The following is a 44,801-nucleotide window of genomic DNA, read 5'->3' as shown; positions in this document are numbered from 1 at the left end:
GCATCGTCGCTTGCTGAGCGAAGATCCGTCGTACGCGCGCGTACGCGCAGACATTGAAAACCTGGCGGGCCTGTACGAGGGCGACAGCGGCATTACCGGGCGCTCCGGCGTGACGCAGATACCGGTGGTGGTACATGTCGTGTGGAATACGGCCGCGCAGAATATCTCGGACGCGCAGGTCGCCAGCCAGATCGACGTGCTGAACCGCGATTATCGGCACGCCAATGCCGACGTGGGCAATACGCCTGCGCCATTCCTGCCGCTGACGGCCGATGCGCGCGTCGAGTTTGCGCTGGCCACGACGGATCCGAATGGCGCGGCCACCAGTGGCATCGAGCGGCGCCAGACGACGGTGACGTCGTTTGGCGCCGACGACGCCGTCAAATCGCAGGCGACGGGCGGCATGAATGCGTGGCCGGCCGATACCTACCTCAATATCTGGGTCTGCCAGCTGGGTGGCGGCTTGCTGGGCTACGCGCAATTTCCCGGCGGGCCGGCAGCCACCGATGGCGTGGTGATCCTGCAATCGGCCTTCGGCACCGTCGGCACGGCTGCACCCCCCTTCCACCTGGGCCGCACGGCCACGCACGAAATCGGGCACTGGCTCAATCTGCACCATATCTGGGGTGACGATGGCACGGGCTGCTCGGGCACGGACTACGTGGCCGACACGCCGAACCAGGGCGGGCCGAATACGGGCCAGCCTTCGTTCCCGCATATTTCCTGCAGCAATGGACCGAATGGCGACATGTTCATGAACTACATGGACTACGTGGACGATCCTGCCATGTTCATGTTCACGGCGGGCCAGGTGGCGCGCATGCAGGCTTGCCTCGATGGCCCGCGCGCCAGCGTTGGCACGGGAACCGGTGGAGGCGGGGGCGGCGCCACGCCGCGCCAGAGTTCCTCGCCTGTCGTGGCCTGGGGCGCGAACCGCCTCGACGTGTTCGTGCTGGGCACGGACCGTGCGCTGTATCACAAGGACTGGAACGGCACGGCCTGGGCGCCGTCGGTCACCGGCTACGAAGGACAGGGCGGCATCTGTACCAGCGCGCCGCAGGTGGTATCGTGGGCACCGAACCGGCTCGATGTCTTCGTCACGGGCACGGACAGCGGCTTGTTCCACAAATGGTGGGATGGCACGGCCTGGGGACCGTCGCTGACGGGCTATGAAGCCATGGGCGGCCTGTGCGTGGGCGACCCGCGCGCCGTGGCCTGGGGACCGAACCGTCTGGACGTGTTTGTCGTCGGCACGGACCGGGGCCTGTATCACAAGTGGTGGAACGGCGCCGCCTGGGGACCGTCGCTGACGGGCTACGAAGCCATGGGCGGCATCTGTCTGGGGCAGCCCGAAGCGGTCGCGTGGGGAGCGAACCGTCTGGATGTGTTTGTCATTGGCACGGACCGTGCCCTGTATCACAAATGGTGGGACGGCACGGCCTGGGGCCCGTCGCTGACGGGCTATGAACGCTTGGGCGGCATCTGCACCTCGTCGCCGAAAGCCGTGGCCTGGGGACCGAACCGTCTCGACGTATTTGTCACGGGCACCGATGGCGCCCTGTACCATAAATGGTGGGATGGCACGCAATGGGGACCATCCATCGATGGTTTCGAACGCCTGGGCGGCATCTGCGTAGGGGAAGTGGAAGCCGTGTCGTGGGCCGCCAACCGGCTGGACGTGTTCGTCATCGGCACGGACAGCGCCCTGTACCACAAGGCGTGGAATGGAACGGCCTGGACGCCGTCGGCGACGGGTTTCGAAAGCCTGGGCGGTATTTGTACGTCCCGTCCGCGTGCCACGGCCTGGGCGGCGAACCGCCTTGACGTATTTGTCACGGGAACGAACGGCGCCTTGTTTCACAAGGCATGGAACGGCACGGCCTGGTCGCCATCCGTGAATGGCTATGAAAGCCTGGGCGGCGTGGTATCGTGCTTCTGAGGGAGGGAGCATCATGCACGGCATGACAGGAGCACTGCCCGGCGGCAGCTGGACGCACTCGTTCGAGGAAGACGCGGACGGCATCGAGGTGTACCGGCCGACGGCCACGTTCGCCTTTCCACCCAGCCGCAAGGGGCGCAAGGTGCTGCAGTTCGATACGGGGAGCGGCACGCCCGAGAGCGCAAGCGCCACCCTGACGTCCATGGCCCCTGGTCCCGATGACCGGCCCCGCGCCGGGCCAGCCGCGCAATTGCGGCCGCTGGGCATGGGCCGCTATGCCCTGGCCGGCACGGCAGACGCACCGCAAGACGTGATTGAAATCGTCGAGGCGACGCCAGAAGTCCTCAAGCTGAAGCGGGAGCGCTAGACGCAACCTGCGCCGGCTGGGCACTAGCGCAAGCGGCCAGCCTGCCTGGCAGGACACGCCGTTGTGCCCGCGTGTACTCCTGCATGGCGATGGCGAAAAAAAAGACAGGCAAGCCTGTCTTTTTGTCTTACGCATGTATCTGCCGAGTACAACCGACTCTTAGCCGATGGCTGCCATGGAAACGGGCTTCAGCTTGGCAGCCAGCTGCTTGCCCTTGCGCGCGCGCTTGCCGAAATGGTCGGCCAGGGCGGTGGCGCCCAGCGATGCTTCCTGCGGTTTCGACGCCCGGCCGATACCCGAGACCACCACGCCGCGCTGCGTGATCGGCTGCACGGCCAGCAGCTTGTCCTTGCCTTCCAGGTCGATCAGCTTCACGCCCGTGCCGCCCTTGGACAGGGTTTTCATTTCATCGAGGCCGAATACCAGCAGGCGCGCGCCTTCCGTCAGGCAGGCCACGGCGCTGGCCGCGTCCGGAATGACTTTCGGCGTCAAAGGCACGTCGCCCTCGTCCAGCGACATGAAGGCCTTGCCGCCCTTCAGCCGGCTGACCATGTCGCCCGCCTTGGCGATGAAGCCGTAGCCGGCGCTCGAGGCCAGCAGCAAACTGGTGGCGCCATTGCCCGCAAAATAATGCAGGATGCGCACGGCGTTGCCCGGCGTGCCGCCGCTCAGGTCGCACAAAGTGGTGATTGGCACGCCGTCGCCGCGGGCGTTGGGCAGCGCCGAGACGGGCACGGAATAGATCCTGCCGTTGTTGCCGAAGCCCAGCAGTGTATCGACCGTGCGGCACTCGAAGGCGCCATGCAGGGAATCTCCCGCCTTGAACGTGAATTGCGCCGCATCGTGGCCGATGCCGGTACGCGCGCGCACCCAGCCTTTTTCCGAAATGATGACGGTGACGGGTTCGTCGACCACCTTCTGTTCGGCCACGGCTTTCTGCGCTTCCTCGATCAGGGTGCGGCGCGCGTCGCCGAACTGCTTGGCGTCCGCCTCGATTTCGCGGATGATGGCGCGCTTCATCGAACCCGGGTTGTCGAGCAGGTCCTGCAGCGACTTTTCTTCCTTGCGCAGCTCGGCCAGCTCCTGCTGGATCTTGATGGTTTCCAGGCGCGCCAGCTGGCGCAGACGGATTTCCAGGATATCGTCGGCCTGGCGCTCGGACAGTTTGAACGCCTCGATCAGGCCCGCCTTCGGTTCGTCCGAATTGCGGATGATCTGGATCACCTTGTCGATATTGAGCAGGATCGCTTCGCGTCCTTCCAGGATATGGATGCGGTCCTTGACCTTGCCCAGCTTGTAACCCGTACGGCGGGTGACGGTGGTGAAGCGGAAATCGATCCACTCGCGCAGGATGTCGCCCAGGCCCTTCTGGCGCGGACGGCCATCGCCGCCGATCATCACCAGGTTGATCGAGGTCGACGATTCCAGCGAGGTATGCGCCAGCAGCATCAGCATGAATTCCGTCTGGTCCTGGTTCTTTGACTTCGGCTCGAACACGAGGCGCACGGGGGCGGCGCGGCCCGATTCGTCGCGGATGGTGTCGAGCGAATTGAGGACCAATGCCTTCAGGGCCACCTGTTCCGGCGACAGCGCCTTCTTGCCCAGCTTGATCTTCGGATTCGTCAATTCCTCGATTTCTTCCAGCACCTTTTGCGACGAGGTACCCGGCGGCAGTTCCGTGACGACGGCTTGCCACTGGCCGCGCGCCAGTTCCTCGATCTTCCAGCGGGCGCGCACTTTCATGCTGCCACGGCCGCTAGCGTACATGTCCTGGATCTGCGAGGGCGGCGTGATGATCTGGCCGCCGCCGGGGAAGTCCGGGCCGGGCATGATGGCCATCAGTTCGGCGTGTGTGATCTTCGGATCGCGGATCATGGCCACGGCTGCCTTGGCCACTTCCGTCAGGTTGTGCGACGGGATTTCCGTCGCCAGGCCGACAGCGATGCCGGAGGCGCCGTTCAGCAGCACCATCGGCAGGCGCGCCGGCAGCAGTTTCGGTTCCTCCGTGGAACCGTCGTAGTTGGGCTGGAAATCCACCGTGCCCATGCCGATTTCATCCATCAGCAGCTTGGCGATCGGCGTCAGGCGCGCTTCCGTGTAACGCATGGCCGCCGCGCCGTCGCCGTCGCGCGAACCGAAGTTGCCCTGGCCATCGATCAGCGGGTAGCGCAGCGAGAAATCCTGCGCCATGCGCACCAGCGCGTCGTACACGGACTGGTCGCCGTGCGGGTGCAATTTACCCAGCACGTCGCCGACCACAGCCGCCGATTTGCGGGGCTTCGCCGTGGAGTTCAAGCCCAGCTCATTCATCGCGTACAGGATGCGGCGCTGCACGGGCTTCTGGCCATCGCAGACGTCGGGCAGGGCGCGGCCCTTGACCACGGAGATGGCGTAGTCGAGGTAGGCGCGCTCGGCGAAGGTGGACAGGGTCAGCGCTTCGCCGTCGAATACCGGTTCATCCGGTTCGATCGGCTCAGGCTGGGCATCGTCAAATAAATTGGTTTGTGTGGACATGGTTTATCTTGCTACTAAGGTTATCTTTTGGGGGCGCAAACTGCCAGGATCAGATGTCGGCCTCGGCTTCATTGCCGTGTTCCTCGATCCATGCGCGGCGTCCTGCCGCCTCGCCCTTGCCCATCAGCATATTGAAGCGGGCGGCGGATGTCATGTGGTCGATTTCGCCCAGGGTCACGGGCAGCAAGCGGCGCGTGTCCGGATTCATCGTCGTTTCCCACAGCTGTTCCGCATTCATCTCGCCCAGGCCCTTGAAGCGGGAAATGGACCAGGCGCCCTGTTTCACGCCTTCCTTGCGCAGCTTGTCCTCGATGGCCAGCAGTTCGCCGTCGTCGAGCGCGTAGATTTTCTGCATCGGCTTCTTGCCGCGCGCGGGCGCATCGACGCGGTACAGGGGCGGACGGGCGATGCAGATGTGCCCCTTGTTGATCAGTGCGGGGAAGTGCTTGAAGAACAGCGTCAGCAGCAGTACCTGGATGTGCGAGCCGTCCACGTCCGCATCGGACAGGATGCAGATCTTGCCATAGCGCAGGCCCGACAGGTCGGGCGTGTCGCCGATGCTGTGCGGGTCGACGCCGATGGCCACCGCGATATCGTGGATCTCGTTATTCGCGAACAGGCGGTCGCGGTCTGTTTCCCACGAGTTCAGGACCTTGCCGCGCAGGGGCAGAATCGCCTGGAATTCCTTGTCGCGGCCCATCTTGGCCGAACCGCCCGCCGAGTCACCCTCGACGAGGAACAGTTCATTGCGCGTGATGTCCGACGATTCGCAGTCGGTCAGCTTGCCCGGCAGGACGGCCACGCCCGAGGATTTTTTCTTTTCCACTTTCTGCAGCGAGCGCTGGCGCGACTGCGCCTGCTTGATCACCAGCTCGGCCAGCTTCTTGCCGTAGTCGACGTGCTGGTTCAGCCACAGTTCCAGTGGCGGTTTTGTGAAGGTCGAGACGAGGCGCACGGCGTCGCGCGAGTTCAGGCGTTCCTTGATCTGGCCCTGGAATTGCGGGTCCAGCACCTTGGCCGACAGCACGAAGGAAGCGCGCGCAAACACGTCTTCCGGCAGCAATTTGACACCTTTCGGCAGCAGCGAGTGCATCTCGACGAAGTTTTTCACGGCGCCGAACAGGCCGTCGCGCAAGCCCGATTCGTGCGTGCCGCCGTTCGAGGTGGGAATCAGGTTGACATACGATTCGCGAACGATGGCGCCTTCTTCCGTCCACGCGACCACCCAGGCGGCGCCTTCGCCTTCGGCAAAGCCTTCCGAGTCCGGCCCCGCATATTGCGCGCCCTCGAACAGGGGAATCAGGGTTTCGCCATTCGATACCTGTGCCAGCGATTCGGTCAGGTAGCCGCGCAAGCCTTCCGCGTACAGCCAGGTCTGCGTATCGCCCGTCTTGGCATTGGTGAGGGTGACGGTGACGCCGGGCAGCAGCACGGCTTTCGAGCGCAGCAGGCGCTGCAGCTCGGTTTGCGAAATGTTCGGCGAATCAAAATACTTCGGATCGGGCCAGGCGGTGACGCGCGTGCCGGACTTCTTGCCGTCGCGCGGGGCAGGGCGGGAATTCAAGGGCTCGATCACGTCGCCATTCGCAAACACCATGTGATGCAAGCCGTTGCCGTCGCTTTCCTTGCGCCAGACGGTGATTTCCAGGCGCGAGGACAGCGCATTGGTGACGGACACGCCGACGCCGTGCAAGCCGCCCGAAAACGCGTAGGCGCCGCCTGAACCCTTGTCGAACTTGCCGCCCGCGTGCAGCCGCGTAAACACGATTTCCACCGTCGGCACGCCTTCTTCCGGGTGCAGGCCGACGGGAATGCCGCGGCCATTGTCTTCGACGGTGATGCTGCCATCCGTGTTTTGCGTCACGGCGATGTGCGTGCAATGACCGCCCAGCGCCTCGTCGGAGGCATTGTCGATCACTTCCTGAATGATGTGCAGCGGATTTTCAGTGCGGGTGTACATCCCCGGGCGCTGCTTGACGGGTTCCAGTCCTTTCAGGACACGGATGGATGATTCGCTGTAGTCGGATGCTGGTTTTTTAGTGGCCATACGTGTTCAAGCTAAATAAAGACTAGGGTTGGAACGCCAGGCCGGGGCACTGCGCGGCGCAGTGACAGCGGCGGCGATAACTGTATGAATATACAGTATATCCCGTCCAGCGTCACTGGGGGAGGGCAGTGCGGCAGGCTAGGCGTCCTTGTGCGGACGCTCGCGCATTCTATCTTGTCCCGCGAGCAATAGCGCTACTCCGGGGCAACAACGGTGCGCCATGCGCGCGGTTTGGCGCCAATTGTGAAGGATTTTATGCGGTAAAGCCGCCATTTTTACATCTTGTTTACAGCCGCCTCCCCAGTCTTTACGAATTTTTTAGACCCTTTTGGCTAATCTGCTCACTATCAAAACAAACCTGTATGAGGGTGGGAATGGACATCGTGTATCTCGGCTTGATTGCCGTTTTTTTCGTCGTGGTGGCCGGCTTTGCCGTGGCCTGCGACAAACTGGGGAGCGTCAAATGAATGCCTTTTATGTGCTGGGCGCCGTCGTCTCGGCCGGCCTGCTCGTGTACCTGCTGGTGGCGCTGCTGAAGGCGGAGGAACTGTGATGACGACGCAATCGATACTCCTGCTGGCCGCTTTCCTGGCCGTGCTGCTGGCGGGCGCTTACCCGCTGGGCCTGTACATGGCGAAGGTGGCCGGCGATGCGCCCGTGCGCGGGCTGGGCTGGCTGCAAAAGCTGGAAAACCTGCTGTACCGCTGGTCCGGCCTGCCCGCCGACAAGGCCATGGGCTGGAAAAGCTATGCGATTGCCCTGATCGTCTTCAATACCGTGGGCGCCTTCTTTGTCTACGGCCTGCAGCGCCTGCAGGGCTTCTTGCCCTTGAATCCACAGGGACTCGGCGCCGTCAGCCCCGATTCCTCGTTCAATACCACCATCAGCTTCGTCGCCAACACCAACTGGCAGGGCTACGGCGGAGAACAGACCATGAGCTACCTGACGCAGATGCTGGGCATGGCGTGCCAGAATTTCTTCTCGGCCGCCACCGGCATCGCCGTGATCTTTGCGCTGGTGCGCGGCTTTGCCTCGCGCTCGGGCAAATCGATCGGCAACTTTTGGGTCGACCTGGTGCGCTCCACGCTGTATATCCTGCTGCCGCTGTCCCTGGCCCTGTCTGTGGTCTTCATGGGCGAAGGCATGATCCAGAATTTTTCGCCGTACAAGGAAGTGACCCTGCTCGACCAGGTGGCGTATGAAACGCCGAAGGTCGCGGCCGATGGCCAAGCCGTGCTCGATGCGGCAGGCAAGCCCGTGATGGAGGCGCAAGTGGCAACCACGCAGACCATCGCCATGGGCCCCGTCGCCTCGCAGGAATCGATCAAGCTGCTGGGAACGAATGGCGGCGGCTTCTTCAATGCCAACTCCGCCCACCCGTATGAAAATCCCACCGCGCTGTCGAACTTCCTGCAGATGCTGGCCATCTTCCTCATTCCCGCCGGCCTGTGCTTCACTTTTGGCAGCATGGCGGGCGACATGCGCCAGGGCTGGGCCGTGCTGGCCGCCATGACGCTGATCTTTGTCGTCATGACGGCGGGCGTGATGAGCGCCGAGCAGCAAGCCAATCCTGCCCTGCAGGCGTTGGGCGTGGACCAGCAGGCCAGCAGCCTGCAAGCGGGCGGCAATATGGAAGGCAAGGAAACGCGCTTCGGCATCAGCTCCTCGACCTTGTTCGCGGCAGTGACGACGGCGGCATCGTGTGGCGCCGTCAACTCCATGCACGATTCCTACATGCCCTTGGGCGGCATGGTGCCGCTACTGCTGATGCAGTTCGGCGAAGTGATCTTCGGCGGCGTGGGCACGGGCCTGTACGGCATGCTGATGTTCGCCATCCTGGCTGTCTTCATCGCCGGCCTGATGATAGGCCGCACGCCGGAATACCTGGGCAAGAAAATCCAGGCCTATGAAATGAAGATGGTCTCGTTGGCCATCCTGGTGACGCCGGCCCTGGTGCTGACGGGTACGGCGATCGCCGTGATGGTGGAGCCGGGAACGGTGGGCGTGGCCAATCCGGGCGCGCATGGTTTCTCTGAAATCCTGTATGCCTTCACCTCGGCCGCCAACAACAACGGCAGCGCATTTGCCGGCCTGTCCGCCAACACGCCGTTCTACAACGTGATGCTGGCGATCGCCATGTGGTTCGGTCGTTTCGCCGTCATCGTGCCCGTGCTGGCGGTGGCCGGTTCGCTGGCGGGCAAGCAGCGCCTGTCGGCCAATGCCGGCACCATGCCCACGCATGGCCCCATGTTCATCGGCCTGCTGATCGGTGTTGTCGTGCTGGTCGGCGTGCTCAATTACGTTCCCGCGCTGGCCCTGGGCCCGATCGTCGAACACCTGCAACTTTTCACCCGAGGCCAATAAAATGTCACGCACAAGCCTGACCTTGTTCGATTCCGCACTGATCGGCCCCGCCGTCGTCGATGCGTTCAAAAAACTCGACCCCCGCACGCAGTGGCGCAGCCCCGTGATGTTCGTCGTCTACGTGGGCAGCATCATCACGACCCTGCTGGCCATCCAGGCCCTGAATGGCCAGGGCGAGGCGCCGTTCGGCTTCATCGTCGCCGTCGCCGTCTGGCTATGGTTTACCGTGCTGTTCGCGAATTTCGCCGAAGCGCTGGCCGAGGGCCGCAGCAAGGCGCAGGCGGCTTCCCTGCGCGCCTTGAAGCAGACGGTGATGGCAAAGAAAATGCAGACGCCGAAGTACGGCACCTCCTGGCTGCCCACGCCGGCCACCGATTTGCGCAAGGGCATGACGGTGCTGGTCGAAGCGGGCGACGTGATTCCCGCCGACGGCGAAGTGACGGCCGGCGTGGCTTCCGTCGATGAAAGCGCCATTACGGGCGAATCGGCGCCAGTCATCCGCGAGTCGGGCGGCGACTTTTCCGCCGTGACGGGCGGCACCCGCGTGCTGTCGGACTGGCTGCTGGTGCGCGTTTCCGTCAACCCGGGCGAAGCCTTCATCGACCGCATGATCGCCATGGTCGAAGGCGCCAAGCGCCAGAAGACGCCGAATGAAATCGCCCTGACGATCCTGCTCGTGGCCCTGTCCATCGTCTTCCTGATCGTCACCGTGACCCTGCTGCCGTATTCGCTGTTTTCCGTGGCGGCGGCCGGCAGTGGCACGCCGGTGACCATCACCGTGCTGATCGCGCTGCTCGTGTGCCTGATTCCGACCACCATCGGCGGCCTGCTGTCGGCCATCGGCGTGGCCGGCATGAGCCGCATGATGCAGGCCAACGTGATCGCCACGTCGGGACGCGCCGTGGAGGCGGCCGGCGACGTCGACGTACTGCTGCTCGATAAAACCGGCACCATCACCCTGGGCAACCGCCAGGCGTCGAGCTTCGTGCCGGCGCCCGGCGTGACGGAGCAGCAGCTGGCCGACGCGGCGCAGCTGGCTTCCCTGGCCGATGAAACGCCGGAAGGGCGCAGCATCGTCGTGCTGGCCAAGCAGAAGTTCAATATCCGCGAGCGCGAGATGGGCAACCTGCACGCCACCTTCGTGCCCTTCACGGCACAGACGCGCATGAGCGGCGTGGACATTCCCGGCGAACAGCAGGTGCGCCAGCTGCGCAAGGGCGCGGCCGACTCCATGAAAAAATACGTGGAAGCGCTGGGCCAGCCGTATCCGGACGACGTGGCGCGCGCCGTCGACGATATCGCCCGCCGCGGCAGCACGCCGCTGGTGGTGGTCGACGATGGCCGCGTCATGGGCGCCGTGGAGCTGAAGGACATCGTCAAGGGCGGCATCAAGGAACGCTTTGCGGAACTGCGCCGCATGGGCATCAAGACCGTCATGATCACGGGCGACAACAAGCTGACGGCGGCGGCCATCGCCGCCGAGGCGGGCGTGGACGACTTCCTCGCCGAGGCGACGCCGGAAGACAAGCTGAAACTCATCCGCAGCTACCAGTCCGAAGGCCGGCTGGTGGCGATGACGGGTGACGGCACCAACGACGCGCCGGCGCTGGCCCAGGCTGACGTGGCCGTGGCGATGAACTCGGGCACGCAGGCGGCCAAGGAGGCGGGCAATATGGTGGACCTCGATTCGAACCCCACCAAGCTGCTGGAAATCGTCGAAATCGGCAAGCAGATGCTGATGACGCGCGGTTCGCTGACGACGTTCTCGATCTCGAACGACATCGCCAAGTACTTCGCCATCATCCCGGCCGCCTTCGTGGGCACCTATCCGCAACTGAAGGCGCTCGACATCATGCAGCTGGCCAGTCCCGCCTCGGCCATCATGTCGGCCGTGATCTTCAATGCCTTGATCATCGTCGTGCTGATTCCGCTGGCCTTGAAAGGCGTGCAATACCGGGCCATCGGCGCGGCCATGCTGTTGCGCCGCAACTTGCTGATCTATGGCGTGGGCGGGATCATCCTGCCCTTCATCGGCATCAAGCTGATCGACATGCTGCTGTCCGCACTCAATCTCGTCTAAAGGAACCATCATGAGCACCATCGTACGTCCCGCCCTGGTCCTGTTTGCCGCGCTGACCGTGATCTGCGGCGTCGTCTATCCGTTTGCCACGGCCGGTATCGGCCAGCTGGCTTTCCATGACGAAGCCAATGGCAGCATCGTCGAGCGGGCTGGCAAGCCCGTCGGCTCGACGCTGATCGGCCAATCCTTCACCTCGCCCAAGTACTTCTGGGGCCGCCCATCGGCCACCGCGCCGATGGCCAATAATGGCGCCGGTTCGGGCGGTTCCAACCTGGGGCCGACGAATCCGGCCCTGGTGGACGCTGTCAAGGCGCGCATCGCGGCCCTGCAGGCGGCCGACCCGGGCAACCGCAACCCCATTCCCGTCGATCTGGTGACGGCGTCGGGCAGCGGTCTGGACCCGGAAATCAGCCTGGCAGGCGCCCTGTACCAGGCGCCGCGCGTGGCCCGCGTGCGCGCCATGCCGCTGGCGCAGGTGGAAAATGCCATCGCCAAGGTACAGAAAACCGCATATATCGGCTTTTTCGGCGAAGCGCGCGTGAATGTGCTGGAACTGAATCTGGCGCTCGATGCGGCGCAGAAGTAAGATGATGTCGGGGCAAAGCCGCCGGTTTTGCCCCCAATGTTGACCTTAAAAGAGATCCATGCTTCCCAACGACAGCCAACGCCCCGACCCTGATGCCCTGCTGGCGCAGGTGCAGGCGCAGGAAAAGAAAGCCGCGCGCGGCAGGCTGCGCATTTATTTCGGCGCCTCGGCCGGCGTGGGCAAGACCTACGCGATGCTGGCCGCCGCCCGCAAGTTGCTGGCCGATGGCCAGGCTTTGCTGGTGGGCGTGGTGGAGACGCATGGGCGCCAGGATACGGCAGCCCTGCTGGAAGGCTTGCCCGTGCTGCCCCTCAAGGCGATCGAGTACCGCGGCAAGACGCTGTTCGAGTTCGACCTGGACGAAGCGCTGCGCCGCGCGCCGCCCCTGATACTGATGGATGAACTGGCGCACTCGAACGTGGCCGGTTCACGCCATCCGAAGCGCTGGCAGGATGTCGAGGAATTGCTGGCGGCGGGCATCGACGTGCTCTCGACCGTCAACGTGCAGCACCTGGAAAGCCTCAACGACGTGGTGGGCGGGATTACGGGCGTGCGCGTGGCCGAAACCTTGCCCGATACGGTGTTCGACCGCGCCGATGAAGTGGTGCTGGTCGATATTCCCGCCGACGAACTGCTGCGCCGCCTGAAGCAGGGCAAGGTATATCAGGCGCAGCAGGCGGAGAGGGCGTCGCAGCATTTTTTCCGCAAGGGGAATTTGATCGCCTTACGCGAACTGGCCTTGCGCCGCACGGCGGACCGGGTGCAGGATGACGTGCAGGCCTATCGCGTGGAGAAATCCATCAATCCCGTCTGGAAGACGGGCGCCGCGCTGCTGGCTTGCGTGGGGCCGCGCGCGGGGGGCGAACACGTGATCCGCAGCACGGCGCGCCTGGCCAGCCAGCTGAACGCCGAATGGCATGCGTTGTACGTGGAAACACCGCGCTTGCAGCGCCTGCCCGCGACCGAGCGCGAGCGCATCCTGAAAACCCTGAAACTGGCGCAGGACCTGGGTGCGCGCACGGCCGTCAATCCGTCCGCCGACATCGCCGCCGCCGTGGTCGACTATGCGCGCAATGCGAACATCTCGAAAGTCATCGTCGGGCGTGGCTGCGCCGGCGCGCTGGTGCGCCTGTGGAAGGCACCGCCGGCTGTGCGCATGGCCAGCCTGGCACCCGATATCGACCTGATCGAGGTGGGCTTGCCGCCGGCCGATGCGCCCGCGCGGCGCGCGGCAGGCGACGCGGCACCGCCGCCGCGCCGGGCTTCGCGCCACTGGCGCTACCTCCTGGCAGCTGGCGCCAGCCTGGCCACGGCGCTCGCCTCGGTACCGCTGCAGCCTTACCTGGACCTGGCCAATATCGCCATGCTGTCCCTGCTGACGGTGGTGCTGGTGGCCGTGCGCCTGGGGCGCGGGCCGGCGGCGCTGGCGAGCCTGGTGGGTGTGGCCTGCTTCGATTTCATCTTTGTGCCGCCGCGCTTTTCCTTTGCCGTGGGCGACTTCCAGTATGTGATCACGTTTGGCGTGATGCTGGCCGTGGGTTTGATTACCGGGCATTTGACGGCTGGCCTGCGCTTCCAGGCGCGCGTGGCGTCGCACCGCGAAGCCCGCGCGCGCGCCCTGTACGAGTTTTCGCGGGAATTGTCCGGCGTGCTGCAGACGGAGCAGATTTTCGACATCACGAAAAGCGCCATTGAACGTGCCTTCCGCGCGCGCGCCACCTTGCTGCTGCCCGATGACGAGGGACGGTTGCAGGCCCCGAATGGCGGAACGGCGCCGCTGGAGATGGACTTGGGCATCGCCCAGTGGGCCTTCGACCATGCGCAGGCAGCCGGCACGGGCACGGACACCTTGCCCGCCTCGCCGACTTTCTATCTGCCGCTGATCGCGCCCATGCGCACGCGGGGCGTGCTGGCGCTGCTGCCGCTGCAGGCGCCGCAGCATGGACGCTGGCTGCTGGTGCCGGAACAGCGCCAGCACCTCGATACCTTTGCCGCGCTGGCGGCCATCGCCCTCGAACGCGTGCATTACATCGAGGTGGCGCAGGGTGCGCTGGTGCAGATGGAGTCGGAACGGCTGCGCAATTCGCTGCTGGCAGCCCTGTCGCATGACTTGCGCACGCCATTGACGTCTCTCGTGGGCCTGGCCGAGTCGCTGGCCTTGTCGCGGCCCGCCTTGTCGCCCGCGCAGCTGGACATGGCCCGTTCGCTGCAGTCCGAAACCGTGCGCATGAGCGCCCTGGTGGCGAACTTGCTGGACATGGCGCGCATCGAGAGCGGCAATGTGCGCCTGAACCTGCAATGGCAGGCGCTGGAGGAAGTGGTGGGCAGTGCGCTGCGTGCCAGCGGTCCGCAATTGCAGCAGCATAAAGTACAGACGCAGCTGGCGCCGGACTTGCCGCTGGTGCGCTATGACGCCGTGCTGGTCGAGCGCGTGTTGTGCAACCTGCTGGAAAACGCGGCCAAGTACACGCCGCCGGGCAGCACCATCAGCATCGGGGCCAGGACGCACGGCCAGTTCCTGCAGGTGACGGTGGCCGATGATGGTCCCGGCCTGCCACCGGGCCGCGAAGAAGCCATCTTTGAAAAATTCACGCGCGGCGAGCGCGAATCGAACAAACCAGGCGTGGGCCTGGGACTGGCCATCTGCCGCGCCATTGTGGAAGCGCATGGCGGCACCATCCACGCGCAGCCGCCAGCACCGGGACAGGGCGCGGCCCTGGTATTTACCTTGCCGCTGGGTACGCCGCCGGCCTTGCCGGAAGCGGAGCTGGACGACGCAAGCGATTTTGAAACAGGAAAACCATCATGAACGAACCTTCCGCCACGGCCTTGCTGGTCGAGGATGAACCGCAAATCCGCCGTTTCGTGCGCTCCGCGCTGGAAGACGAGGGCTGGCAGATTTTCGAGTCGGCCACCATGCAGCGGGGACTGATCGATGCCGGCACGCGCCGGCCCGACCTGATCGTGCTGGACCTGGGCTTACCCGATGGCGACGGCATCGATTTCATCACCGACATCCGCAAGTGGTCGGCCGTGCCCATCATCGTGCTCTCGGCGCGCGTCGACGAGGAAGACAAGATCCGTGCGCTCGATGCGGGCGCGGACGATTACCTGACCAAGCCGTTTGGCGTGGGCGAACTGCTGGCCCGCGTGCGTGCCACCCTGCGCCGCCAGCGCCAGCCCGCCGCCAGCGATGATGGCGTGGTGCAGTTCGGCGACGTGCGCGTCGACCTGAAGGACCGCCTGGTGACGCGCAACAAGCAGCTGGTGCACATGACGCCGACGGAATTCCGTTTGCTGTCCGTACTGGTGAAAAACGCGGGCAGGGTGGTCACCAATCCGCAGCTGCTGCGCGAAGTGTGGGGGCCATCGAACAGCGAGAACGGCCATTATCTGCGCATCTACATGGGCCATCTGCGCCAGAAGCTGGAAGCCGATCCGGCCCAGCCGCAGTACCTGCTGACGGAAACGGCCGTCGGCTACAGGCTGTTGCTGCCGCTCTAACACCCGTTAATCCCCTGTTTGAAAACAGGCGCCGCGCGCGCCAGGGGGATGCTTTACCCAAAATTTTGCAGCGGCGGGCCAGCTGCGCCATGTTGGCAAAGGCCCATACCACCCATGAAGAAGAAAAAACCATGAATAAAATGCTACTCGCACTCGCCGTCGCCACCGTCTTTACGGGCAGCCTGGCCCACGCGGACGAGGCCAAGCCGGATAACGAAGTCAGTTTTAATGTGGCCGGCGTGTCCGACTACCGCTACCGCGGCATCTCGCAGACGCGTTTGAAGCCGGCCCTGCAGGGCGGCTTTGATTACGTCAACAACCCGACGGGCCTGTATGTGGGCGCCTGGGCCTCCACCGTCAAGTGGACCAAGGACGCGGGCGGCAGCGGCGACGTGGAAGTGGACCTGTATGCGGGCAAGCGGGGCCAGTTGACCGGCGATGTTGGCTATGACGTGGGCGTGCTGGCGTATGTGTATGCGGACAACGGCTTGAAGCATGTCGCCGGCCTGGCCGACGCGGATACGCAGGAAGTCTACGGCCAGCTGTCGTATGGTCCCGCCTATGTCAAGTATTCGCACGCCGTCTCCAACCTGTTCGGCATCGTCAACAGCAAGAACAGCGGCTACCTGGATATCGGCGCGAATATCGACCTGGGCAACGGCTGGACCGGCAACCTGCACGCGGGCCACCAGAAGGTCAAAAACAATGACGCGTCGGGCTACACGGACTGGAAGGCAGGCGTCACGCGCGATTTCGGCATGGTGACGGGTGCGCTGGCCGTGATCGGCACCAACGCAGGCAAGTCCGCCTATGCCTCACCCGTGAATGGCAAATTCATGGGCAAGACGGCGCTGCAGCTGACGCTCAGCAAGACGTTTTAATTGATGGGGGAAGAGGCGGCGCATGCGCCGCCTTTTTTTGCGTGCCGGGAACGGGGCCGGACCCGGCGGAGTGCTTATGCCGCGCGGTGATGGCTGTCGAAAACGGCGCAATACAGCTGTTCCAGGCCGACCACGCGGGCGGCCGGTATCCGTGCCGCCAGGGCATGCGCGGCCGCCGCCTGCGTATCTGTCGCCAGCAGCACGCGCAGTGCAGGATTGACGCTGCGCGCATGGGCGATGCGGCGCGCCAGGCCAGTCCGTGCGGCGGCGTCCACGGTACCGTCCAGCGGCACCACCAGCACGCGCGCGGCACCCAGTGCCGAGCGGCTGCCCATGGAATCGCGGCCTTCGCTGTCGATGACGATGTCGTGATAGCAGTGCACCAGGTGCTCCAGTTCCGGCTGCAAGCCCTTGGCGCTGATGGCACGGGCCATCAGGCTGGGCGCCGTTACGCTGCCACGCATGGCGCCGGAACGCAGCTTCCCGGCGTGTGCCAGGGCTGCCTGGCGCGGATCGGCGTCGAGCAGCAGCACCTTGCGTCCGGCCAGCGCGCGCGAGGCGGCCAGCCGTCCGGCGACGATGGATTTTTCCACTCCTCCCCGATCATCCGTGATGGCGATGATCATCTTGGCGCACGGCTGGCATGATATTGGCGGCGGACACCAGCTGCAGCAGGCAGCCTTCGCGAGATTCTTCCTTGTCGCCGGCCGTCCACACGGGCAGCGCCATCAGCTGCTCCAGCGCGTCGGCCAGCGCGGCCTGGCCTGCGGCCGACATGGGCGTCATTGGCAAGCGCAGCTCTTCGCGCACCTTGCCCTGCATGGCCAGCGCCGCCTTGACGGGCGCGGGATTGGGTTCGGCGAACAGCAGGCGGATGACAGGCAGCATGGCCTTGAACAGGGCGCCGGCGGCGCCGTGGCGGCCCTGCCTGACGAGGTGGTACAGCTGCGCATACAGGTCGGGACGCACCTGGGCGGCGGCCGACATGGCGCCGTGGCCGCCCATCGACAGGCTGGCCAGCAGCAGCGCATCGTCGCCGCACAGCACGTCCAGGCGCGTCTCGAGCAGCAATTCGGCGAACTGCTGCAGCGAACCGCCCGCCTCCTTGATGGCGACGAAATGCGAGTCGCGCGCCAGCAGGGCGGCCGTGGCTGGCGTGATCTGCACGCCTGTGCGCGCCGGCACGTTGTACAGCACGATGGACTGGTCGGTGGCTGCGGCGATGGCCTGGAAGTGGCGCACGATGCCTTCCTGCGACGGGCGTACATAGGCGGGCGCGGAGATCAGCAGGCCCGCCAGCGGGTGGTCGTGGTAGCGCTGTACCGTGGCCGTGACCTGGCGCGTATCGCTGCCGCCCACGCCCATGACGACGGGGAAGCGGGGGCCGACGGCTTCGAGCACGCTGTCGAGCAGCAGGGTTTGCTCCTGCGCGTCCAGCATGGCCGCTTCGCCCGTGGTGCCGCAGACCACCAGGCCATCGATGCCGCTGGCGGCCAGTTCGCTGGCCAGCTGCTGGGCCGCCGCGAGATCGAGTTCGCCATTGCGAAACGGTGTGACCATGGGCACCCAGATGCCCTGGAAGTGCGCGGTGATGCGCGCGGAAGACATGGCGTGGTCGCAGGCGTACTGGTTCATGCGGATTTCCCCTGGCTGATGCGGCCAAATTCCGCCGCCGGCAAGAGGCGCATGACGGCATCCATGGTCAGGCGCAGGGCCGGTTCCGTCACGCACAGCCATACCTTCATGCGTGCGGCATGGTCGACCGCCTCGACGCGCATGAAGGACAGCATCGTGCCGCAGGTCTGCACGACGAGCTGGCGCAGCTGGGCCAGGCAAGCCGTGTCGACGGTGATATGCATGAGGAAGGTGGGCAGGCGGGAATGGCGGTGAGGGAGGGCTTGACGGGTATGCAGACGTGAATGGGTTTCCATGGCGGCTATGCAGCGGTGGTTGAGGTACGTTCAAGGTTAGCAGCGGGGGCGTAAAGATTCTCTAAAAAGCCGGCTTTCCCCCGTAAACAGCCTGTATGCAAGGCGCACCCGCGTGTTGCGCGGATGCCCCGCGAGTACGCTTTTGTTACAAAATTGAATCGTGCTTTCGGAAGCAGGGGTTTATATTGAAAACGTCTCCGCTTTCAGTCAGCCCCGCCATGTCAGACGAAAAAGATCCGCCGATTCCCCCTTCCAGCGAACCAGCGCCCCCTGCGCGGCCCGACCGGGTCGGTCGCGCGAGCGATGACGAGCACCGTGCGCGCGACGCGGCACCCCGCTACCTGAAGGATAACGACACGCCGCTGGCGCTGGCCTGGCGGGTACTGACGTCGCGCTACCGCTCCATGCGCGACAAGGCGGGGCGCGACTTCATGCGGCGCACGCTGCGCATCGGTATCTCGGCGCGCATTTTCCACCCCGAGCCGGGTGCCACTGGCCTGCGCAGCAAGAATTTGCAGTATCTGGAAGAGTCGATTGCCCAGTGGGTCATGTCGCGCGACGTGCTGGTGTTCATGATCCCGACCGTCAATACCAGCGGCTTGCTACACCCGAGTAACATCACCCTGCGCCACTATGCGCGCCACCTGGACGGCCTGGTGCTGCAAGGCGGCGCCGATGTCTCGCCGCAGACGTATTCCGAGACGGCCACGCGGCCTGAATGGAGCGGCGACCGCGCGCGGGACCTGTACGAACTGGAACTGCTGCACGAATTCGTCGACGCGGGCAAGCCTGTGCTGGGGATTTGCCGTGGTTGCCAACTCATTAACGTGGGCTTCGGCGGTACCCTGTACCAGGATATCGCCTCGGACGTGGAGGGCGCCACTTCGCACGTCAACGACCTGTATGACCGCCACCGCCACACCATCGTCTTCCCGAAAGGCTCGTCGCTGGCCGGCCTGTTCCCGAAGACGGGAGAGGCGCTGGTCAACTCCATCCACCACCAGTCCGTCAAGGACCTGGGGCGCGACATCACGGTGGAAGCGTATTCGCAAGGGGATAATATCGTCGAGGCCATCCGCTACCAGCGGGCACGCTTCGTCATGGGCTTGCAGTGGCACCCGGAGTTCCATTCGGCGGGCGGCGTCGAGCTGCTCGATTGCACGCCCATCCTCGATAACTTCCTGCGCGCGGCACGGGAGACGCGGTTTTGAGCGCGCACCTGATGCGCCGGCGCACGGTGCTGGCCGGCCTGCTGGCGCTGCCGCTGGCGGGCTTGCGCGCGGCGCCGCGACCGCAGGAGGAAGCGCTGGCGTTCGCCCTGACGTCGGCCGCCCGAGCCCGCACGCTCAAGGCGCGCGTGGAGCCGGTCGTCGCGGCACAGGTGGTCAAGGCGGCGCGCAAGGATGCGACGCGGCCCGTGCACCTGATGGCCGAAGTGCGCACGGGCGGCTTGCTGAAGGGAGAGGGCGGACGCGAAAAAAGCCAGCAGGCGCAGGAAGACTGGCGCCAGGCGCGGCTGCAGGCGCTGGCCTGGCGCCTCTCGGGCGAGATGGCGCATTTCGAGGCGTCGCGCCAACTGGTACTGGCCTGGACCAGCGGCTACCAGCCGTCGTTCAGCCCCGTCGACGAGACGGAGCTGGCCAGCATGCTGATGGGCTTTGACCTGATACAGGAACGCTTGAGCGGCGTGGAGCGCGAGCAGGTGCGCGCCTTTTGCCGCACCCTGGCGCAGGGCTACCTGAGTGATCCCGTCAAGGTGGGCGGGCCATCCACGGCGCGCAACAACTGGCATAGCCACCGCATCAAGATAGGAACCGCTGCCGCCTATGTGACGGGCGAGGCGCTGCTGATCGCGCGCGCGAAGGAGCGCTTCCTGGCACACGTGCCGCGCAATATCGGCGCCGGCGGCGTGCCATTTGATTTCGAGCAGCGCGACGCCCTGCATTACACCACCTACAGCCTGGAGCCGCTGCTGGCGACGGCGCTGATGGCGCAGGCGCATGGCGATGACTGGTACGGCGCACCGGAAGCGCAGCGCCTGGCCGAGGCGATGGCCTGGCTGGCGCCGTATGCGCAGGGCAGAAAGACCCACGAGGAGTTCGCGAAAAGTGCCGTGCCGTTCGACCGCAAGCGGGCGGCGGCAGGCGAAAAAGGTTTTACGGGCGCATGGGAGCGCGGCGGCGCCGCCAACGTGTACCTGCTGGCGGCGCGCTTCGATACCGCTTACTTGCCACTGGCCCTGGAACTGCGCCCGCCAGCCTGGGCGCTGGCGCTGTATGGTGCTTAGCCGAGGCAGTTAAAACTTCGTGCGCAAGGTGAACATCACGTTGCGCGGTTCGCCGTAGAAGCCCGTTTCGAACAGGCCCAGGCCCGTCAGGTACTTCTTGTCCATCAGGTTGTTCACATTCAGGCTGGCAGTCGTGTTCTTGCTGATCTCGTAGCGGGCCATCAGGTTGATCAGCGCGTAGCTGCCCTGGCCTATGCGCGCATAGTCTTCGGCGGCCGGATTCCACAGCTTGCCGAAATAGCTGCTTTGCCAGTTGATGCCGCCTCCCACGGTGACCTTGTCCAGGCTGGCGGGCAGGCGCCAGATGCCTTGCACGCGCACCAGATGGGCCGGCTGCGTGGTTTGCAGCATGGTGGAAAAGACGTCCTTGCCATCCGCATCGCGCACATGCGCATACGTGTAACCGGCGCTCAGCTTCACGTCCTTGGCCACTTCGCCCGTCACTTCCAGTTCCAGGCCGCGGCTGGTGATGCCATCGATGGCTTTGTACGCCTCCTCGCCATTCACCTCGCCCACATAGCTGGCCACATTGCTCTGGCGGATCTGGAAGACGGCGGCGCTGGCATTGACCTTGCCCTCGAAGTATTCGGCTTTCACGCCCGCTTCAAATCCCTTGCCGCGCACGGGCGAGAGGAAACGGCGGTTCGCGTCGCGATTGCTTTGCGGCGCGAAGATGCTCGTGTAGCTGCCGAAGAGAGAGTATGTTTTATCGAGATCGTAGACCACGCCCGCATACGGCGTGACGACGTTGTTCTCCTCGATGCGCGAGGTGATGCGTGCGGTGCCGGTGTCGAAGAAGCTGCGGTCCTGCTCCTGCTTGTAGTCGCTTACGCGCGCGCCGACGATGAGAGACAGCGCGTCGACGGGATGCAGTCGTACGGCGCCATACAGGCCGCTCTGGCGCGTGCTGTCGTTGTCGTTGCCCAGGCGTTTGAAGGCCGGTTCCGCGTACTGGCCGCGCCAGTCGAAATAACTGCCTTCGACGGGCGGGTAGACCGATTCGTAGACGGGACCATCCTGCTTCGCCGTTGATGACGAATAGCCAAGCATGGCTTCATGCTGGCGGCCAAAGGCAGTAAACGGGCCGCTGGCGTCCACGTTGACAGTCGTCTGGCGGCGGTCGCCCTTGTATTTTCCCATGAAGAAATACGCGCCCTCGCCCGTGACGGGATCGGGATTGCCGCCGCTGGCCGAACCGAGCACGCTGTCATGCTTGCTGCGCAGCTGGTTGGCGCTTAGCTTGATTTTCCAGTCGTTGGCAAACGTGTGTTCCAGCGACGAGAACAGGGTGGTGTTCTGCATGTCGCGGCGGCTCCAGCCGGTGGCCGGATTCCACGAAGTGGGAAAATCCGTGCGCGAGCCATCGGAAAACAGCACGGGGAACCCGGTCCAGGTCGAGCCGCGCGGCTTGTAGTCCTGGTGCGTGAAGCCGGCCGTCAGCAGGGTGACGGGCGTCAGGTCCGCCTCGACGATGCCGTAGGCGACGGATTTCTGCTGCTTGTAGCGGTCAAGGTAGGAATGCTTGTCCTGGTAAGCCCCCACGAGGCGGCCGCGCACCGTGCGGCTGGCGTTCAGGGGGCCGGAGACATCGACTTCGCCGCGGTAGTTGTCCCATGAGCCGGCGCCCAGGGTCGCTGCCCCCGCGAAGTCGGCGGTGGGGCGCTTGCGCACCATGTTGACGGTGGCCGAGGGATCGCCCGTGCCGCTCATCAGGCCCGTCGCGCCTTTCAGCACTTCGATGCGGTCGTAGATGGCCATGTCGCTGTTGGTCGTGCCCCAGTCGTACACGCCGTCATAGATGGCCGAGACGCCGTCGTACTGGAAATTGGTGACGGCAAAGCCGCGCGCCTGGAAGCTCCAGCGGTCGCTGTCGTAGTTTTGCACGCTCACGCCGTTGACGTTTTTCATGACGTCGGAGACTGCATTGCTGTTCTGGTCATCCATCTGCTGGCGCGTGACGATGGTCAGCGATTGCGGCGTCTCGCGCTGGCTCAAGGCCAGGCCCGTGGCGCCGCTGGCGGGACCGCCCGTGTAGCTGCCCGTGCCGCTGGTGGCGGCGTTGCGCTCGGCCGCCGCCACGACGGTGACGCCGCTCATGATGGCCACGCCGCGGCTGTCCGGCGTAGGAGCATTCGTGCTGGCGGGGATCTTTTGCAGCAGGTAGCCGCCATTCGGCTGCGGCACGGCTTGCAGCCCGCTACCGGCCAGCAGCACGCGGAAACCATCGTGCACGCCATAGCTGCCTTGCAGGCCGGCGCTGCGCAAGCCTTGCGTGGACTCGCTGGAAAACGACAATAAAATGGCGCTGTCGCTGCCGAAGCGCGTCAGCACGTCGCCCAGCGCGCCGGCTGGGATGCTGTAGACGCGCATTTGCTGGTTTTGAGCCTGGACCAGCGCGGGCACGGTGAGGGCCATGCCGATCTGCGACAGGGCGCAGGCGAGGATGGTACGGGTCAGGAGGGAACGCGAAGCGTGATGCATGGAATAAAACCTTTCGTGGATGCGCAAGATGGAGACTGCCTGCCTTCCAAGTCACGCGGCCACGGTGAAACAGCTCACTTTGCGAAAAATATTGTCAGCGCCGCGCCAGTTCGATGCGCACCACCTGATGTCCCCAGAAGCGCGTGACGGTATTGCGCCGCAGATGGAGGCTGGCGCTGACGGCGTCGAGGATGGCATCCACGTCGGCCAGCGGATAGGAACCGGAAACGCGCAGGCCGGCGATGGCCGCTGTGCAGCCCAGCGGGACTTCGCTGTAGCGCGACAGCTCGGCGAGGAAATCGGCCAGGCGCATGTCGCGCGCCACCAGCATGCCATCGAGCCAGGCGCCTCCATACGGCGCCAGCGCCTGGCGGTGATGGCTGTCACTGTCGAAATGCGCCCCTTCGCCGGGATGCAGCATCAGGCGCTGGCTGCCGTCATCGGCCAGCACGGCGATGGCGCCTTCGAGCACGCCGGCGCTGGCATAGCCATCGTGCAGGCGCACGGTGAAGCGCGTGCCCAGCGCCTGCAGGGTGCCGTGCGGCGTACCGACGACGAAGGGCCGCTGCGCCGCATCCTTGCCGGTGGCGATGAAGATTTCGCCGGCCAGCAGTTCAATGCGGCGCTGTGCGCCGCTGTAGGCGACATTCACGGAAGTATTCGTGTTGAGCGTGAGCTGCGTACCGTCGCCCAGGGTCACCACGCGGCGCTGGTTGACGCCCGTGCGGTAGTCGGCCGTCCAGCTGCGCCACGGGCTGCGGCGATCGAACGCGTACAGCGAGGCGCCGCAGGCCAGCAGCAGGGCCAGGGTCTTGACGGCGGCGCGACGTGGCGCATTGGCTTGCACGCAGGCGCGCAGCAGGGTGGCGTGCGCCTCGGGCGGCAAGTGCTCGTGCTGCAGTTGCAGCTGCTGCCACGCCTGCGTGGCGCTGCCGGCCCGCTGCAGATGGCGTTTCACGGTGGCCAGCGAGATGCCGAGCTGGCGCGCGATGTCTTCCTGCGGCAGTTCGTCGAGCTGGCGCAATAAGAAGGCCCGCTTGACGGGCGGCGGCAAGCCATCGAGCATGCGGTCGAGTTCAAATACGGTGGACAGCAGCAGCGCCCGTTCTTCGGGCGACGGGGCGTGCGGGGAAGGCAGCTGCGCCAGCACGTCCAGGTAGGCTTGCTCCAGCTTCTGGCGGCGGTAATGGTTGAACAGCACGCGCTGCGCCACGGTGGCGAGAAAGGCGCGCGGCTCGCGCGCGGCGACGGCGTCTTCGCGGTCGAGCAGGCGCAGGAACGTATCCTGCGCCATGTCGGCCGCGCAGGCCGTGCTGCCCAGCTTCTTGCGCAGCCAGCCCTGCAGCCAGCCGTGGTGGTCGGCATACAGCGTCGCGATGTCCTGGCGGTGTAGCGGCTCTGCCAGCGGCATCGCGTTCCCCTTGCTTGTCCCATCCGGCTGGGCTGGTTTCTTGGTTTAAGCAGTAATAAGAATCATTCTCACTTATTGTAACAAGCGGGGCAGGTGGCTGTAAATGACGGGGGCGGCGGGTGTGGTTTTTTGGGCGCCTCGTTGGCGCCTGATTGCACCCCAAAAGCAAGATCCGGGGTCGGACCCTGGCAGTGCAGGTCTTGGGGCGAACGGGCCACGTTGCTGGGGTAAAAGACACGATGACTGGCAAAACCGTCGCGAGCGGAAGGGAGAGGTGGCTGAGAAGCGCAACCGTACGCAGGTACGGTGAGCATCGCAGGCCGCCTATGCCGACGCGCAGCAGGTTTGGCCAGGCATCCTCAGTAATTCATGGGTTCGCCCCGGAAGCAGCGGATGGCCGAATCGACCATGCCCTCGGCGCTGCCCTGCAGGCTGTGCTGCTTGCGCAGGTATTGCGCGTCGCTCCACTGCTTGGCCACGTCCGACAGGTGCTTCAGGGCGGGCGTGCTGCCCAGCGCCTCGGCATGCGGCTCCATCTTGCGCAGGGTGGTCATGATGTCTTCGCGCAGCGACATCGTCTCGTAGGTTTTCGGGTGCGTGATGGCCCCATCGAGGCCGAAGCGGCAAGCCTGGAAGCGGTTGTAGTTGTACACGAGGTAGTCGTCTTCCACGGGCGGCGCTTCCTTCTGCTCCAGCAGGTAGCGGCACAGTGCCTGCAGGTAGGCGGCCAGCGCGGCGGCACGCTCCACCGTCAGCGGCGTATCGCACACGCGCAGTTCGATGGTGCCAAATTCCGGCTTGGGACGGATATCCCAGTAAAAATCCTTCATGCTCTTGATGATGCCCGTGTTCTCCATCTTGGCGAAATACTCGTTGGAGAATTGCTCCCAGCTCAGCGTGAACGGCGCGCGCCCGCTCATGGGGAAGGCGAACACGGAATTCAGGCGGGCCGAATCGAAGAGGGTATCGCGTCCCTGCACGTAGGGCGAGGAGGCCGACAGGGCGATGAAGTGGGGGATATAGCGGTTCAGCGAGTGCAGCAAGAACATGGCGTCGTCGCCCGAGGCGCAGCCGATGTGCACGTGCTGGCCGAAGATGGTGAACTGCTTGGCCAGGTAGCCGTACAGCTCCGAGATTTCCTGGAAACGGGGCTTGGAAAAGATCTTTTGCGACGACCATTGCTGGAACGGGTGCGTGCCGCCGCCCGCGATGCCGATATTGAGCTTGTCGCCCGCCGTGACCAGGGTATCGCGGATTTCCTGCAGCTGCTCCAGCAGGGGGCCGTGATGCGTGTGCACGCTCGAGTTGATCTCGATCATGCTCTCGGTGATTTCCGGCGTGACGTTGCCGGGAAACGGCTTTTTTCCCAGCAGGTGCAGCAGGTCGGGGCTGGCGGCCGTCAAGTCGTAATCCGACAGGTTCACCAGTTGCAGTTCGAGTTCGACGCCGAAAGTCAGCGCGGCCGATTGGCCAAAGGGTTCCAGCGGCATTTAGCGCTCCTTGATTTCGTGGGTTTCTTTGGCCAGCATCAGCACGCGCTGAACCAGCACGGGGCCGACCAGTTCCAGGCCCAGCGTGACGGCGGCCAGGGCATTCAATTCGTCGCCGAAGTTCACGCCGTGCTGGCGCGCGTGTTCGAGCAGCAGGATGATGAAGACGGAGACGGGCGTGAGCGCCACGCCCGTCAGGATGCCCTTGCGCCAGGAGATGCCGCTGACGTGCGAGAACGCGGCCACGCCGACGACTTTCGTCAGCAGGCGCCCGCCGACGACGGCCAGGGCCAGGGCCGCGCCGGCCGTCACGCTGCCCCACTCCAGGGTCGAGGCGGCGTACACGAACAGCAGCACCGTCAGCAGTTCGCCGAGCGCGCCGAAGTTGCGCTGCGCCTGGCTGAAGGCGACGCGGCGGTGGCGCGCCACCAGACCGAAGGTCAAGGTGGCCAGCAGCGGCGACAAGCTGGTGGTGTAGGTCAGGGCGACGAGCAGCATCACCGACAGCGCGAAGGCCACGGTGGCGTCCTGCGCCATGTTGCCCAGGCGGCGCAGCATGGCCGGCACGACGATGCCGAAGACGGTGCCGGCGGCCACGGAGGCGGCCAGCACGGCGGCGCTGCTGCTGGTCGCCTCGATCAGGTCGGTGGAGCTCTGGAACATCCAGAAGCCGATGATGATGTTGAAGGTGAAGACGGCCAGCACGCAGTTGAGCGCCGTCAGGTGGACGATGCGTTCCGTGACCTGGCCCGAGCTGCGTTCCTCGTTAATCACGCGCATGATGGTAGCCGGCGAAGTGGACATGGCCAAGGACGCCAGCAGCAGTGCCGTCATCGAGGTGGTGCCGAATTCGATGCCGATGAAGTAGACGACGGCAAAGGTCAGCAAGGACTCGACCAGGCCCGTGACGGCGATCCACGGGTTGTTCTTCAGCCAGCGCAGGTTGATGCGGTAGCCGACCTCGAACAGGATCAGGCCGAAGGCCACGTCGGCCAGCACCAGCATGGGGCCGGCGTCCGTCTGCGGCAGGATGCCGACCTGGGTTTGCGCCAGGATGAAACCGATCACGCCATAAAAACTGATGCGCGGCAGGCCAGTCCAGCGGTGACCGAATTCACCGACGACCCAGGCCAGGGTGATGGCGAACGGCCAGGACAGGTCGGCGGCGATCGAGATCAGACTTTGCATGCTCATTCCTTTGAAATAGCGCTGGCACCGGCCGGCAGCATGGGAGCTGGCGCGGCAATGTCGTGGTGCAGCGATGGTGCATTGTTTGCGCAGAGCGATGCGCCGATTCTACCGGAGCAGAAGGCGCGCACGATGTGCGCAATCGAACAGTGTCACGGCCATGGCGGCCGCGCACAAGATGCAGCAGGGCGGGCTTGCCAGTATCGATGGCGCGCACCCGCAGCGGAGAAGCTCCGCGGTGGTTCTGTCCCGCAGTGTACGACATGGCGGCGGCATGCCGCCATGGACTTTTTGTTGCGCGTCTTTATTTACTGAGCAAACGCATGCCCCGTTCCAGTCCATCGATCGACAGGGGGAACATGCGGTCGTTCATCAACTGGCGCATCACGCCGATGGATTGGCGGTACTGCCACAGGCCTTCGGATTCGGGATTGAGCCAGATGAATTTCGGGAAGGCGCTGGTAAAGCGCGCCAGCCAGACGGAGCCCGCTTCCTCGTTGTTATACTCCACGGAGCCGCCCGGCTGCAGGATTTCATAGGGACTCATGGTGGCGTCGCCGACGAAAATGAGCTTGGTGTCGGGCGGGTATTTGCGCAGCACGTCCCAGGTGGGGAAACGTTCGGCGTGGCGGCGCCGGTTGTTCTTCCACAGCGTGTCGTAGACGCAGTTATGGAAGTAGAAGAACTCCATGTTCTTGAATTCCGTCTTCGCCGCCGAGAACAGTTCTTCCGTGCGCTCGATATGGTCGTCCATGCTGCCGCCCACGTCGAACAGCATCAGCACCTTGATGCGGTTCTTGCGCTCAGGGCGCATCTTGATGTCGAGATAGCCCGCGTTGTTGGCCGTGGCGGCGATGGTGGCGTCCAGCGCCAGTTCATCTTCCGCGCCTTCACGCGCGAACTTGCGCAGGCGGCGCAGCGCCACCTTCAGGTTGCGCGTGCCCAGTTCGCGTTCGCCGTCATAATCCTGGTAGCTGCGCGCTTCCCACACTTTGACGGCCGTGCGGTTGCCGCCCTTGCCGCCGATGCGGATGCCTTCCGGATTCGTGCCGCCGTTGCCGAACGGTGAAGTACCACCCGTGCCGATCCACTTGCTGCCGCCTTCGTGGCGCTCTTTTTGCTCCTTCAGCAGCTCGTTGAGGCGGTCCATCAGCTTGTCGTAGCCGAATTTTTCCAGCTGCGCCTTCTGTTCCTCGGACAGCTCGCGCTGCATGCGCTTGAGCAGCCAGTCCAGCGGAATTGCCGCATTCGTGTCGAAAGCCGCGTTGACGCCCTTGAAATACTGCGCAAAGGCGCGGTCGAACTTGTCGAAATGCGCTTCATCCTTGACCAGGGTCAGGCGCGACAGATAATAAAAATCATCCATCGACGCCTCGATGACGTTCTTTTGCAGTGCCTCGAGCAAGGTCAAAAATTCCTTGATCGAGACGGGTATCTTCGCGTCCTTGAGCGTGAAGAGGAAATCGATCAGCATGGCGGCGCCTCTGCCGCGCGCGGCAGCGCTTGAATCGGCCGCTGCGCCAGCTTGTAGCGCAGGTGCGCGGCGATCTCCGGCCACTCGCCCCGTGCGATGCTGTACATCACCGTGTCGCGCACGGTGCCGTCGCGGCGCAGCGCATGGTGGCGCAGCACGCCATCCTTTTTTGCGCCCAGGCGCTCGATGGCCGCCTGGGAAGCGTGGTTGAAGTTATCGGTGCGCAGGCCCACCAGCGCGTAGCCGAGGGTGTCGAAGGCGTGTGCCAGTAGCAGCAATTTGCAGGTAGTGTTGACGTGGCTGCGCTGGCAGCGCTTCGCATACCAGGTGTAGCCGATTTCCAGGCGTTTGATCTCCGGCACCACGTCGTGATAGCTGGTGGTGCCGAGTACCTCGCCGCTGGCCACGTCGATGACGGCAAAGGCGAAGCGCGAGGGACGCATTTCGATGCCCTTGAAGATGTACTGTTCCACCTGTTCGGGCTCGGGAACGGACGTCACGCGCAGGTTCCACAGTTCGCCGTCCATGGCTGCCGCGCGCAGGCCAGGCGCGTGGTGCGGCGCCAGCGCTTCGAGGCGGATGCCGTGCAGTTCCAGGGGGACGAAGACGTTGTCAGGGCTGATGTCGTTCACCGGCGCTCCTTAACGGTTGGTGCGGGACATGAACATCAGGCGCTCGAACAGGTGCACGTCCTGCTCGTTTTTCAGCAGCGCGCCATGCAGGGGCGGCACGACGGCCTTGTTGTCCTTGCTGCGCAATGCTTCGGCGGGAATGTCCTCGGCCAGCAGGAGTTTCAGCCAGTCGAGGAATTCCGACGTCGAGGGCTTTTTCTTCAGGCCCGGCACGTCGCGCACTTCGTAGAAGGTTTGCAGCGCCTGTGCCAGCAGTTCCTGCTTCAGGTGCGGGTAATGGACGGCGACGATCTGTTCCATCGTGTCCTTGTCCGGGAATTTGATGTAATGGAAGAAGCAGCGGCGCAGGAATGCGTCCGGCAATTCCTTCTCGTTGTTCGAGGTGATGATGACGAGCGGGCGGTGGCGCGCCGTGACCATTTCGCGCGTTTCGTAGACGTAGAATTCCATGCGGTCCAGTTCGCGCAGCAGGTCGTTGGGGAATTCGATGTCGGCCTTGTCGATCTCGTCGATCAGCAGCACCACCGGCTCGGGTGCCGTAAACGCCTGCCACAGCACGCCCTTGACGATGTAATTCTGGATGTCGCGCACGCGCTCGTCGCCCAGTTGCGAATCGCGCAGGCGCGAGACGGCATCGTATTCGTACAGTCCCTGCTGCGCCTTGGTGGTCGATTTGATATGCCATTGCATCAGCGGCATGTTCAGCGCGGCGGCCACTTCCTCGGCCAGCATGGTCTTGCCCGTGCCCGGTTCGCCCTTGATCAGCAGGGGGCGCTGCAGGGTCAGCGCCGCATTCACGGCCAGTTTCAGGTCGGCGGTGGCGACATAGCTGTCGGAACCTTCGAAGCGTTGGCCTTGCTGGGGGTGCGGTGTTTGCATGAACGGTCTGCCAAAGTCGGGAAACGGTGAGTATAAACAGAACTGCCGCGCACCGTCACGCCGGTGGCTTGTGCCCGCATGCCGACAGTGGCTTTTTTGTAGGTGGACTTGCAAGAATATCTTGGTTAGAATCGGCAAGCAGAAGATTAATTGTCAACCTTAATTGTCAACACATAAGATCAAAAAAAACCAGCCTTTGCGTTTCTCCGATTACCTTTGTTCACTTTGCCACTATGAAAAAAATATTTGCACTTCTCGTGCTTGCCGGCATCGCCAATGCCGTCACAGCGGCTGACATTGTAGGAAACGCCAAGGCAGCCACTGCCAAGGTGGAAATGTGCATCGGTTGCCATGGCATTCCGGGCTACAAGGCGACCTTCCCCGAAGTGTTCCAGGTGCCCATGATCGGCGGCCAGTCGGCGAAATATATCGAGAATGCGCTGCAGGCCTACAAGAAGGGCGACCGCAAACACCCCAGCATGAAGGGCATCGCCAGCAGCCTGTCGGACCAGGACATTGCCGATGTCGCCGCCTATTATTCGCAACAAGCCAAGCCGAACTGAGGACCAGCCAGATGAAAAAACTACTCGCCTCCCTCGTTTGCGCCACCGTTTCGTTCGGCGCCGGCGCCGCCGGCAATATCAACACGGGCAAGGCCCTGGCGGAAAAATACAGCTGCGCCACTTGCCACGGCAAGGATTATGGCTCGCCCATCGACCCGTCGTATCCGAAGCTGGCGGGCCAGCACAAGGATTACCTGGAGCATGCGCTCACCGCCTACAAGCGGGGCGACAAGGCCAACGGCCGCAACAACGCCATCATGACGGGCCAGGTGAAACCGCTGAGCAACCAGGACATCAAGGACCTGGCCGCCTATTTCCACAGTCTGCCGACGACCCTGGTCATCCACCGCTGATCCGTGCTGATCCCGGTCCCGAAGCCACGCTAGCCGTGGCTTTTTTCATACAGTGCCAGAAATACGAGGCCGGTGACCAGCGGGATGTTTTTCGTCAGCGGCCCGAAAGGGTGGATCAGGAATTCCGGCAGGAAGACGGCGATCACCAGCGAATAGCCGGCCACCAGAGCGCACTGCATCCACCACAGCCACGGCCGGGCGTGCAGCAGCGAGGCGATGCCCATGGCCAGGTCGGCCAGGCAGGAGGCGGCAAACACTTGCTCGGTATGCAGCGTGACGCCGCTGCGGCGCAGCCAGGCGAGCGATTCGGCATGCGGATACAGGTACCAGGAGACGAGCGCCGTCCAGAGCCAGATGAAGGCCATGCCGAGGCGCAGGGTCCAGTACAGCCGGCGCAGGTTCGCCGGCGTCATGGCGCGGGCTTGGCCACCATCAGCCAGTAGACCAGCATGAGGGCGAAAAATGCCGGCACGCCGAGCCAGAACCAGCAGCGCGCATAGATCCAGTACAGGCGCGGCAGCGGCGTGCCCGTATCATCGGCCAGGCGGGCCAGGCTGCGCATGCGGATCTGCAGCCACACCACGGGCAGCCAGCAGGCGCCAGCCAGCGCATACAGCAGCATCGAGGCGAGGACCCAGCCGGACAGGATCGGATAGCCGGCCAGATGCGCCAGCGCCAGCCCGGACAGCGGCTGGACAATGACGGCTGGCGTGGTGAACAGCCAGTCGGCCAGCACCGTCTTTTCGGCCGACAGGCGGATCGCGCGCACCTCGCCGCCCCGATCATTGATCCATTTGAAGAAGGCGATGCCGATGCCGGTGCCAAACAGGATCGTGGCGCTGAGGATGTGCAGCCATTTGACGAACAGATACCAGCTCATGCCGGTACCTCGGTCACATCATAGCCTTGTAGCGCGGCCAGGTAAGCTTCTACCGTGAGCAGGCCGACGCAGGGCGTGGCGCCGCGCGGCAACGGTACGCCGCCGCTGGTGGCGCTGGCCAGGCGGTTCGCCAGCGCGATCGCCGCGCCGCAGGGGATATGCGGACCGTGATTTTGCGCCGCCAGCAACTGCCATGTCAACGCCAAGGGCCATCCATCCAGTCCCACGCCTTGCATCGTCACGAACATCGCGCCCTTGTCGCTGACCAGCGGTTCCACCCGCTTGCTGATGGCGTGCAGCGGCTGGACCAGCGATAGCAGGCTGCGTAACAGGCCCAGCCGCACCAGCTGCGCGGCGGCCCAGACGAACAGGTGGCCGGGTGCGCCGGCAAAACCGGCGTGAAAGGTGACGGTCTCGAGGCCAGGATAGCGTTGCGGGAACAGCGCCAGGTCGGGCACGTCGCAGCTGCCCAGCAAGCGTCGTCCCACGGGCGCGGCAAAGCGGTGGCGCTTCAGGTCTAGCCAGCCATGCGTGGTTTCCTGGGAGCCGGCGACGAGGCGCTGGAATGGTTTGCCGCAATACGAGAAGATGCCAGCCATGGTGGCGATGCCCGGCGCGCGGGCGCCGGAGGCGATGCCGTGGCGGACCGATGTCAGCTGGCGAAAACGCGGCAGGTAGCGGTCCACCACGGCCGACGAGAGCGCCGGCAGCGAGCTGGCGCCGCTGGTGACGAAGACGTCGCGCTGGCGCGCCCGCTCGTCGAGGCGGGTAATGCCGGCGACAAAATCGCGGCCGTCCGCCAGGTCGATGTAGTTGGCGCCGGCGTCGATCGCCGCGCAGGCGACGCGGTAATCCTGGCCCTGGAAGGGGCCGGCGGTATGGATCAGCGTATCGACGCCCAGTTCGGCCAGGCGCCGCGCCAGATCAGGCGCCTGCGCATCGAGCGCCAGCGCCTGCTGCGGCGGCAAGCCCAATTGCGCCGCCAATGCTCCGGCCCTGGCGGCGTCGCGCCCGGCCACCAGCAGGTGGATATCTTTGTTGCCGGCCAGCGCCTGGCAAATGCGCGTGCCGAAAAAACCGTAGCCGCCTAGTACAAGAATGGTGTGATGGGCCAAGATATCCTTCAATTGATGAGTTTCTTGGCAACATGATACTACCTGATCAGCGGCGCCGTACGCAGTCGATATAGGCGTCCGTGTCCGGCGGCAAGCCCGAGCGCTGCGAAGCCCAGATCATCTGGCCCAGGCATTCCATCACCTCGTGGTGGGCCGCATGGGCCGAATCGAGGCGCTGCGTCAGCTGTTGCACGGCCGGGCGGATGCCGCGCGGCTGGTCCACCTGCACCTGTTCCGTGATCGACAGGTGCATGGACAGGTGCAGGAAGGGATTGGCCTGGCCCCCTTCGACGGAGTAATCGCGCGCCAGCGCCGCTTCCACGTCGGCGAGTTCGTTTTCGTATTCGGGGTGTTCCAGGATCCAGTCGAGCGCGATGGCTTCCATGGGCGTGAGGATTTCGTGGGCTCGGTGCTTGCGCAATGTTTCGCAAAAGAAACGGCGTACATCGTCGGAAGAGGGGTTGAACATGGCTGAGTATTCTGGCTGGATGGATGGCTGAAGGGCAGCCGGCATTGTAACGCGTAGGCAAATAGTGGGCAGCCGCAGGCCTTTTTTATGCTGTCCGTCCCGCTCCATGACCCGATAGTTACCGAAATTTAATACCTTGCAGTAAGTATTATCCACGATCCCCGCGCCCCGGCGGCGCCAAATAACGGTGATAAAATCGCCGCTCTTGATATTTGCACTGGACAGGACGGCGATTTCATTGCCGGTTTTCGGCCGACAACGATGTCGCGCCGTCCATTGCCCGCACCGTTGCCACCCGTACTCGCTCCCCATCCAACCGGAGCGCGGCAGCATGCCTGACACCATCGCCCTACACCTTTCCGGCCGTCCTGGCGTTCCGGATGGCGGACTGTTTGCATTGGCTGCAGCGATGGTGCCGTCGCGGTGGCGCACAAGAATCATCCTTCAGTATCCCTCAATGGAGTTACGTATGCGTAAATCGCTATTACTTTTGATGTCGTGCCTGATCCTGGCGGCATGTAACAAGACCCCGCCGGCCTCGTCTGAAAAGCCGGTCGACGTGCTGCTGATCGGCGCCGGCACCATGAGCGCCACCCTGGGCAGCATGCTCAAGGAACTCGACCCGTCGCTGACGATGGAAATGTACGAGCGCCTCGATTCCGTGGCTGCCGAAAGCTCGGACGCGATGAACAACGCGGGTACGGGCCACTCGGCGTTTGCCGAACTGAACTACACGCCGGAAGCGGCCGATGGCAGCATCGAGACGAAGAAAGCCGTCGAAATCAACGAGCAATTCGAAATTTCCAAGCAATTCTGGGCCTACCAGGTGGCCAACAAGCACCTGGGCGCGCCGCAAACCTTCATCAACAACGTGCCGCACATGAGCTTTGTGTGGGGCGATGCCAATATTGCATTCCTGCACAAGCGCTATGACGCGCTGCAAAAGCAGAACTTGTTCAAAGGCATGCTGTACTCGGAAGACCAGGCGCAGATCGCGCAATGGGCGCCGCTGGTCATGCAAGGCCGCGACAAGGGCCAGAAAGTGGCGGCAACGCGCATGGACATCGGCACCGACGTCAATTTCGGCAATCTCACGCGCGGCCTCGTCAAATACCTGACGGACAGCCATGGCATGGCCTTGCACCTGCGTCACCAGGTGGAAGACATCCAGCGCGGCGCCGATGGCGTGTGGAACGTCAAGGTGAAAAACCTGGCCGACGGCCAGGAAAAGAATGTGCGCGCCAAGTTCGTCTTCATCGGCGCGGGCGGCGGTTCGCTGCCGCTGCTGGAAAAATCGGGCATTCCTGAAGCCAAGGGCTACGGCGGCGTGCCGGTCGGCGGCCAATGGCTGGTGACGACCAATCCGGAACTGGTGGCGGCGCATGCGGCCAAGGTCTACGGCAAGGCGTCCGTCGGTTCGCCGCCGATGTCCGTGCCGCATCTGGACACGCGCATCATCGATGGCAAGAAAGCCCTGCTGTTCGGCCCGTTTGCCACCTTCTCGACCAAGTTCCTGAAAAACGGTTCTTGGATCGACTTGCCAGCCTCGATCGGCAGCGGCAACGTCAAGCCCATGCTGCAGGCGGGCTACGACAATATTCCACTGACGAAGTATCTGGTGCAGCAAGTGATGAACACGCCGGAAGACCGCCTGGCCACCCTGCGCGAATACTTGCCGAATGCCAAGATGGAAGACTGGACTCTGCAAAACGCTGGCCAGCGCGTGCAGATCGTCAAGGATGACCCGGTCAAGGGTGGCTTGCTGCAGTTCGGCACGGAAGTCGTCGGCGCCGCCGATGGCAGCATCGTTGCCCTGCTGGGCGCTTCGCCTGGTGCCTCGACCGCGCCGCCGATCATGATCAAGGTGCTGCAGACGGCGTTCAAGAGCCGCCTGGCGACGCCGGAATGGCAGGCGAAGATGGTGGAAATGGTGCCGTCGTACGGCCAAAAGCTGAACAGCGATCCGGCCCTGGCCAACAAGATCCGCCACTACAGCAGCGACATCCTGGGCTTGAAAGCCTTCACCCTGGACGTTCCCGCTGCCGCGGCTGCGCCGGCAAGCAACTAAGTTGACGGTTCCGGCAGGGAAATTTCCTACCGGAATGAAAAAAGGGGCAGCCTGGTCAGGCTGCCCCTTTTGCGTGGGAGAGTGCGTTCATTGCGGTGGACTACCCCTTGCCAGGCAAAATCAGCTCCGGCGCGCGTGCGTCGGCATCCGGGCCGTCGCACGGCTTGGCCACGGCCGTGGCGTCCTGTGCCCGCGGCGCGTGCGGCTGGCGCAGGTAGCGCGAGGTGTGGCGGTGCTGCTGCTGTGCGTTGCCATGCACGGGCCAGGTCAGGAAGCGGGACAGCTCCTGCAAGGCGCGCTGGTACACATCGCGTTTAAATTCAATCACGACATCGAGCGGGACCCAGTATTCATGCCAGCGCCAGGCGTCGAACTCGGGATGGTCGGTCAGGCGCAGATTGACGTCGTTGTCGCGCGCGCACATTCTCAGCAGAAACCAAATCTGCTTCTGGCCACGGTAATGGCCGCGAATCTCGCGCTTGATGAAGTGGTCTGGCACTTCATAGCGCAGCCAGTCGCGGGTGCGGCCGACAATTTTGACGTGTTCCTGTCTGAGTCCGATTTCCTCTTCAAGTTCGCGAAACATGGCTTGTTCCGGTGTTTCGCCATATTTGATACCGCCTTGCGGAAACTGCCATGAGTGCTCGCGCACCCGCTTGCCCCACCACACCTCGTTCTGGGCGTTTAGCAGGATGATGCCGACGTTGGGCCGAAACCCTTCACGGTCGAGCATAATGCACCTCAAACTTTCTGCGACAGTGCGTCTTTTTTTACATAATTACCCACAACTCCGCAAGCCGGCCACCTTTTCGGGGTGCGAAAAGCGCCGGAATCGCACCAATTGAGCGCATTTGTGTAAAGTATGGACGCATCAGCCAGCTAATCCTTTAAAATTAGGTTGATTATAACCCTCTCTTTTTAAAAAGAATTCACCGTTATGCGCGCCTCCCGTTTTTTTATTTCCACACTTAAAGATGCACCTTCTGACGCGGAAATCGTCAGCCACCAATTGATGATGCGTGCAGGCATGATCAAACGCCTCGGTTCCGGCATCTATACCTACATGCCGATGGGCCTGCGCGTGATCCGCAAGGTGGAAGCCATCATCCGTGACGAGATGAACAAGGCCGCCGCCATCGAACTGCTGATGCCGCTCGTGCAGCCGGCCGAACTGTGGCAGGAGACGGGCCGCTGGACCAAGATGGGCGACGAACTGATGCGCGTGAAAGACCGTCACGGCCGCGAATACGCGATCCAGCCGACGTCGGAAGAAGTCATCACGGACGTCGTGCGTACGGAAATCAAGTCCTACCGCCAGTTGCCGTTGAATTTTTATCACATCCAGACCAAGTTCCGCGACGAGCGCCGCCCCCGCTTCGGCCTGATGCGCGGCCGCGAATTCACCATGAAGGACGCGTATTCGTTCGACCGCGACCTGGCCGGCATGCAGGCGTCGTACAAGATCATGTTTGACGCCTACACGCGCATCTTCACGCGTTTCGGGCTGAAATTCCGCGCCGTGGCGGCCGACAACGGTGCCATCGGCGGTTCCGGTTCGCATGAATTCCACGTCATCGCCCACACGGGCGAAGATGCGCTCGTGTACTGCCCGACCTCCGATTACGCGGCCAACATGGAAGCGGCCGAAGCGCTGCCGCCAGCGGGCGAGCGCCCGGCCGCCGCCCAGGCGCTGACGAAAACGGCCACGCCGGACACCGTCAAGTGCGAAACCGTGGCGGCCCTGCTGGGCATTGATTTGTCGCACACCGTGAAAACCATCGCCCTGACGGTGGAAACGACGGGCAAGGACGAGAAAGTGACGAAACAGCACTTCATGCTGCTGCTGCGCGGCGACCATGAGCTGAACGACATCAAGGTGGGCAAGGTTGCCGGCCTGGCCGGTCACCGTTTCTCGACGGAAGCGGAAATCCTGGAAGTCTACGGCACCATCCCCGGCTACCTGGGTCCGATCGGTACCAAGGCCCCCGTCACCGTGGTGGCGGACCGCACGGTCGCCCACATGAGCGACTTCGTCTGCGGTGCGAATGACGCCGGTTTCCACTACACGGGCGCCAACTGGGGCCGTGACGTGGCCGAGCCAGCCATCGTGGCCGACTTGCGCAATGTCGTCGCCGGCGATGCGTCGCCGGACGGCCAGGGCGCGCTGGCCATCGAGCGCGGCATCGAAGTGGGCCACGTGTTCCAGCTGGGTACGGCGTACTCGGAAAGCATGAAAGCCACCTTCCTCGACGAAAACGGCAAGCCGGCGCCGCTGCAGATGGGTTGCTACGGCATCGGCGTGACGCGCATCCTGGGCGCCGCCATCGAACAGAACTTCGATGACAAGGGCATCATCTGGCCCGCGTCGATCGCGCCATTCGAGGTCGTGTTGTGCCCGATGGGCATGGACCGCAGCGAACTGGTCAAGGAAGAGACGGAGAAGCTGTACGCGGCCCTGCAAGGCGCTGGCGTGGATGTCATCGTCGACGACCGCGGCCTGCGTCCAGGCGCCATGTTTGCCGACTGGGAACTGATTGGCGTGCCGCACCGCATCGTCATCGGCGAACGGGGCCTGAAAGAAGGCAAGCTGGAATACCAGGGCCGCCGCGATACGGAAGCGACCGGCGTGGCGCCGGACGAGATCGTCGCCTTCATCCAGGGCAAAATGGCGCAGTGAAGCGCTTTTCAGTAAGCAAGGTGGCTGGCGCGCTCGCGCTGGCCGCCGGCCTGGCCTGCGCTGTTCCGGCGCAGGCCGGCAACCAGAAGGAGGAGGCGCTGGCCGACTCCGTCCGCCTGGCGCTGTCGCACGCGATCCGCGACGAGCGTCCGCCGCAACCCAAATTTTCCACCCCCGCCGACCTGCAGCGCTACCAGCAATGGCTGGCGCAGATGTCGTCGCGCCTGCAGCGCAAGCTGCCGGACGCGCAGCTGCGCACGGAATTCCTGGAAACCGTCTGGTACGAGTCGCGCCGCGCAGGCCTGGAGCCGGCCCTGGTGCTGGGCCTGATCCAGGTGGAGTCGGCCTACCGCAAATATGCCGTCTCGCTGGCCGGCGCGCGCGGCTACATGCAGGTGATGCCGTTCTGGACAGGCGTCATCGGCGACAGCGACCGCAGCAAGCTGTTCCACATGCAGACGAATCTGCGCTATGGCTGCGCCATCCTGCGCATGTACCTGGACATGGAAAAAGGGGATTTGTACCTGGCCCTGGGGCGCTACAACGGCAGCCGGGGCCGGGCCGAATACCCGAATGCCGTGCGGGCGGCGTGGCGGCAGTGGGAATTCAAATGAGGGCCGGGGTCAGACCCGGCGGGTCTGACCCCAAAAAAATGCCCCGCTCGCAGTGATGCGGCGGGGCACTCGCTCGGTGTTAGCCGGCGCATAGCTGATTATTTCAAATGATCGGAGATCAGTTTCGTCATTTCAAACATGGAGACTTGGGCTTTGCCGCCGAAAACTGCTTTCAGCTTGTCGTCCGCATTGATCATGCGGCGGTTGGCCGGATCTTGCAGATCGAGTTTTTTGATGTAATCCCATACCTTTTTGGTCACTTCCGTGCGCGGCAGTGGTGCTGCGCCAACAACGGCGGCCAGCTCTTTCGATGGCGTCATTGCTTTCATGAATGCTGCGTTTGGCTTGCGTGGTGTTGCCGGTGCTGCCGCTTTCTTCGCCGCTGCTGGTTTGGCTGCTGCCTTGGCTGCGGGTGCTGCTTTCTTGGCGGCTGCAGGCTTGGCTGCTGCTGCTTTGGCTGGCGCTGCTACTGGGGTTTTTTTGGCTGTTGCCATCTTCGAGCCTCCTTAACAAACACATGGGAAATTGCGCAATTAATCGCACGGCTAATATTGGTGTGGATTTACCTAGTATGCAAGTGTTTTTCACGTTTTCACGAGGAAAAAGCAGCGAAATGACGCGCCTGTCTCCCGGGCGCACCGCTCGGGGGCACGCAAGCGCGTTTTTGCCCGTAAATGGCATGGTTGCTGGCTATGCGGGGAGGGGCACTGCGCGGGGAGGGAAGAGTGATGCCGGACACATGAAAATGCAATCCGGCATTATTTAGAACGATGTTTTTCGGGGTGTTGAAGGTGGATACCTGGCCTAAATAAGGCCTTCAAAATCACAGCGAACGGGGATGATTTGTGGCCGAGAAGCGCAACCGTACTGTAGTACGGTGAGCATCGCCGGCCGCAAAGCGCCCCGCGCAGCGGATTTTGAAGCCTTCCGCTACCTCATGCCGGGCATCATGCCCTTCATGGAACGCATCATCTTCATCATGCCGCCGCCCGACAATTTCTTCATCATCGTCTGCATTTGCTCGAATTGCGTCAGCATGCGGTTCACTTCCTGCACCTGCACGCCGGCGCCGGCGGCGATGCGGCGCTTGCGCGTGGCCTTGATCAGTTCCGGCTTGGCGCGCTCCTGCGGCGTCATCGAGTCGATGATGCCGCACATGCGGCGCACCTGTTTGTCGGCCTGGTCCATGTTCTTGCCGCCTGCCGCCTGCTGGAACTGGGCCGGCAGCTTGTCCATCAGGTTGGCCATGCCGCCCATTTTCTTCATCTGGCCCAGCTGCGCCTTGAAGTCGTTCATGTCGAACTTGCCGCCGACCTTGATTTTTTGCGCCAGGTCGGCCGCGGCCTTGCTGTCCACGCCCTTGCGTGCCTCTTCCACCAGGGCAAGGATGTCGCCCATGCCCAGGATGCGGTTGGCCATGCGGGTCGGGTCGAACGCTTCCAGGCCGTCGAGTTTTTCCGAGACACCGGCAAACTTGATCGGCTTGCCCGTGATGTGGCGCACGGACAGGGCGGCACCGCCGCGCGCGTCACCGTCGAGCTTGGTCAGCACGATACCCGTCAGCGGCAGCGCGTCATTGAAGGCCTTGGCCGTGTTGATGGCGTCCTGGCCCAGCATGGCGTCGACGACAAACAGGGTTTCGATCGGCTTCACGGCGCCGTGGACGGCGGCGATTTCGCGCATCATCTCTTCGTCGATACCGAGGCGGCCCGCCGTATCGATGATCAGCACGTCGTGGTAATGCTTTTTCGCCCAGTCCAGCGCGGCCAGGGCGATATCGACGGGCTTGTCCGTGCTGGTGGACGGGAAGAAGTCGGCGCCGACCTGGGCGGTGACCGATTGCAGCTGGGCGATCGCGGCGGGACGGTACACGTCGGCCGAGACGGTCAGCACTTTCTTCTTCTTTTCTTCTTTCAGGTACTTCGCCAGCTTGCCGACGGTGGTGGTTTTGCCCACACCCTGCAGACCGGCCATCAGGATGATGGCGGGCGGCTGCTGCGCAAAGCTGATCTGCGACGCTTCCGGTCCCAGGTCGGCGCCCATCAGGGCGGCCAGCTCGCGCTGCACCACGCCCACCAGGGCCTGGCCAGGCGTGAGCGAGGAAATGACGTCCTCGCCCATGGCTTTTTCTTTGACTTTGGCGATGAATTCGCGCACGGCGGGCAGGGCGACGTCGGCTTCGAGCAGCGCCAGGCGCACTTCGCGCAGCATGTCGGCGGTGTTCGCTTCGGTCAGGCGCGCCTCGCCGCGCATGGTCTTAACGACTTTTGCAAGCCGTTGGGTGAGATTATCTAGCATGATGAACCTGCAATGAAAAGCTTGGGAGTGGGCGGCGCAAAGAACCTGCCCCGGTAGGAATGCGTGCATCTACTGGGGAAGGCGCTAAGCCGGACGATGGGCGCCATTTTACCCCATCGCGGGGTCCCGGCGTTCCCTTGCTGCACAGCCTGGCGGTCGTGCCATTTTTGGATTAGTTGGTATTTCTGGCAACGCTGCGATTGCACGAATGGCACGAACACGGTTAAAATGAGAATAATTCTTATTTACATTCTTGGGCGCGCCGCGCCAGACCGGAAAGGGATGCCATGTCGGCCGCCGATTTTGCCCAGCAACAGGAACTGCATGCGCTCTACAGCAGCCATCATGGCTGGCTGCAGGGCTGGCTGCGGCATAAGCTGGGCAATGCGGGCGAGGCGGCGGACCTGGCGCAAGATACCTTCGTCAGCGTGCTGACGAATGGCATGGCGCCGCAGATCCGCGAGGCGCGGCCGTTTCTCGCCACCATCGCGCGCCGCCTGGTGGCGCACCGCTACCGCCGGCAAGTGCTGGAAGAGGCCTATCTGCAGGCGCTGTCCTGCCTGCCGCCCGAGGTGGCGCCCGCGCCGGAAGCGCGGCTGCTGGCGCTGGAAGCCTTGCAGGAGATCGACGCGGCCCTCGATGGCCTGCCCGCTGCCGTGCGCACGGCTTTTTTGCTGGCGCAGCTGGAAGGCCTCAGCTATGCCGAGATCGCCGCGCGCCTGCAGGTGTCGGCCAGCTCGGTCAAGCAGTACCTGACGCGTGCCAACCGTCAGGTGTTTTTCTCCCTGCCGGCATGAGTACGCCGGGCGAAGCGGCGGTGCCGTCGCTCATCCGCGACGACGTGCAGCAGCAGGCAGCCGAGTGGCTGACCGTGCTGATGTCGGACGAAGCGGGCGAGCGCGAGCGCACCGCCTGGCAGCGCTGGCGCGCGCAGGACCCGGAGCACGAGCGGGCCTGGCAGCATATCGAGGCGGTGTCGCAGCGGCTCGATGGCTTGCACCGCAGTGCGGCCGCGCAGGCGCTGGCCGGCACGCCGCAGAAAACGGCGAATGGAAGGCGGCGCCAGCTGCTGGCCTGGCTGGGCGTGGCAGCCGGTGGCGGCTTGCTGGCCGCGCAGACGAATGCCTGGGAGGGCGCGCGCGCCTTGCGCGCCGACTACCGCACGGCCACGGGCGAACGGCGCGACGTGGCACTGGCCGATGGCAGTGTGCTCAGCCTGAATACGGGGTCGGCCGTGAATGTGCGTTTCGACGCCAGCCGCCGCCTGATCGAGCTGCTGGCCGGTGAAATCCTCGTTACCAGCGGCCACGGCGCCGGCAGCGCCGCGCCGCTGGAAGTGGCCACCCGCGAAGGCGTGGTGCGCGCGCTGGGTACGCGTTTTTCCGTGCGCCAGCACGATGGCAGCAGCGTGGTGGACGTGTTTGAAAGCGCCGTCGACATCCTTCCGCGCGACGGTGGTGGCGTCCCGCTGCGGCTGACGGCCGGGCGCGGCGTGGCGTTTTCGCGGCATGCGCCGGACACGCCGCATGCCGTCGATGCGCATGCCGACGCGTGGGCGCACGGGCAGCTGATCGTCGACGACGTGACCCTGGGCGACTTCCTGGCCGACCTGGCCCGCTACCGCCCCGGCATCATCCACTGCGCGCCGGCGGTGGCCCGGCTGCGCCTGTCGGGCGTGTTCCCGCTGGCCGACACCCAGCGCATCCTGACCATGCTGCCCAACTCCCTGCCGGTGCAGGTGCGCAGCCGCACGCGTTACTGGGTGAGCGTCGAACCGGCGCCGTAGCCCCCTCGATAAAAAATTTGTTCAAGCCGGCTGCCCGTTTTCGATTTTCGCGGCACCTGTAGTTGAGAGACGCAGTTTCAATCATGAAGACCAGGCGCGTGGCCCGTTTGATCCGGGGCTGCCGCGCCGCCACGATCAATTTTGATGGAAGGACGCAGTGTGATGCATCTGAAGTACAAGGTCTGCCGCCCGGCACGACAGCCATTCCCAGGGACGCCACAACGATGAAATCCGCCAACATGCTGCTGTTTTCGCGCGTGCTGGCCGCCGTCTTTGGCGGCTACGCGCTGACGTCCGGCGTGGCCGTCCTGCTGGCGGCCGTACTGCCCCTGTCGCGCGCCGAAGCCGTGCTGACGGCCACCCTGAGCGCTTTTATCGTGTACACCGGCGCCGTCATCTGGGTCTTTGCCGTGCAGGACCTGCGCCGCGCCTGGCTGGGCATGCTGTTGCCGGCCATCCTGTGCGGCGGCATCGGCATGCTGCTGTCGCGAGGTGCCGCATGAACGCCATCAAGGTCGATAAAGTGGCAAAAACGCCACAGCAGGGCGGCTTGCGCCAGGCCATGGCCTGGCTGCACACGTGGAGCGGCCTGTGGATTTCCTGGCTGCTGTTCGCCATCTTCCTGACCGGTTCCCTGGCCGTCTTCGACGACCCCATCGGCCACTGGATGACGCCCGAGCACGCTTTGGCCGAGGCGGCGCACGCGAACGACCCGCCGCTGCCGAAGGTCACGGACCGCGGCCGCCGCCTGGAACTGGCGCTCGACTTCATGGCCAAGGAGCACCCGAAGGCGGACATGTGGGAAATCTGGCCCGTGCAGCGTCCCGGCCATGGCCTCTCCGCCTACTGGTTCCAGCCCAGCGGCGGCTACGGCTCGGCGGAACTGGACCCGCTGACGGGCGCCGTCGTCGAGCATGCGCGCGACGCGACGGAGCGCGAGACCATCGGCGGCCACCATTTCGTCGATTTTCACTACGAGCTGCATGCGGGCCGCATCGGCGTATGGATCGTCGGCATCACCACCATGATCATGCTGGTGGCGCTGGTCAGCGGCGTCATCACGCACAAGCGCATCTTCAAGGATTTCTTCACCTTCCGCCCCGCCAAGGGCCAGCGCTCGTGGCTCGACGCGCACAACGCGGTGGCCGTGCTTACCTTGCCGTTCCAGTTCATGATCGCCTACACGGGCCTGGCTTTCTACAGCGATGACTATGTGCCGGCGCCCGTGGTGGCGCAATACGGCGCGGAAAACGGCAAGAAGGCCTTCCTGAGCGACTGGAACGATGCGGGCAAGCCCGTGAAAACGGGCCAGGCGCTGGCGATTCCCGCGCTGGAGCCGTTCGCGCTGCGCGCCGAGCAGGCCATCGGCCAGGAAATCCGCGCCGTGGTGCTGGACAATCCGAACGACACCTCGATGCGCGTGTGCATGTACGGCTGGAATGAAGAGACGGACACGATGGAGCGCCTTAGCGCCAACACGGGCATGGCCTGCTATGCGCTGGCCACGGGCGAACAGATCGCCGTACGCCAGCCGGGCGAATCGAACACGGGCGGCGCGGGCCTGACGCGCATCGTCATGTCGAATCTGCACATGGCCGGTTTCGGCGGCACGCCGATGCGCTGGCTGTACTTCCTGTGCGGCCTGGCCGGCACGGCCATGATGGGCACGGGCGCCATCCTGTTCATGGTCAAGCGCCGCCAGCGCGCCGGTGGCGAATTCGGCGCATACACGCAGCGCGTGTACCGCATTATCGCCTGCCTGAACGTGGCCGCCATCGCCGGCCTGGCCATCGCCTGTATCGGCTACCTATGGGCCAACCGCCTGATCTCCGTCGGCATCGAGCACCGCGCCGGCTGGGAAGTGCGCGCCTTCTTCGGCGTGTGGTTCGTGATGCTGGTGCATGCCTGCCTGCGCGCGGAAAA

General features: G+C 64.2%; 39 protein-coding genes and 1 pseudogene (1 of these 40 cut by a window edge). 20 read left to right on the top strand and 20 right to left on the bottom strand.

The features are described 5' to 3' along the window. Together EBS11_RS05230 and EBS11_RS05225 are read left to right on the top strand one after the other, a co-directional pair. A partial coding sequence (locus tag EBS11_RS05230) for a M43 family zinc metalloprotease (protein WP_290601048.1) occupies positions 1 to 1,939 on the top strand: 1,939 nt, incomplete at its 5' end. Between the two features lie 13 nt (positions 1,940 to 1,952). Then, positions 1,953 to 2,306, top strand: coding sequence for a hypothetical protein (locus EBS11_RS05225; protein ID WP_290601047.1), 354 nt, complete (start codon positions 1,953 to 1,955; stop codon positions 2,304 to 2,306). 159 nt (positions 2,307 to 2,465) lie between these two features. Here EBS11_RS05225 and parC read toward each other — a convergent pair whose 3' ends face one another. Beyond that, complete coding sequence (gene parC / locus EBS11_RS05220) at positions 2,466 to 4,820, bottom strand: DNA topoisomerase IV subunit A (protein ID WP_290601045.1); 2,355 nt, start codon at positions 4,818 to 4,820, stop codon at positions 2,466 to 2,468. Positions 4,821 to 4,869: 49 nt separating this feature from the next. Beyond that, the gene (locus tag EBS11_RS05215; RefSeq protein ID WP_290601043.1) at positions 4,870 to 6,867 is read right to left on the bottom strand and encodes a DNA topoisomerase IV subunit B; all 1,998 of its coding nucleotides are present in this window, start codon (positions 6,865 to 6,867) and stop codon (positions 4,870 to 4,872) included. Between the two features lie 463 nt (positions 6,868 to 7,330). Between EBS11_RS05215 and kdpF the strand changes: the two genes are divergently transcribed. The 7 genes from kdpF (at position 7,331) to EBS11_RS05180 (ending at position 16,282) form a co-directional block, all read left to right on the top strand. Further along, a complete protein-coding gene (gene kdpF / locus EBS11_RS05210) occupies positions 7,331 to 7,420 on the top strand; it encodes a K(+)-transporting ATPase subunit F (protein ID WP_034746483.1) in 90 nt (29 codons plus the stop codon). Then, positions 7,420 to 9,231 (top strand): potassium-transporting ATPase subunit KdpA, encoded by a 1,812-nt coding sequence (kdpA, locus tag EBS11_RS05205; RefSeq protein ID WP_290601042.1) that lies wholly within the window; start codon positions 7,420 to 7,422, stop codon positions 9,229 to 9,231. Before kdpF ends, kdpA begins: the two co-directional genes overlap by 1 nt. Position 9,232: 1 nt before the next feature. Next, positions 9,233 to 11,311 (top strand): potassium-transporting ATPase subunit KdpB, encoded by a 2,079-nt coding sequence (gene kdpB, locus EBS11_RS05200; protein WP_290601040.1) that lies wholly within the window; start codon positions 9,233 to 9,235, stop codon positions 11,309 to 11,311. 10 nt (positions 11,312 to 11,321) lie between these two features. After that, complete coding sequence (gene kdpC, locus EBS11_RS05195; protein WP_290601038.1) at positions 11,322 to 11,897, top strand: potassium-transporting ATPase subunit KdpC; 576 nt, start codon at positions 11,322 to 11,324, stop codon at positions 11,895 to 11,897. Positions 11,898 to 11,955: 58 nt separating this feature from the next. Next, positions 11,956 to 14,706: a DUF4118 domain-containing protein gene (locus EBS11_RS05190; protein WP_290601037.1), complete on the top strand. Its 2,751-nt coding sequence runs from the start codon at positions 11,956 to 11,958 to the stop codon at positions 14,704 to 14,706. Beyond that, positions 14,703 to 15,401, top strand: coding sequence for a two-component system response regulator KdpE (gene kdpE, locus EBS11_RS05185; protein ID WP_290601036.1), 699 nt, complete (start codon positions 14,703 to 14,705; stop codon positions 15,399 to 15,401). Before EBS11_RS05190 ends, kdpE begins: the two co-directional genes overlap by 4 nt. A gap of 131 nt (positions 15,402 to 15,532) precedes the next feature. Further along, the gene (locus EBS11_RS05180) at positions 15,533 to 16,282 is read left to right on the top strand and encodes a TorF family putative porin (protein WP_290601035.1); all 750 of its coding nucleotides are present in this window, start codon (positions 15,533 to 15,535) and stop codon (positions 16,280 to 16,282) included. A 74-nt stretch (positions 16,283 to 16,356) separates the two neighbouring features. Here EBS11_RS05180 and EBS11_RS05175 read toward each other — a convergent pair whose 3' ends face one another. The 3 genes from EBS11_RS05175 to EBS11_RS05165 are packed head-to-tail and all read right to left on the bottom strand — an operon-like array spanning position 16,357 to position 18,213. Then, a complete protein-coding gene (locus tag EBS11_RS05175) occupies positions 16,357 to 16,908 on the bottom strand; it encodes a ParA family protein (protein ID WP_290601034.1) in 552 nt (183 codons plus the stop codon). Beyond that, positions 16,886 to 17,917: a 4-hydroxy-tetrahydrodipicolinate synthase gene (dapA, locus tag EBS11_RS05170; protein WP_290601033.1), complete on the bottom strand. Its 1,032-nt coding sequence runs from the start codon at positions 17,915 to 17,917 to the stop codon at positions 16,886 to 16,888. Before dapA ends, EBS11_RS05175 begins: the two co-directional genes overlap by 23 nt. Next, positions 17,914 to 18,213, bottom strand: a complete 300-nt coding sequence (locus EBS11_RS05165) for a hypothetical protein (protein ID WP_290601032.1) — start codon at positions 18,211 to 18,213, stop codon at positions 17,914 to 17,916. Before EBS11_RS05165 ends, dapA begins: the two co-directional genes overlap by 4 nt. Positions 18,214 to 18,431: 218 nt before the next feature. Between EBS11_RS05165 and EBS11_RS05160 the strand changes: the two genes are divergently transcribed. Together EBS11_RS05160 and EBS11_RS05155 are read left to right on the top strand one after the other, a co-directional pair. Then, entirely contained in the window at positions 18,432 to 19,424 is a 993-nt protein-coding gene (locus EBS11_RS05160; protein WP_290601030.1) for a type 1 glutamine amidotransferase, read from the top strand. Then, the gene (locus EBS11_RS05155; protein WP_290601029.1) at positions 19,421 to 20,500 is read left to right on the top strand and encodes an alginate lyase family protein; all 1,080 of its coding nucleotides are present in this window, start codon (positions 19,421 to 19,423) and stop codon (positions 20,498 to 20,500) included. Before EBS11_RS05160 ends, EBS11_RS05155 begins: the two co-directional genes overlap by 4 nt. 9 nt (positions 20,501 to 20,509) lie before the next feature. On the opposite strand, the gene EBS11_RS05150 is transcribed toward EBS11_RS05155, so the two are convergent. From EBS11_RS05150 to EBS11_RS05115, 8 genes and pseudogenes are all read right to left on the bottom strand, one after another. Continuing rightward, positions 20,510 to 22,981, bottom strand: a complete 2,472-nt coding sequence (locus EBS11_RS05150; RefSeq protein WP_290601028.1) for a TonB-dependent receptor — start codon at positions 22,979 to 22,981, stop codon at positions 20,510 to 20,512. A 94-nt stretch (positions 22,982 to 23,075) separates the two neighbouring features. Then, on the bottom strand, positions 23,076 to 23,828 hold the full coding sequence (locus tag EBS11_RS05145; RefSeq protein WP_290601055.1) for a FecR domain-containing protein: 753 nt from the start codon (positions 23,826 to 23,828) through the stop codon (positions 23,076 to 23,078). 84 nt (positions 23,829 to 23,912) lie between these two features. Further along, positions 23,913 to 24,392 (bottom strand): annotated as a pseudogene (locus tag EBS11_RS05140) (sigma-70 family RNA polymerase sigma factor); the annotation flags it as partial. A 359-nt stretch (positions 24,393 to 24,751) separates the two neighbouring features. After that, the gene (locus EBS11_RS05135; protein WP_290601027.1) at positions 24,752 to 25,882 is read right to left on the bottom strand and encodes a YbdK family carboxylate-amine ligase; all 1,131 of its coding nucleotides are present in this window, start codon (positions 25,880 to 25,882) and stop codon (positions 24,752 to 24,754) included. Next, a complete protein-coding gene (locus tag EBS11_RS05130) occupies positions 25,883 to 27,070 on the bottom strand; it encodes a cation:proton antiporter (RefSeq protein ID WP_290601026.1) in 1,188 nt (395 codons plus the stop codon). Positions 27,071 to 27,374: 304 nt separating this feature from the next. Continuing rightward, entirely contained in the window at positions 27,375 to 28,544 is a 1,170-nt protein-coding gene (locus EBS11_RS05125; RefSeq protein ID WP_290601025.1) for a hypothetical protein, read from the bottom strand. Then, positions 28,538 to 29,176, bottom strand: coding sequence for a GNAT family protein (locus tag EBS11_RS05120; RefSeq protein ID WP_290601024.1), 639 nt, complete (start codon positions 29,174 to 29,176; stop codon positions 28,538 to 28,540). The genes EBS11_RS05125 and EBS11_RS05120 overlap by 7 nt, the downstream gene beginning before the upstream one ends. 9 nt (positions 29,177 to 29,185) lie before the next feature. Then, positions 29,186 to 30,055 carry a MoxR family ATPase gene (locus tag EBS11_RS05115; protein ID WP_290601023.1) on the bottom strand — a complete coding sequence of 290 codons (870 nt, stop codon included), beginning with the start codon at positions 30,053 to 30,055 and terminating at the stop codon, positions 29,186 to 29,188. 233 nt (positions 30,056 to 30,288) lie between these two features. Here EBS11_RS05115 and EBS11_RS05110 point away from each other — a divergent pair, with 233 nt between their 5' ends. Both EBS11_RS05110 and EBS11_RS05105 read left to right on the top strand, forming a co-directional pair. Further along, the gene (locus EBS11_RS05110; protein WP_076566305.1) at positions 30,289 to 30,618 is read left to right on the top strand and encodes a cytochrome c; all 330 of its coding nucleotides are present in this window, start codon (positions 30,289 to 30,291) and stop codon (positions 30,616 to 30,618) included. Between the two features lie 11 nt (positions 30,619 to 30,629). After that, on the top strand, positions 30,630 to 30,971 hold the full coding sequence (locus tag EBS11_RS05105; protein ID WP_290601022.1) for a cytochrome c: 342 nt from the start codon (positions 30,630 to 30,632) through the stop codon (positions 30,969 to 30,971). A 29-nt stretch (positions 30,972 to 31,000) separates the two neighbouring features. Here the strand turns inward: EBS11_RS05105 and EBS11_RS05100 are convergent, their stop codons facing one another. From EBS11_RS05100 to EBS11_RS05085, 4 genes are read right to left on the bottom strand one after another with little or no spacing between them, the layout of a single operon-like run. Then, positions 31,001 to 31,384: a DoxX-like family protein gene (locus EBS11_RS05100; protein WP_290601021.1), complete on the bottom strand. Its 384-nt coding sequence runs from the start codon at positions 31,382 to 31,384 to the stop codon at positions 31,001 to 31,003. Further along, positions 31,381 to 31,851 carry a DUF2269 domain-containing protein gene (locus tag EBS11_RS05095; RefSeq protein ID WP_290601020.1) on the bottom strand — a complete coding sequence of 157 codons (471 nt, stop codon included), beginning with the start codon at positions 31,849 to 31,851 and terminating at the stop codon, positions 31,381 to 31,383. Before EBS11_RS05095 ends, EBS11_RS05100 begins: the two co-directional genes overlap by 4 nt. After that, a complete protein-coding gene (locus EBS11_RS05090) occupies positions 31,848 to 32,966 on the bottom strand; it encodes a saccharopine dehydrogenase NADP-binding domain-containing protein (RefSeq protein ID WP_290601019.1) in 1,119 nt (372 codons plus the stop codon). The genes EBS11_RS05095 and EBS11_RS05090 overlap by 4 nt, the downstream gene beginning before the upstream one ends. A gap of 46 nt (positions 32,967 to 33,012) precedes the next feature. Continuing rightward, entirely contained in the window at positions 33,013 to 33,435 is a 423-nt protein-coding gene (locus tag EBS11_RS05085) for a DUF1841 family protein (RefSeq protein WP_131373609.1), read from the bottom strand. Between the two features lie 469 nt (positions 33,436 to 33,904). On the opposite strand from EBS11_RS05085, the gene mqo reads away from it, so the two are divergent. Beyond that, complete coding sequence (gene mqo / locus EBS11_RS05080; RefSeq protein WP_290601018.1) at positions 33,905 to 35,503, top strand: malate dehydrogenase (quinone); 1,599 nt, start codon at positions 33,905 to 33,907, stop codon at positions 35,501 to 35,503. A gap of 100 nt (positions 35,504 to 35,603) precedes the next feature. On the opposite strand, the gene EBS11_RS05075 is transcribed toward mqo, so the two are convergent. Continuing rightward, positions 35,604 to 36,236: an RNA pyrophosphohydrolase gene (locus EBS11_RS05075; protein WP_290601017.1), complete on the bottom strand. Its 633-nt coding sequence runs from the start codon at positions 36,234 to 36,236 to the stop codon at positions 35,604 to 35,606. Between the two features lie 204 nt (positions 36,237 to 36,440). On the opposite strand from EBS11_RS05075, the gene EBS11_RS05070 reads away from it, so the two are divergent. Together EBS11_RS05070 and EBS11_RS05065 are read left to right on the top strand one after the other, a co-directional pair. Then, positions 36,441 to 38,180 carry a proline--tRNA ligase gene (locus tag EBS11_RS05070; protein WP_290601016.1) on the top strand — a complete coding sequence of 580 codons (1,740 nt, stop codon included), beginning with the start codon at positions 36,441 to 36,443 and terminating at the stop codon, positions 38,178 to 38,180. Positions 38,181 to 38,200: 20 nt separating this feature from the next. Next, positions 38,201 to 38,794, top strand: a complete 594-nt coding sequence (locus EBS11_RS05065) for a lytic transglycosylase domain-containing protein (protein ID WP_290601015.1) — start codon at positions 38,201 to 38,203, stop codon at positions 38,792 to 38,794. A 98-nt stretch (positions 38,795 to 38,892) separates the two neighbouring features. On the opposite strand, the gene EBS11_RS05060 is transcribed toward EBS11_RS05065, so the two are convergent. Together EBS11_RS05060 and ffh are read right to left on the bottom strand one after the other, a co-directional pair. After that, positions 38,893 to 39,288: an SWIB/MDM2 domain-containing protein gene (locus tag EBS11_RS05060; RefSeq protein ID WP_071653383.1), complete on the bottom strand. Its 396-nt coding sequence runs from the start codon at positions 39,286 to 39,288 to the stop codon at positions 38,893 to 38,895. A gap of 436 nt (positions 39,289 to 39,724) precedes the next feature. Continuing rightward, positions 39,725 to 41,092: a signal recognition particle protein gene (gene ffh / locus EBS11_RS05055; protein WP_034746567.1), complete on the bottom strand. Its 1,368-nt coding sequence runs from the start codon at positions 41,090 to 41,092 to the stop codon at positions 39,725 to 39,727. A 287-nt stretch (positions 41,093 to 41,379) separates the two neighbouring features. Here ffh and EBS11_RS05050 point away from each other — a divergent pair, with 287 nt between their 5' ends. The 4 genes from EBS11_RS05050 to EBS11_RS05035 form a co-directional block, all read left to right on the top strand. Then, positions 41,380 to 41,889, top strand: coding sequence for a sigma-70 family RNA polymerase sigma factor (locus EBS11_RS05050; RefSeq protein ID WP_290601009.1), 510 nt, complete (start codon positions 41,380 to 41,382; stop codon positions 41,887 to 41,889). After that, the gene (locus EBS11_RS05045; protein ID WP_290601008.1) at positions 41,886 to 42,878 is read left to right on the top strand and encodes a FecR domain-containing protein; all 993 of its coding nucleotides are present in this window, start codon (positions 41,886 to 41,888) and stop codon (positions 42,876 to 42,878) included. The genes EBS11_RS05050 and EBS11_RS05045 overlap by 4 nt, the downstream gene beginning before the upstream one ends. 224 nt (positions 42,879 to 43,102) lie before the next feature. After that, on the top strand, positions 43,103 to 43,381 hold the full coding sequence (locus EBS11_RS05040; RefSeq protein WP_290601007.1) for a hypothetical protein: 279 nt from the start codon (positions 43,103 to 43,105) through the stop codon (positions 43,379 to 43,381). Then, positions 43,378 to 44,801, top strand: partial view of a PepSY-associated TM helix domain-containing protein gene (locus tag EBS11_RS05035; RefSeq protein ID WP_290601005.1) — the 5' portion only. Its footprint extends 280 nt past the window's final position; only the first 1,424 of its 1,704 coding nucleotides appear in the window; it begins with the start codon at positions 43,378 to 43,380; the stop codon falls past the right edge of the window. Before EBS11_RS05040 ends, EBS11_RS05035 begins: the two co-directional genes overlap by 4 nt.

This window comes from Janthinobacterium sp. (genome assembly GCF_009923995.1).
Lineage (GTDB): Bacteria > Pseudomonadota > Gammaproteobacteria > Burkholderiales > Burkholderiaceae_D > Janthinobacterium.
This window is presented reverse-complemented; position numbering and strand designations above follow the sequence as displayed.

Bases quoted from the DNA above. Each gene is read 5' to 3' on its own strand.
- EBS11_RS05225 (WP_290601047.1), top strand. From the start codon at position 1,953: ATGCACGGCATGACAGGAGCACTGCCCGGCGGCAGCTGGACGCACTCG.
- parC (WP_290601045.1), bottom strand. From the start codon at position 4,820: ATGTCCACACAAACCAATTTATTTGACGATGCCCAGCCTGAGCCGATC.
- EBS11_RS05215 (WP_290601043.1), bottom strand. From the start codon at position 6,867: ATGGCCACTAAAAAACCAGCATCCGACTACAGCGAATCATCCATCCGT.
- kdpF (WP_034746483.1), top strand. From the start codon at position 7,331: ATGAATGCCTTTTATGTGCTGGGCGCCGTCGTCTCGGCCGGCCTGCTC.
- kdpA (WP_290601042.1), top strand. From the start codon at position 7,420: ATGACGACGCAATCGATACTCCTGCTGGCCGCTTTCCTGGCCGTGCTG.
- kdpB (WP_290601040.1), top strand. From the start codon at position 9,233: ATGTCACGCACAAGCCTGACCTTGTTCGATTCCGCACTGATCGGCCCC.
- kdpC (WP_290601038.1), top strand. From the start codon at position 11,322: ATGAGCACCATCGTACGTCCCGCCCTGGTCCTGTTTGCCGCGCTGACC.
- EBS11_RS05190 (WP_290601037.1), top strand. From the start codon at position 11,956: ATGCTTCCCAACGACAGCCAACGCCCCGACCCTGATGCCCTGCTGGCG.
- kdpE (WP_290601036.1), top strand. From the start codon at position 14,703: ATGAACGAACCTTCCGCCACGGCCTTGCTGGTCGAGGATGAACCGCAA.
- EBS11_RS05180 (WP_290601035.1), top strand. From the start codon at position 15,533: ATGAATAAAATGCTACTCGCACTCGCCGTCGCCACCGTCTTTACGGGC.
- EBS11_RS05175 (WP_290601034.1), bottom strand. From the start codon at position 16,908: ATGATCATCGCCATCACGGATGATCGGGGAGGAGTGGAAAAATCCATC.
- dapA (WP_290601033.1), bottom strand. From the start codon at position 17,917: ATGAACCAGTACGCCTGCGACCACGCCATGTCTTCCGCGCGCATCACC.
- EBS11_RS05165 (WP_290601032.1), bottom strand. From the start codon at position 18,213: ATGGAAACCCATTCACGTCTGCATACCCGTCAAGCCCTCCCTCACCGC.
- EBS11_RS05160 (WP_290601030.1), top strand. From the start codon at position 18,432: ATGTCAGACGAAAAAGATCCGCCGATTCCCCCTTCCAGCGAACCAGCG.
- EBS11_RS05150 (WP_290601028.1), bottom strand. From the start codon at position 22,981: ATGCATCACGCTTCGCGTTCCCTCCTGACCCGTACCATCCTCGCCTGC.
- EBS11_RS05135 (WP_290601027.1), bottom strand. From the start codon at position 25,882: ATGCCGCTGGAACCCTTTGGCCAATCGGCCGCGCTGACTTTCGGCGTC.
- EBS11_RS05130 (WP_290601026.1), bottom strand. From the start codon at position 27,070: ATGCAAAGTCTGATCTCGATCGCCGCCGACCTGTCCTGGCCGTTCGCC.
- EBS11_RS05125 (WP_290601025.1), bottom strand. From the start codon at position 28,544: ATGCTGATCGATTTCCTCTTCACGCTCAAGGACGCGAAGATACCCGTC.
- EBS11_RS05115 (WP_290601023.1), bottom strand. From the start codon at position 30,055: ATGCAAACACCGCACCCCCAGCAAGGCCAACGCTTCGAAGGTTCCGAC.
- EBS11_RS05110 (WP_076566305.1), top strand. From the start codon at position 30,289: ATGAAAAAAATATTTGCACTTCTCGTGCTTGCCGGCATCGCCAATGCC.
- EBS11_RS05105 (WP_290601022.1), top strand. From the start codon at position 30,630: ATGAAAAAACTACTCGCCTCCCTCGTTTGCGCCACCGTTTCGTTCGGC.
- EBS11_RS05100 (WP_290601021.1), bottom strand. From the start codon at position 31,384: ATGACGCCGGCGAACCTGCGCCGGCTGTACTGGACCCTGCGCCTCGGC.
- EBS11_RS05095 (WP_290601020.1), bottom strand. From the start codon at position 31,851: ATGAGCTGGTATCTGTTCGTCAAATGGCTGCACATCCTCAGCGCCACG.
- EBS11_RS05085 (WP_131373609.1), bottom strand. From the start codon at position 33,435: ATGTTCAACCCCTCTTCCGACGATGTACGCCGTTTCTTTTGCGAAACA.
- mqo (WP_290601018.1), top strand. From the start codon at position 33,905: ATGCGTAAATCGCTATTACTTTTGATGTCGTGCCTGATCCTGGCGGCA.
- EBS11_RS05075 (WP_290601017.1), bottom strand. From the start codon at position 36,236: ATGCTCGACCGTGAAGGGTTTCGGCCCAACGTCGGCATCATCCTGCTA.
- EBS11_RS05070 (WP_290601016.1), top strand. From the start codon at position 36,441: ATGCGCGCCTCCCGTTTTTTTATTTCCACACTTAAAGATGCACCTTCT.
- EBS11_RS05060 (WP_071653383.1), bottom strand. From the start codon at position 39,288: ATGGCAACAGCCAAAAAAACCCCAGTAGCAGCGCCAGCCAAAGCAGCA.
- ffh (WP_034746567.1), bottom strand. From the start codon at position 41,092: ATGCTAGATAATCTCACCCAACGGCTTGCAAAAGTCGTTAAGACCATG.
- EBS11_RS05050 (WP_290601009.1), top strand. From the start codon at position 41,380: ATGTCGGCCGCCGATTTTGCCCAGCAACAGGAACTGCATGCGCTCTAC.
- EBS11_RS05045 (WP_290601008.1), top strand. From the start codon at position 41,886: ATGAGTACGCCGGGCGAAGCGGCGGTGCCGTCGCTCATCCGCGACGAC.
- EBS11_RS05040 (WP_290601007.1), top strand. From the start codon at position 43,103: ATGAAATCCGCCAACATGCTGCTGTTTTCGCGCGTGCTGGCCGCCGTC.